A 57,083-nucleotide genomic window follows, 5' to 3' on the forward strand; every position below is an offset into this window, starting at 1 on the left:
GTCCGATCTCTCGGACACGGTATCCGGTTCTCAGGGTGCCCCGCGGCGTCCGTCCTTGTGGGGGGTGCGCCGCGCGAGGAAGTAATATACGCCCCTGCGGGGCCCGTGGGAAGGGCCGAGGGGCGTCTCCACACCTCCTACACAACCGGGCTCAGGCGCCCGCGCGCACCATGCCGCAGGAGGCATCCAGGAGGCGGTCGCGCTCGCCCTCAGTCGGCGCCTCGGAATATACCCTCACCACCGGGTCTGACCTGGACGGGCGCATAAGGACCCAGGACCCGTCATCGAACTGGAGGCGCAGGCCGTCGGCATGGCTGACCTCCACGGGACGACGTCCTGCCACGGACCCAGGGTTCAGTCCAGGCAGGACATTGCGGAAGGCCTGCGTGGCTGCCGGATCAAGGCGCACGTCTCGCCGCGTGTAGCGCATGTGGCCGATCTTATCGCCCATGTCACTAACCAGCTGACGCAAACTCCTGCCGCTCTTAGCCACCAGCTCGACCACCAGCAAGCACACGAGCAGGCCATCTCTCTCACAAAGGTGGGACGGAAACGCAAGGCCACCGTATTCCTCGGCACCCAGCACCACGTCTCCCTCGCGCATTTCTCTATATATACGAGAGAAGCCAACGGGGACTGAGGTGAGTCCGCAGCCCAGTCGCTCTGCCTGGCGCGCGATGCGCGCCGAGCACGTAAGCGTAACAACCACGCGACCGGACTCGCCGCGGTTCTCAATAAGATGGCCAAGAACCAGGGGCGACAGCTCATGCGGCAGCAGAATATTGCCGTTCTCGTCCACCACGCCCGCACGGTCCCCATCACCATCGAGGAGAAACCCTATGTTTGCGCCTGTTGAGGAGACTGTCTCCTCGCACTCATCCGCCCAGGGGTCGCAAGGCTCGGGATGGAGCCCGCAGAAGTCCTCGCATGCGTCGGCGTGAATCTCCGTCACGTTGCAGCCCAGACGCTCGAGCGCAAAGGCAAGCACGCTAGCGCCGGCACCATACATGGGGTCGACCACAACATTGAGACCTGCCGCCGCAATGGACGGGCCATCGACCAGCGTAATTAGATCATCGAGGTACGGCCCAATGAAGTTCGCCGTTTGAAAGCTTCCGCTATCGACGGGCGGCTCCAACGAGATGTGCTGCTCGACCGCATCAAGGAACTCGCGCGACACGGGACCGCCGTCCGCGCCACGCACAATAAGGCCCCCGTACTCGCAAGAACGCTCGCTTGCCGTGAACATGACCACGCCGATGGCGTCGTTCCTCTTCGAGCAGCACCAAGACACACAGGGCGTGGGGCACGGCCTGTCGGAGACAATTGCATGCAGTCCAAAGGACGCGAGCACGCCGGCGGCCGCACGAGCATACTCAACAGAGTTGTGGCGGGCATCGAATCCAACGAGAACCGTGGCGCCGGGATGAGCCTCGGTCCAGAGAAGGCCAAGCGCGTCGGCAACGCGCCTGACGCCTGCCTCGTCGAACCCGTCGTCAAGGCGCGCTTGCCAACCATCGGCACCAAATCTAATTATGTTTGGACGTCTATCCAAGAGTTACGTCACCAAGAGCTTCGCGGAACGCCTCTGCGGTCTGGGGATTCTTGATGGCCATGCGCGCATTTGTTGCAGCCCAGGCAGCGGGAGTACCGGTATCACATCCCTCTGCGGGATCCACCACCAGTGCGTACATCTCCTCCTCGGCGAGAAGTCGCTGCATGGAGTCCGTCAGCTGAATCTCGTTGCCTGCGCCCGGAGCCTGCGTGGCAAGAAGTTCCATGATGCGGGGCGAGAGGAGATAGCGGCCAACGATGAACAGGTGCGAGGGGGCATCCTCGGGCTTGGGCTTCTCGACGAGTCCCGTCACCTTCCAGACGGCGCCCTCGTCCTCCTCGCCAGCCTGTGCACCCTCGAGGTGGCCAACGCACTGGCCAGCAATGATGCCATAGCGGCTCACCTGGTCTGCCGGCACTGGTGCGACAGCGATGACCGAGGCGCCGTTGTGCTCGCGGGAAACCTGGGCCATGCGCACGCACATCTGCTTATCCGGCACAAAGTAGTCACCGAGGAGCACGAAGAAGGGCTCGCCGTCGATCTTGTCGGCAGCACAGTGGACGGCATGGCCGAGTCCGCGCGGATTGTCCTGGTAGACAAAGGAGACCGGCAGAGTGGAGGCCTCGTGCACGAGATCTGCCGCCTCACCCTTGCCCCGCTCGCGCAGCATGGACTCAAACTCCTCGTCGACAGAAAAGTACTGCTCGATCTGCGGCTTCTCGCGCGAGTTTACGATCACGACGCCATCGACGCCTGCAGGCTCAAGCGCCTCCTCAACAACATACTGGAGGATGGGCTTGTCGAGCACGGGCAGAAGCTCCTTGGGCATGCACCTCGTTGCGGGCAGAAAGCGCGTGCCAAGACCTGCTGCCGGGATAATTGCCTTCATAGTGTGTATGTTCCCTTCGGTAGTGGGCAGTTTGGGCATAAATCGCCAGGTACACCATACCCCCGTGTGCGCGCGGATAGCCTTACCTTCTCTTAGCGGCGGCCCTCCGCCGGATGCACGGTGACAAGCCAGGGCACCATCACACGGCGCACACCAAATTGCCATGAGGCTAATCTGGGATGGTCACGCCCTGCCTAGCGAGATAGTCAATGAGGCGCGACATGGTATCGGCAGAAAGAACATGCTCCATGAGGCAGGCTTCCTCGTCTGCCTGCTCTGCCTCGACGCCAAGGTCTGTCTCGAGAAATGCGCGCAGGGCACGGTGAGCGCGCCACACGATGGCCGCGTACTCCTTGCCCTCTGGCGTAAGCGTCACCCTGCCATAGCGGCTCTGGTTGACCATGCCCTCTTCCTTGAGCATCGAAAGCGCCTTGTTCACGCTTGCCTTGGACACGTCAAGCTGCTCGGCAACGTCGACGGAGCGAACGCTCCCGTCGGGCTCGCCAGACTCTGTGGACAGCCTGTATATCGATTCGAGGTAGTCCTCGCCCGCCCTTGTAAGGGCGTGATCGTGATTTCCGTCACCCGTTAGAGCCATGAGAAGTCTCCCCCATCTTGCTGTACGCGCCCCCGGCGCGTGTCCTGGAGACATTATCCCCAAGTAATCAATTCTTTGGCGCCGACGTGGATGAGGAGACCGTAGATTCGGCAGACTGCTGAGACGTTGCTACCGTCGACGACGCCGTGGTGTCGGTTGTGGTTGAGGAGTCGCTCGTCGTGGCATCCGAGCCCGCAGAGGAGTCATCCGCATTGTAGCCGTACTGGTCAACGTCAAAAGACGACGGATCCTCACCCGCATCGATGACCTTCATCATCTCGTCGAGGGCATCCCAATCGGCCACAACATATGCGACGCCATTAACGTCCTTGGGCTCGGAGGGCACATAGGCCGTGTAGATATCGCTCTCGGTATCCATGCCCACCATCTCGGAGGCGAGCGTCACAATGTCGGTGACCGAGAGGTCGGTGCTGATAACGTCTGCGGTGGCGTTGACCAGGTTCACAATCTTGGTTGGGTCGTCAGTGGCCAGCAGCTGGTTGAGCATGGCCTTGATGAAGGTGCGCTGGTGGCGCATGCGCGTGTAATCGCCATCAGGGAAGTGGCGGCACCTGCAGTAGAAGAGCGCCTGCGCACCGTTGAGCGTCTGGACCCCGGGCTGGAGCTCGGTGACGTCATCGAAGTTCTCGGTGTCCTTAATGTGCTGATCGACGTCAACCGTCACGCCGCCCATGGCGTCGGTAAGGGTCGAGAGCCCATCAAACGCAATCTCGGCATAGTGAGAGATCTGGACTCCGCACTTCTCGCTCACAATCTGCACCATGCCGGCTGCGCCATCGTAGGTGTGGACCCCGTTGATCTTCATGGTCGTGCCCTTCCACTCGACCATGGTGTCACGAGGAATCGAGAGGAGCGTCACGCGCTTGTTGGGCGGGTCGATGCGGGCAAGAATGATGGTATCGGCACGGTAGTCCGTCTCGCCAGGCCGGCCGTCAGTTCCAAGGAGCAGCACGTAGTAGGGGTCATTTGGCGTTGCAGGGGTATCGTCCTCGGTCGAGCTCGCCAGGCTCTGCTGAAGCTCGGGGGTAATGACCTGGCTGTTGTTCATCCGCGTTTGAACGTTGCTGATCCACAGAGCGAACGCCGTTCCCCCGCCGACAAGGACCGCCACTAGCGCAATAACGATCCCTCGCACCACATTCCTGCGAGTTGCGTGCTTCTTGCGCTTGCTGCTGTAGCGCTCGACGTTGTCGCGGCTGTACTCGTCAGGCGCATCGACACCGGAGCCGTTCTCCTCGGTCTTCATGTGCTTGCTCATCAGCCGCTCCGCATTCTTTCCGCGAGCAGGGACCTAGTCCCTGATCGCATCCTCGTCATCGGGAACCGTGTCCCGCTCCGCCTTGGCACCCAGCGAGACAAGCTTGCTCACAAACCCCTCGTAGCCACGCTCGATGTGATGGATGGCAGAGACCGTCGTGACGCCATCGGCCACAAGGCCGGCCATGACCAGGGCCGCACCGCCGCGAAGATCGGGCGACTTCACCTGCGTGCCCGAGAAGCCTGGAACTCCATGCACGATGGCGTGGTGTCCCTCGATGGTGATGTCGGCGCCCATGCGCTGCAGCTCACTCGCAAACATGAATCGGTTCTCGAAGACATTCTCGGTAATCACGCACGAGCCCTTGGCGAGTGCAAGAAGGCACATGGTCTGCGCCTGCATGTCGGTGGGAAATCCCGGGAAGGGCAGCGTCTGAATGTCTGTGGGAAGGATGGGGCCCTCGCGCCAGACCGTACAGCCGCGCACGCCGCGCTGAACGGTGATGCCCATCTTCTCGAACTTCTTAAGCACAAGGCCAAGGTGGACGGGGTCAAAACCGTTTACCCTAACCGGCTCTCCGCAGAGACCGCCAATAGCGAGGAAGGTGCCCGCCTCGATGCGGTCCCCCACCACGGTGTGCGTGACAGGGTGGAGCTCCCCCACGCCCTCAATCTCGATGACGGGCGAGCCAGCGCCACGGATATTAGCGCCCATCTCATTGAGCATGTTGGCCAAATCGACGATCTCTGGCTCACGCGCGGCGTTGTCGATGATGGTGGTGCCCTTGGCGTGGACCGAGGCCATCATGAGGTTCTCGGTGGCACCCACGCTCGCGAATGCCAGCGTGACCGTGTTGCCCGTGATACCGTTTGGCGTGGTTGCATGGATGTTGCCATGCCTCACGTCAAACTGGACGCCAAGCTCCTCAAGGCCGAGGATGTGCATGTCGATCTTGCGCGCGCCGATGTTGCAGCCGCCCGGCATGGCAACGACGGCCTTGCCAAAGCGGGAGATGAGCGGCCCGAGAACCGCCGTCGACGCACGCATCTGGGCAACCAGCTCGTAGGGCGTCTCCCATTTATCGACGTTCGTTGTGTCAATGACCAGAGTGTGCTTGTCGAGCACGTCAATGGTTGCACCCAGGCGCTTGAGCACCTTGCCCATGACGTGGACGTCCGCGATGTTGGGGACGTTCTTCAGCGTGGTGACACCCGGCGCCATGATGGTTGCCGCCATGAGCTTGAGCGCCGAGTTCTTTGCGCCCTCGACCGTGACCTCACCAGTTATTGCGTGACCGCCCTCAACCTTGATGACGTCCATATTCCTCCTGCATATAGCAAGCGACCCCGCTTTCACGGGGCCGCCTGGGATTTAGTTCTGCTTCTGCTCCGCCGCTTCTTTGAGCAGTAGATTACACCACTTTACCTTGTTCTCCCAATACGCGCGGCGCCCGTCCGCCTCATCGAGACCGTTGAGCGTATCGAGGGCGGTGTCGCGGGTCTCACGGACAACGTCTGGCTCGATGTCATCGGTGAGACGCGCGTGGTCGGCGAGGATGATGACGCCCTTCTCGTCGATCTGGGCATAGCCGCCCGAGATAACGACCTTGGTTGTGCCACCGCCGTCCTCCTCGCGGAGGTGCAGGCGAACCACGCCGTCGCCCAACGAGCAGATCTCTGGCGCGTGACCAGGCCACACGCCCAGCTCGCCAGAGTGGGCAACAAGGACCAGGCTCGCCACAGGCCCCTCATAGAGCAGCCTGTCTGGGCGGACGAACTGACAATTGAGCTCGGCCATGTGTCTTCCTAGCCCTCTGACTTCTCGGCCGTAGCCTGCTGCATCTTCTTAGCGCGCGCACGCACGTCGTCGATGTTGCCGGCAAAGCGGAACGCCTGCTCGGGAATGTCATCGCACTTGCCGTCGATGATCTGGGCAAAGGAGCGAACGGTCTCCTCGACGGTGCAGTAGACGCCAGGAACGCCGGTGAACTTCTGCGCCACGTGGAAGTTCTGTGAGAGGAACTGCTGTACCTTACGAGCACGAGAGACCGTGAGCTGCTGCTCCTCGGAGAGCTCGTCCATACCCAGGATGGCGATGATGTCCTGAAGGTCGGAGTACTCCTGCAGAATCTCCTGCACCTTCATTGCCACGCGATAGTGCTCCTCACCCACGATGGACGGGTCGAGCGCGGAGCTCGAGCTTGCCAGCGGGTCCACGGCCGGGTAAATGCCCAGCTCGGTGATGGAACGCGAGAGGACCGTGGTTGCATCCAGGTGCGTAAAGGTAGTGGCAGGGGCAGGGTCGGTAAGGTCGTCTGCGGGGACGTAGACGGCCTGGACCGAGGTAATGGAGCCCTCCTTGGTGGAGGTAATGCGCTCCTGCAGCTCGCCCATCTCGGTTGCCAGCGTGGGCTGGTAGCCAACGGCTGACGGCATACGGCCGAGAAGGGCCGACACCTCAGAGCCCGCCTGAGAGAAGCGGAAGATGTTGTCGATGAAGAGCAGGACGTCCTGGCCCTGGTCGCGGAAGTACTCGGCGGTGGTGAGGCCGGCGAGGGCAACGCGCATACGCGCTCCAGGCGGCTCGTTCATCTGACCGTAGACCAGGCAGGTCTTGTTGATAACGCCAGACTCGCTCATCTCGAGGAAGAGGTCGGTGCCCTCACGGGTGCGCTCACCAACGCCAGTGAACACGGAAGTGCCGCCGTGCTGCTGGGCAAGGTTGTTGATGAGCTCCTGGATGAGGACCGTCTTGCCAACACCTGCGCCGCCAAACAGGCCGGTCTTGCCGCCACGGACGTAGGGCTCGAGAAGGTCGATGGCCTTGATGCCGGTCTCGAAGATCTCGGTCTGCGTGGTGAGCTCGTCGAAGGCGGGAGCGGGGTGGTGAATGGGATAATACTGCACGTCGTCGGGGATGGGCTTACCGTCGACGGGCTCGCCCATTACGTTCCAGACGCGCCCAAGGGTCGAGGGACCAACGGGCATCATCATGGGGTGCCCGGTGTCCTTGACGCGAAGCCCGCGCTGCAGGCCGTCGGTCGACGACATGGCGACGGTGCGAACGACGTCGTTTGCCAGCTGGGACTCGACCTCGAGCACCGTCTTCACGCGTCCGATGGGCGTGTCATCGTCAACGAGAAGTGCCGTGTAAATCGAGGGAACCTTGTCGTCGAACTTGACGTCGACAACAGGTCCGACGATACGGACGATGCGTCCCTCGCCGACGCTCTTGTTGAGCTTGTTGTAGGTGGCCTCCTCAAGGGGGGTGCGCACCTTTTCGGTGGTTTCTGCCATTAGTAGCTGTCCTCCAATGCAGCCGCACCGCCAATGATCTCGGTCAGCTCGGTGGTGATGGCGCCCTGGCGCTCGCGGTTATAGGTGCGGCCGAGCGAGCTCAGGACCTCTTTCGCGTTGTCGGTGGCCGACTGCATCGCACGACGACGGGCGGCGTGCTCGGCTGCGGCCGAGTCGAGAAGCGCGTGGAAGATGACTGTCTTAATGTAGGCGGGCATCAGGTACCCCAGGACCTCTTGTGCGGAGGGCTCAAAGGAGTAGTCGGAGTAGAACTTGTGGTCGACCTCCGAGAGGGCCTCCTTGGTGCGGGGTGCGTTGGGCATCATGAGCCTCTCCTGCGTTACGGGCAGGAGCTGCTCAGTGACCTGCGTCTGGTCGACGCGGTTCTTAGCGTGCCAGTAGCACAGCACGGCGCGATCGATGCGGCCGGACGCGTAGGCGTCCATCACGTACGTGGCGATGCGATCTGCCTCGTCCTGGTTGGGCTCGGAAGAAATCCCCACGAAGGACATGACTGGCTTCACCTTACGGAAGGTGAAGTACTCCGTAGGCTTCCTGCCGCAGGTGATGATCTCAGACGAGACGCCCTTCGCCTTGAGCTCGGCCATCTCGTGCTCGACCGCGCGCTGCTGGAGCAGGTTGAAGCCGCCAGCAAGCCCACGGTCGGACGCGATGAGAATGAACAGCACGTTCTTCTCGGATGAGCGGCCGCGGAGCAGGGGCTGGGAGTCATCAAAGCCAGCGCTCGCAACGTTAGCGAGCATGTTGGTGATGGCCTCCTTGTACGGGGTGGCCTCGTCCGCCCTCTTGAGCGCCGAGCGGATGCGCGCCGTGGAGATCATCTCCATGGTGCGCGTAATCTGCATGGTGCTCTTGATGGAGGACATGCGCCGCTGTATTTCGCGAAGGTTGGCCATCGCTCGCTACTCCTGGCCCTTCTCCGCGTCCTGGTCCTGACCGGGCACCGTAACAACCTCGGGGCTCTCGGTCTTCTCGGCGGCGTGCTCGACGTCGCGTGCCTTGGCCTTGTTGGGGTGCTCGAGCATGAACTGAGCCTTGTAATGCGTGATGTGCTCCTTGAGGCGGCGCTCCTGGTCCTCGGTGATCTTGCCGTTGAGGAGCGAGGCGCGCAGCGCGGGGTGCTTGTCGGCCATGTACTTGGCAAGCCCGTCGCGGAACAGGCTCACGTGGTTGAGGTCGATGTCATCGAGGAAGTCCTCCTTGCCGGCAAAGACCGCGATGATCTCGTCGGGTGCGGCAAGGGCTGCAAAGCGTCCCTGCTTGAGGAGCTCCATCATGTGGGCACCGTGGTTGAGCTGGTACTGCGTAGTGGCGTCAAGGTCGGAGCCAAACTGCGCGAAGGCCTGCTTGTCGCGGTATGCGGCAAGGTCGAGACGCAGCGTGCCAGCAACCTGCTTCATGGCCTTGTACTGGGCATCGCCGCCAACCCTGGAGACCGAGATGCCCACGTCCACAGCGGGGCGCTGGCCCTGGAAGAACAGGTTGGTCTGCAGGTAAATCTGACCATCGGTGATGGAAATCACGTTGGTGGGGATGTAGGCGGAGACGTCACCCTCCTGCGTCTCGATGATGGGAAGCGCCGTAAGCGAGCCGCCGCCGTTCTCGTCGGACAGCTTGCATGCGCGCTCGAGGAGACGCGAGTGCAGGTAGAAGATGTCGCCAGGGTAAGCCTCACGTCCAGGCGGACGGTGCAGCGTCAGCGACATCTGACGGTAAGCCACAGCCTGCTTGGAGAGGTCATCGTAGACCACGAGGACGTGCGCACCGGGGTGCGTTGCGTCTGCGGGGTTTCCGTTAGCATCGTTGTACATGAAGTACTCGCCGATGGCCGCACCGGCCATGGGGGCGATGTACTGAAGCGGCGCGGAGTCTGCGGCGGTGGCGGCCACGATGACCGTCTTGCCGAGAACACCGTGCTTTGCCAGGGACTCCCTGATCGTGGCAACCGTGGAGGCCTTCTGGCCAATGGCAACGTAGATACAGAGCATGTCCGTATCGCGCTGGTTCACGATTGTGTCGATGGCAATGGCGGTCTTGCCCGTCTTACGATCGCCAATGATGAGCTCACGCTGGCCACGGCCAATGGGCACCATAGCATCGATGGCAAGAAGTCCGGTGAGCACGGGCTCGCAGACCGGCTGTCGTGCCATGATGCCGGGGGCCTTGAACTCGATAGGACGACGGTGCGTGGAATCGATGGGGCCAAGTCCGTCGATGGGCTGACCCAGCGGGTTCACCACGCGACCGAGCATGGCGTGTCCCACGGGGATGTCCATGACGCGCCCGGTCGTACGGCACTCGTCGCCCTCCTTGATGGAGTCGACGTCGCCAAAGAGGACGGCACCAACCCTGTCCTCCTCGAGGTTCTGCGCCAGGCCATAGACGCTGCGGCCCGTCACAGAGCTCGTGAACTGCAGAAGCTCGCCAGCCATGGCGGTCTTGAGGCCAGAAATGTATGCGATGCCGTCGCCAACCTGCGTGACGACAGATGCCTCCTGACGGTCAACCGTCGCGTTGATGGCGGAAAGCTGCTCGCGCAGGGTGCTCATAATGCGCTCGGAACTAATCGACGAGTCGATGGTAGCCTGCTCGTTCTCTGTCACTGCTCTTCACCTCCGATAAATGCTGAGGAGAGCGTCTTCCTAATGTGCGAGAGCTGGGCACGCACCGAGGCATCCATGCGCTTGCCGCGCGCCTCGAGAAGAACGCCGCCCAGGATGCTGGGATCAACGCGCTCGACAAGATAGACGGGCGCATTGAGCAGCTTCTCGGCCTGTGCACGGACCTTGTCACGCAGCTGATCGCCCATGGGGACGGCCGTGGTGACGGTGACCGACACGGTCTTGTCCTCGCTATCCAGGAGCTCCTTATACCTCTTGGCAACCTGGTCAATGAGGCTTGCGTCATCCTCGGCCTGCATGGCCGAGAGGGTCTCGAGCACCTCGGGCGAGAACTTCTTGGCATGCTGCCACTGCACCAGGTCGGCGTTCGCGCGGCCCTCCTGTCGGGCTGCGTCGAGCAGGGCCCTGGTGTAGGCCTCCGCCTTGTCTTCGACGGGTCGCTTACTGCTCATCGGGGGCACTCACTTCCGCGAGGTACTTCTCAGCAAGCCTGCGCTGCTGATCCTCGGTAAGGTCGTTGCCAATGATCTTGCTCGCGATCTCGACGGAAAGGTCGACGACAGAGCTCGAGAGCTCAATCGTGGCCTTGCGGCGCTCGGAGTCCACGGCACCATGCGCCTTGGCAATGATGTCGGACGCCTCGTGCTGCGCCTTGGCAAGAATCTGTGAGCGCTCCTCCTCGGCTTCCTTCTTGGCCTCGGAGATTATCTCCTCCGCCTTGCGATTGGCGTCGACGAGCTTGTCCTCGTAGCTCTGTGCCTCGGCCGCGGCCTTCGCCTTGGACTTCTCGGCAGAGTCGAGATCGTCCTGGATCTTCTGCTGACGCTTCTCCATCATCCCGAGAATCGAAGGCCAGGCAAGCTTGGCCATGATGAGCCAGATGATGAGGAAGGCAATGAGCGCGGGGATGAACTCCGCGGGCTTTGGCAGAAGGAGGTCGGGGCCGCTGGGGCTTTCGGCGAGGGCGACGGTGGGCAGCGAGAGGACCGTGCCAAGCATGAGACCGGCAACGGCCGCAATGCGCGCGCTCCCCTTCATGTTCCTGTTCATACGTCCCTCCAACTCAGCTTGTACGTCGTGTTGTGCCATGCAGCTAGGCGATCAGCGTCACGACGAAGCCGATGAGGGCCAGTGCCTCGACGAATGCGGAGCCCAGGATGAAGACTGTGAACAGACGACCCTGGACCTCAGGCTGACGCGCCATCGACGTGGTTGCGCCGTAGGCAGCAAGGCCAATACCGATGCCGGCGCCAATAACACCGAGACCATAACCAATGACTCCCACGATTCCTCCTTTGTCACTCGCCTGGACCCAGGCGAACTCTGACGTCGTGCTATGCAGAAGCGGTCGTGTTCCGCTTGTTGCCCTGTTGGCTACTCGTCTTCCTCGACGAGCTGAATGTAGACGGCCGAGAGAAGCGTGAAGACGTATGCCTGAATCACAGCGACCAGAATCTCGACCAGATAGATGACAATGAGGATGAGCACCCAGAAGACCGAGACCGCCGCCCCGCCGAGCGCCGCCGCCGAGAAGCTCTGCAGCAGCGGCTCGAAGAAGAGCGATGCCAGGATGGCGAAGGTACCCATGACCACGTGACCGGCAAACATGTTGCAGAAGAGTCGGACGGCCAGGGTGATGAGGCGAAGGAACGTCGAGAAGAGCTCGATGACCCAGACCATGATGGCCATGGGAAGGGGAAGTCCCTTGGGGGCAAAGCTCTTGAGGTATCCAAGGACGCCCATGCGCTTGATGCCCACGGCGATGAAGTAGACGAACGAGACGAGGGCAAGGGCAGCAGTGACGCCAATCGTGCCGGTGCCGGGGTGACAACCGGGGATGATGCCCACGATGTTATTGAAGAGGATGAAGAAGAACAGCGCGGCAATGAAGGGGAAGTGCTTCTTCCAGGTGTCGCCCAGGATGGACTTGCACATGTCATCGCGGGTGAACTCGACGAGGTATTCCATGCCGTTCACGAAGAAGCCCTGCGGCACGAGGCTCTGCGCCTGCTTCTTCTTGAAGACAAACATCACCACGAAGAGCAGCGCAATGGCGACGAACATCCAGAAGATGTACTGGGTGAGGCCAACCGTGGTGTCTCCGACGATGGCGTGGGTCATGAAGCCGTCAAGCAGCTCATCCATCGCATCGGGCAACTTGGAAAGCGCGTCCACTATTCGTCCTTCCTTCCACACTTCGTCCCCGAACAGCCGAGTGACAACCTTCTGGGATGCCCCTGGCTGCGCGCACGAACCCTATTCTACCCACTCCATGCAGGAAGCCATTCGCATCTCCCGTGTACGGCAATGAGCAGAGACCCGCATTGGTGGCTCTTGAGCGCGCTCCTTCGCAAGGCGATGATTCGGTTGTTCAAAAAGCATGGAGGGATATTAGCACTTTGGGAGTACCCGGGAATCAAGTTCAGGCATATTTTTGAACAAGGTTCAATAAACAACGAGAGTTTCTTTATGTAGCTGGGGAAACGTCAGTTGTCTCATTTAGTCAACGGCTTGTTAAGCCTGGCTGCAGCATCATCAAATTCGCATCGACAACACAATTCGCACCCGTTTTTCTCGCCAGGGCGTACGCAAGGCTCCTACCCCCGGGGCGCCCGTCGCCACGCAACCAGTCCGGCGATGGTCGTAACAACCAGAAAAGAGATCGCAGCGGCAGCGCCAAACGGTAGGGTGACCGTAGCGTCTGCTACGTGAACGGCAAGAATGACAAGCTGAATCCCAAAGAATGACGCCAAGATGCTGCCAAGCCCCGCCGCCATGGAGGGTCTATTTGTGCTTGCCGCCTGATGGAGCACGAAAAGGACGGGCGTGGCAGCGAGAAGTCCCACTGCCACGCCCAGGATAACCAGAAGGGTCATGCTACTTGGTGCCGTAGATGCGGTCGCCGGCATCGCCCAAGCCAGGCAGAATGTAGGCGTTCTCGTTGAGACACCTGTCGACGGAGCACGTGAAGAGGCGAACCTCGGGATCATAATCGAGAACGGCCTTGACGCCCTCGGGGCAAGAAACGATGGTGAGGCAGCGGATGTCCTTCACACCCGCCTCGCGCAGGAACTGGATGGCAGCGGTAAGCGAGCCGCCAGTGGCGAGCATGGGGTCTACCACAAGGCATGTGCGGTTCTCGACATCGGGCGGGAACTTGCAGTAGTACTGGTGCGGGATGTGGGTCTCGGGATCACGATACATGCCCACATGCCCCACGCGCGCGGAGGGCACAAGCGTGAGGATGCCATCGACCATGCCCAGGCCGGCGCGAAGGATTGGGATGATGGCGACCTTCTTGCCAGAGATGCGCTTGCAGGTGGTCTTCTCGAGCGGGGTCTCTACCTCGACGTCCTCAAGCGGGAAGTCGCGCATGGCCTCGTAACCCTCAAAGATGGCAAGCTCGGTGACAAGCTCGCGGAACTGCTTGGTGCCCGTGCTCTTGTCCCTCAGGATGCTCAGCTTGTGCTGAACGAGGGGGTGGTCGACAACCGTGAGCCTGCTCTCGTCGTAATCTGCCATGTGCGTCCCTTCTCGTAATGAGACAAAGGGACAGTCCCTTTGTCTCATGAACTTCCCCGCAAGACCTTAGCACTTGGCGGTGAGACTGAGAATGAGACAAAGGGACTGTCCCTTTGTCTCATTCCTCGCTAGAGCTCCGGGTAGAGGGGGTGCGCCTGCAGGAGCTCCTTGACCTCGCCAGCAACGCGCTCTTGGACGTTCTCATCACCAAGGTTGGTTACGACGTCACCGATGAGCTCGCCGATCCTCTCGCACTCCGCCTCGTCAAAGCCACGCGTGGTGGCCGCCGCGGATCCAACGCGGATGCCGCTCGTGACGAAAGGAGAGCGCTGCTCGCCAGGGATGGTGTTCTTGTTGACCGTGATACCCACGGCGTCGAGCGCGGTCTCGGCGTCGCGGCCGGTAACGTCGCCGGCCGGCGTAAGATCAACGAGCAGCAGGTGGTTGTCGGTACCACCTGTCACGAGCCTCAGGCCGCGAGACTCCATGCCACGGCCGAGCGCCTTGGCGTTGGCGAGAATTGCGTCGGTGTAGGTGGCAAACTCGGGACGCAGCGCCTCGCCAAAGGCCACGGCCTTGCCAGCTATGACGTGCTCGAGCGGGCCGCCCTGCGTGCCCGGGAAGACCGAGGAGTTAATCTTCTTGGAGATGGCCGGATCGTTGCAGAGAATGATGCCGCCACGGGGCCCGCGCAGGGTCTTGTGCGTGGTGGAGGTCACCACGTCAGCGTAAGGCACCGGCGAGGGGTGACGACCGGTTGCCACAAGGCCGGCGATGTGGGCCATGTCCACCATGAGGGCAGCGCCGTTGTCGTGGGCAATTTGGGCGAAGCGCTCGAAGTCGATAATGCGCGGGTAGGCGGAGGCGCCAGCAATGATGAGCTTGGGCTGGTACTTCTCGGCCTTTGCCGCCACGTCATCGAAGTCGATGCGCTCGGTCTGGGGGTCAAGGCCGTAGGAGACAACGTTGTAGAGCTTGCCCGAGAAGTTCGCGGGCGAACCGTGCGTGAGGTGGCCGCCGTTGTCGAGGGCCATGCCCATGATGGTATCGCCAGGCTTGGCGAATACGACCTCTGCGGCGTAGTTGGCCTGGGCGCCAGAGTGGGGCTGGACGTTGGCGTAGGCAGCGCCAAAGAGCTTCTTCACGCGGTCACGCGCGAGGTTCTCGACCTCGTCGACGGCCCAGCAGCCGCCGTAGTAGCGGTGTCCCGGAAGGCCCTCGGCGTACTTGTTGGTGAGCGGGGACCCCACGGCCTCCATCACGGAGAGTGAAACGAAGTTCTCGGATGCGATGAGCTCAATGGAGTTGCGCTCTCGCGTGAGCTCGTCGCCAATGGCGGACGCAAGCTCGGGGTCAGTGGCGCTTAGGTGCTCGAGATACATGGCTTTCTCCTTTTTGGACCGGATGGCTTACGGTGACGGGTGACTGACGGTTTCTACATGCGTGAGCTTATAGGCCAAACTCCTCGGGAACGCCCGCAAACGACGGGTCGTCCTCGCGCATAATCTTCTCGACGCGGGCAGCGTGGCGCCCACCGGCGAACTCGGTGGTGAGGAAGGTGTCGACGATCTGTTCGTTGGTGTCGAGCGGAACGAAGCGACCGGAGAGCCCGATAACGTTGGCGTTGTTGTGCTCGCGTGCGAGCTGGGCAAACTGGACCGTCTGGACGGGAGTCGCGCGGACACCGGGAACCTTGTCGGCGGTCATCGAGATGCCGAGGCCGGTACCGCAAATGACCACGCCGCGGTCCGCCTTGCCCGATGCCACGTAACGGCCAACCTTGTCGCCAAAGTCCGGGTAGTCGCAGCGCTCGCCCGACCTTGGCCCAAGGTCAACGACGTCATAGCCCTCCTCGCGGAGGTGCTTGACGATGGGGCCCTTCTGGTCGAATCCGGCGTGGTCCGAGGCAATGGCAACGCGCATGTGGGCTCCTCTCTCCCCTGTGCAGGTGCCAGTATGCAGTACCTTGTCATGAGGATACCGCGCGATGGGACGGCCCGCGGTCACCTTTCGCTCGCGTGAAACACGTCTGTGCGGAACGGCAACCTTCCGGACCGATATCGAGAGGAACTAGGCCCCGGCTACACGAAGAATGTCCTTCTCGGCAATGGCTCCCTCGCGCAGGACGCGCGGCGCGGCACCCGTGCAGTCAACGATGGTAGAGGCAATTGCCAAGGGTGCAGGGCCTCCGTCGAGCGTAAGGTCAACGGCATCGACTATCTGGGGCTCGACCGAGGCGCCCGAGGTGGCCGAGGGCTCGCCGTGCGTGTTTGCGCTGGTCTGGGCCAGAGGACCCACGCGACGCGCCAGCTCGCGCACAAGCGCCGAGCTGGGGCAGCGAAGCGCCACGGTGCCCGTGGGGGCAAGGTACTCGGCCGGGAAGGCGCCTGTTGCGGTGACCACCAGGGTGAGCGCGCCCGGCCAGTACGTATTCACCAGCGGGAGCGTCCAGGCGGGGACCGACGCTGCATAGCGGGGAAGGTCCTCGGGGTCCGCCACAAACAACGGGAGCGTTTGGGTTGCCGGACGGTTCTTGATCTCAAATATACGCTGGTGAGCTGGGTTGTTTGGCGTCGCCGCACACACGAGACCATAGACGGAATCGGTGGGCGACACAATGACTCCCCCCGCCTCGAGAACCTTGGTCGCGGCGTCAAGCGCCTCTGGGGTAGGACTGTCCTGGCTTACCTGCATCACGCGACCCATGGTTTCTCCTGTTGACGACAATTTGGACCGAAGCCCCTGACGAGGCCCACTAGCACCGAGCCGGCACCTATCAGAAGCTACTCGCATCCACTGAAACTACTAGTACCCGCAAGAAGCAACCGGGCTAAAAGTCGACGTTTTCTGGCTTCCGGGCACCTTAAAATATCCGATTTCAGCCCGACAGCCACGTTACTCCTCGCGGACGGCGACAAGGACGCGCGGACGGTGCGTAAGGTCCTCTCGCACATCGGCACTGGCCCAGCCGCTCTGGGCGCGCACCAGCTCGGCGGCAGTTCCCACGTTGTCCTCGAAAAGCTCGCAGCAGAGCATGCCGCCCGGCAACAACGCGCGCGGCGCCAACTCGAGGATGCGCCGGAAGACGTCCAGGCCGTCCTCTCCCCCATCGAGCGCGAGGCCGGGCTCGTAGCCAATGACCTCCTGCGGGAGCGTGGGCACAACGGCCGAGGGGATGTAGGGCGGATTCGAGACGAGCACCGCGAAGGTCCCCATGAGCTCCGGGTCGACGGCGGAGGCCAGGTCACCTTCCACCACGGTGACTGCGTGCTCGAGCCCCAGCGCGTCACGATTGCGCGTGGCGAGCGCCACCGCCTGGGGCGAGAGATCCGTGGCCACCACGCGGGTGCCGGGGCGCTCGCTCGCAATAGAGAGCGCAATGCAGCCGGTACCGGTGCCAATCTCCAGCACGCGGCAGCCAGGTTCCACCAGCACCGGGGGCTCGGCGGGTGCGGCGGGTTTGGCGCCCTCCTCGACGAGAGCCTCGCCCTTCTCGGCAGAGACGTCGCCAAAAGGCGAGGCGCCCTCGGCATTCTCGTCCGCTGCCTTGTCCTGGGCGGGCTCGGGAACTTCGCCCAGGATTGCAGGAAAGGTAAGCGTGGCCGCATCGACGCCCTCAAGGGCTGCGTCGACCAGAACCTCCGTCTCGGGGCGCGGAATGAGCACCCCGCGCTCGCAGTGCAGCACGATGTGGCGGAAGGGCATCTCGCCGGTCACGTACTGCAGCGGCTCGCCGCGACCACGACGCACCACGGCGTCGTGCATGGCATCAAGCTTGGACGGCGTGAGCGGCTTGTCGAAGTTCATGTAAATCTGGACGCGGGAGAGCCCGGTGACGTCGCTTATCAGCCACTCTGCAGAGAGCCGCGGATGCTCGTCGCCCTTGCGCTCGAGGTACCCGCGCGTCCACTCGAGGATGCGCTTTACGGTCCACGCCTCGTTGGCCATTCCTTGCCTTACACCGCCTGCGCGAGCTTCTCGGCGCGGTCGGCAGCGGCAAGGGCATCGATCACAGTGCCCAGCTGATCGCCGAGAAGCACGCCGTTGTACGTGGAGTTGAAGCCGATGCGGTGGTCCGTGACGCGGTCCTGCGGCTGGTTGTACGTGCGGATCTTCTCGGAGCGGTTGCCATGGCCAATCTGCGAGAGGCGCTCGGCGCCCTGCTCGGCCTGCTGCTTCTCGAGCTCGGCCTCGTAGAGGCGGGCACGCAGCATCTGCATGCAGACCTCGCGGTTCTGGATCTGGGAGCGCTGCTCCTGCGACTGCACCACCGTGTTGGTGGGGATGTGCGTGATGCGCACGGCCGAGTAGGTCGTGTTGACGCCCTGGCCGCCAGGGCCGGACGAGCAGTACGTATCGATGCGCAGGTCCTCGGGCTTAATCTCGATGTCGATCTCGTCGGCCTCGGGCAGCACCGCGACGGTGGCGGTTGAGGTCTGGATGCGGCCCTGGCTCTCGGTCTTGGGCACGCGCTGGACGCGATGGACGCCACTCTCGTACTTCATGACGGAGTAGACCTTCTCGCCCGTGACCTTGAACTCGATGGTCTTGAAGCCGCCCGCCTCGCCGGGGCTCGCGTCGAGGACCTCGGTCTTCCAGCCACGAGACTGGGCAAAGCGCTGGTACATGCTAAAGAGGTCACCGGCAAAGATGGCCGCCTCGTCGCCGCCCACGCCCGCGCGAATCTCGACGATGGTGTCCTTCTCGTCGTTGGGGTCGCCGGGGATGAGCATGTACTTGACGTCTTCTTCAAGGGCGGGAAGCTTGGCCTCGTTATCGGAGATGTCCGCCTGGAGCATCTCCTTTTCCTCGGCGTCAGACGCCTCGTGGAGCATCTCCTTTGCGGCCTCGATGTCATCGAGGGCCTGGAGGTACTCGCGCGCCTTGGCCACGAGGGCGGCCTGGTCGGCGTGTTCCTTTGCGATGCGCGCGTACTCCTTGGGGTCGGAGACGACGGCCGGGTCGACCATCTTCTGCTCCAGCTCCTCGTACGCGGCAATGATCTTCTCGAGCTTGTCGCGCATGGCAGTTCTCCTTGCAGGTGGGCCGCGGCGCACGGCGGGCGCACGGTGACGCGGCATGATTAGTCAGCATTGCAAAGTCTACCACCGCAGGGGTGTTTCGATTCAGGCGGGCACGCCCCACACGCGCGGCGCACATGAGACAAAGGGACTGTCCCTTTGTCTCATCGCGCGACGAACTCGTAGCCGTAGCGGGAGCGCAGCCAGGCAACGGTATGAGGCGTAGCGCCCTCGCTGAGGTAGATGGTCGTGCCAACGGAGTCCTCGTCGGGCGTCGCTGAGGAGAGGCTCACACTCGCAAGGTACGGGGTATCCACCGTTGCCCCCAAAGAGTTGCTCGTGGTTGTCGAATACTGATACGTGCCAGCGGAGTCATACAAGCTGGTCGTCAGCTGATACAACAGCATCGCGCACGCCGCACCATGCTCGTCAATGTCCTGGTTGAGCGCATTGCGGAGGGCAGCGTAGTCCGCAGGCAAGATCTCCTCGCTGCGCCAGGGAGCGTCCTCCTGGGAATCTGGCGCGTATTCCTCATAGGCAATCGTCACAGACGACAGGCCTGCGTCGAGAAGGACCGCGTCAACCTGGGAGCGGAGCGCCTCCTCGGTTGCAGGGTCGCGGGCGAAATCCATGAGTGCCTGAGCAGCCTTACTGCCAGCACTTGGCTCGCCGTCACTGTTGAGGGGAATGGCGTACTGGCGAGAAATACTGGTACCGTCCTTCATCTGGTACGAAATCATCTCTGAGTAGATGTTTGATGGCACTGGCTCGTCGCCGGAGCAGGGGGAGCCCATCAGTGTGCTGTGCAGCTGGGTCACGCGCTCCACGCCCTTCTCGTCTTCGAAGGGTACGGAGACGCAGGAGACGGCTGCGCGTTGGACGTCTACGGGGTTGGGCACGTAGGCTGCAGCATCTGCGGCAGAGCCCACGCAGGCAATGCTCGCCACAAGGGCGACGCCTGTTGTTGCCGCGAGAGCCGGAACGCGTTTGCGCAGGGCTTTGACGCCGTGGCCCATGATGGCCTCGAGAATCGCAAAGGCCAGCGCCGAGAAGACCACGGGCAAGACGCATGCCAGCTGGGGAGAGACGCCATAGAGCACCGCGGCCATCCGTGCGGGGATGCCATAGCGGTTCGAAAGCAACCACGAAAGCACAAGCTCCGCGGCAGCAAGCCCAATGAGTATGCTGACCAGCGCGTTCACCACGGTTCGCACGGTGGCGCTCACGTATGCGTCGCCCGCTCGCTCAAGGTTGCGACGTGAGAAGGCCAGCATCGCCAGCACCGCGCAAGCAAGGCCCACGATTGCATAGATGACAAGGGCTTGCGTCAGGGCAGCTTCAAGATTGGAAACGGGGAAGGGAAAGGCAGTTGCCCAGGAGGAGACGAGCTGCACAAGGCGTATGAGCGGGCTTGCCCAAAGTTCTGCGACGGACGCCAACGACACCGATGGTGCAACGAGACTGTAGAGGGCCTCCGCGAACTGCCGCGCAGCAAACGCGTAGAAGTTGACGAGGAGGTAGCACAGCAGCGCAAAGACCGGCCTGCCCGCAAGCTGCACGCACAGGGCATCGATGCCGCCAAAGGTCACGATGACCAGGGCGTGTCCTGCCATCCAGGGAAGAATCGCTGCCGCGTCCCGTCCAAAGCCGAGCGCCGCGGCAAAGACAAGGCCGGCGATGCCCACGGCAACAAGGAGCGGAATCACGCCGGCAAGGACGGTCGCAAGGAAGATGGACCTTCTCCGCAGCGGAATCATGCCGTAGAGCTGCACCGCCCTGCGGTCGTACATCCAGGAGAACACGCAGCCAACCGCCGCAAACGAGACGACCGCCGAGAGCACCACGACAGCCATGCCAGACTGCGCAAGCTCATACGCGGGATCTGCGGGCGGTGTTGGCCCGGCAATTCTCAGCGCCAACGGAACAAGCCAGAACAGCCAGACGATGAGGTAGCCCACCCCAAGGTACAGGCACCGCTGGCAGGTGTCGAGAAAGAGCCCGAGCGCCGGCGAGGGAGCGCGGCGCCCCTCCTGCATCTCACATGATGCCATCGTCATCGCCTCCAAGCTCGCAGATGAACCGCTCCTCCAAGGAGAGCGGCAGGACCTCGAGGTAGGACGGGTGCAGGGCGGCAAGCGTCTCTCGCACCTCGCCCGCGCTTCCGCGCACAAGCAACGTGAGTACGCGACCTTCGTTGGATTGTTGGATTACGCTGAGGCCAGCGGGCAGGACTGCGCCCTCGGGCAGGACAACCTGCACCTTTGCGACGCCCTCCGAGGGCTGGGAGAGGTCGACCTCCTCGCGCATGGTGCCCTTGTCCATGATGCCCAGATGGTCGCAGACGCCCTCGAGCTCGCGCAGGTTGTGGCTGGTCACGAGCACCGTGAGGCCGCGTTCCGCAACGTCGTCGAGCACCAGGCGCCACATGCGCCTTCTGGCGAGAGGATCGATGCCGTCCATGGGCTCGTCGAGCAGCAGGACGTCCGCGCGGATGGAGAGCGCTAGCCAGATGGCCGCCTGTGCCCGCATGCCTCGGCTGAGTTTGCGAAGCGGCTTTGTGTGGTCGATCTCGAAGTGCTTCTCCAGTTCGAAGTAGCGCGCGAGGTCAAAGCCGGGAAACACCGCGCGGTAGAAGTCCGCCATGCCGTCCGCGCTCTCGGAGCCAATGAAGTAGGGCTCGCTGGGAACGCAGGCGATACGTGCCTTGACGCTGGGGTTCTCGAAGACCTTCTCGCCCAAGACAAAGACGTCGCCGGAAGTGGGACGCATGACGCCGCATAGGTGAGAGACGAGCGTGGACTTCCCACAGCCGTTTGGCCCCACAAGCCCAAAGACCGCGCCCGCGGGAACGGTGAGACTCACCCCGTCGAGTGCAGGCGTGCCGTCGAAGACCTTCCGCAGGTTTCTGACCTCAATGGCCGATGCCATCACCCCTCGCCTCCCCCAACTCTTCGCCCAAGCTCCTCGGGCGTCATGCCCAGGGACTCGAGCTCTTGGACAAGCTGGTCAAACTGCTCCAGAAGCTCGCGCCGGCGCGCCTCCGCGGCGCCCGACACGTCTGCGACAAAGCTCCCCTTGCCCCGCACGGAGGAGATGCAGCCCTCCTGCTCAAGCTCGCGATAGGCGCGCTGGATGGTGTTGGGGTTCACGGCAAGGCGGGACGAGAGCTCACGCACAGAGGGAAGCTGCTCTCCAGGGACGAGCACGCCCGCAAGGATCTGCTGTCGGTAGGCGTCGCGCACCTGCTCGTAGATGGGACGCGGGTCTTGGTAGCTTATCTGGATCACGGCACCTCCCATCCCTTGGGTGAGCGGCCGGGCCTGCCGCCGGGCACTCGTGCTGCTAGCGGCGATTATCCGTGCTAACTGTACTAGTTAGTTTAATACAGTTAAGGCAGAGAAAAACACCGCCACGCTGCCCGCCGGCAGACGGTAGCAACGTGGCGGCGAATGAGACAAAGGGACAGTCCCTTTGTCTCATCGGTCGGCGAGCTTCTCGCCCATGAGCAGGCCCATCACCGAGGCCATCATGAGGCCGCGGGTCCAGCCGGAGGAGTCGCCCAGGCAGTGGAGGTGCTGGACGTTGGTATCGAAGTTCTCGTCCATCTGGACGCGGTTGCTGTAGAACTTGACCTCGGGCGCGTAGAGCAACGTCTCGTAGGAGGCAAAGCCCGGAACCACGCGGTCGACGGCCTTGATGAACTCGATGATCTCGACCATGGGGCGCATGGGCATGGCGGCGGTGATGTCGCCGGCCTCAGCGTCGGGGAGCGTGGGCACCACGTTGGACTGCGCAAGCTCCTTGGGCCAAGTGCGCTTGCCGTCGAGAATGTCACCAAAGCGCTGCACAAGGATGTGGCCGGCGCCCAGCATGTTGATGAGCTCGCTTACGCGCTGCGCGTAAGCAATGGGCTGGTTGAAGGGGTGCTTGAAGTTAAGCGTGCAGAGCACCGCCACGTTGGTGTTGGGGCTCTTGCGGTCCTTGTACGAGTGGCCGTTCACCACTGCCAGGCCACCGTCGTAGTTCTCCTGGCTCACAAAGCCGCCGGGGTTCTGGCAGAAGGTGCGCACCTTGTTCTTATACGGATTGGGATAACCGATGAGCTTTGACTCGTAGAGCACGTCGTTCACGCGCTCCATGACCTCGTTGCGCACCTCCACGCGAACGCCCACGTCAACGGGGCCTGCCACGTGTCCAATACCGTGCTCCTCGCACATGGAGTCGAACCAGCTTGCACCACGACGACCCGTGGCGACGATCGTCTCTCCGGCAACGACGCGCGTCTCGCCGTCACGGTTGCGCACCACGAGGCCGCTGCACACGCCATCCTCGATCACGACCTCCTCGCACTCGGTCTCGAAGAGGATGTTCACGCCGGCGTCAAGCAAGTGCTTCTCGATGCGCGCGTAGAGCTCCTGGGCCTTCTCGGTGCCAAGGTGGCGGATGGGGCAGTCCACGAGCTTGAGGCCCGCGCTAATGGCGCGGCGGCGAATCTCCGCAACCTCATCGGCGTGGCCGAGGCCCTCGACGTGCGGGTCGGCGCCAAAGTCGAGATACATCTGGTCGACGCGGTCGATGGTGTCCTGCGCAAACTGATGGCCGATGAGCTCGGGCAGGTCGCCGCCCACCTCGCGCGAGAGCGAGAGCTTGCCGTCCGAGAAGGCGCCGGCGCCCGAGAAGCCCGTGGTGATGCGGCACGGCTGGCAGTGGATGCAGTGGCCCACCTTGGCCTTGGGGCAACTGCGCTTCTCGACAGGCAGTCCCTTCTCGACGATGGTGATGGAGCGCGTGTCTCCCTTGCCGATAAGGCCCAGCGCAGTGAAGATGCCGGCCGGACCAGCACCGACGATTGCGACGTCCGTGCGGATGGTGGTAGTTGTGTCTGCCATGTTCCCCTTGTTCCTCTCCGCAAGGGGCCCGTACCGCGGGCGCATCCCTTGCGTGCTCATTTTGCCTCATTTGGGGGCTGGAGTCTTTGATGCAGCACGATCCGGCAGGCCTCGGTTTCACCCAGCAGCTCCGCCCTTACAAAAGTCAAGCTTCGCACCAATCGGCCTTCCACCGAGAAGCCCTAGTGCCTAGTAAATGGTTGGCACGCTATTACCCAAACGAGCCGGAGGCCATACTCAACCAGACGCGGCCCCGGCTTGTCATATTTCCTTAGGCAGATTCTTGTATACACCCTGCCTATGTCCCACCCGAACAACCTCAATAAGCAGCTTTCCTTCGTTGATTGTCGCAAGAATCCTGTAGCTACCAACCCTGTATCTCCAGCCATTCTTCGTTCCCTTGAGCGCCTTGGAACCAGGAATTGCTTTGGGATTCTCACAACTTGTGAGATTGTCATCGACCCATTTGAGAATCATTAACCGTTGTTTTTTCTCGATGGAAAGCAGCTCTTTTGTCGCGGCGCGAGACCACTCGACCTCGTAGCTCATTCGGCTTCCATGGCCATGCGCTTGACTTCATCCATCGAGTAGCGCATGCCATCGTCCGCGGCCAGAGCGTCCTCGTATGCCTGGCGGTCAGCAGCGTCCTCGACCATCTCAAGCGCCGCCTCGCGCACCACATCGGAGAACGTCCTGCCAACAAAGTCGGCGTATGCCTGAATCCAAGACTTCTCCTCCGGCTCGAAACGGATGGTTGTTGCCTCCATTGCCATTTTCGTTCTCCTCCAATCGTATTTCCTTGTAATACGATTATACCCAGTCGTACTCCGCTAAAACGTGAGCTTTAGCTGAGACGAATGAGCCGATTGTGCCAACTGGGGAATTGGTACCGGAGGACGCTCTCCGCTCTCGCGCAGAGACGCTAGAAAGTTGGGCATACTGGCCAGAAGTCAGCCGCGCGCATGAGCCAGTCGCGCAGTCAGGAGGATTCATGGCCATCCAGAAGCCCGAGCCGCTTGTAATCGGGAACAAGGCGTTCTACACCCTTACCTCGTACGGGCCGGTAGACGTGGAGGTGCACGTTGTGCGCACCACAGACGAGGAGGTCGAGCTTGCTATCCAGACGCTGGTACGCGAGGCGGGCGGCACCGAGAAGGACCTCGCAGACCCGGCGTGGGTCGCAAGCCACTTTGACGGCATCGAGAACGAGCAGCGCCTGCGCGAGCAGACCCGCGCATATCTCAGCTCGCTGAGCGAGGACTCCGCCGAGGAGCAGAAGGCCAACGCGTGTCTCGACGCGCTCGCCGAGCGCCTGTGCCAGTCGGTGCCGGCCGCACAGGTGTCGCAGGTGAAAGATGCGCTGTTCCAGGACATTGCGCAGCAAATCGCCACGACCGGCCAGCCGGTAGAGGCGGTTCTCGCGCAGATGGGCATGCGACCCGACCAGCTGGATTCGATGCTCCAGTGCGAGGCCGTGAAGGAGGCCGAGCACGAGGCGGCGCTCGACGCCTATGCAAGCGAGAAGAAGATCAAGGTCGACGAGACCGAGCTTCCGCACCTGCTGCAGCTCTCCCCCACCGACGCGCAGGCGCTCATCGCGCGCGCGAAGGCGGCGGGCCAGATGGACCAGCTTCTCGACGCCGCCCGACGCACCAAGGCCCTCGAAGCCGTGGTGTCCGAGTGCAACTGCACCTACGTGCAGGAGTCCGAGGCCGAGGCCAAGAAGCGACTGGGTGAAATGGCAGCGGTCATGCAGCACCGAGAGGAGCTGGCGCGCAAGGCGGCCAGCGCGGCCGAGAAGGACAGCTCTACTGGCAGCGGCGCAAACGGCGGCTCCGGGCTCAAGCTCGTGTAGCGCGCCCGCACTGGCAACGGCAACGCAACGGGGAGGCCGACCGAAGTCGACCTCCCCGTTCTCGTGCTGCTCTGTAAGCGAGTGCTACTCGGCTGCGGGAGCCTCGGAAGCGGCCTCGGGCTCTGCGGGAGCCTCGGCGGCCTTCGCGGCAGCCTTGGCAGCCTCTGCCTCGGCCTTCTTGGCGTACTCAGCGGCACGCTTGGCCTTCTCGGCAGCCTTGGCCTCCTTGGCGGCCTTGCGAGCAGCCTCGAGCTCCGCGGCCTTGGCGGCCTTGGCGGCCTTGGCGGCCTTCTCGGCATCGAGCCTGGCCTGCGCGGCGCCGCCGAACTTGTTGGCGAAGCGCTGGACGCGGCCGCCGGTGTCGACGAGCTTCTGCTGGCCGGTGTAGAACGGGTGGCACTTGTCGCAGAGGTCGATGACAAGCTCGGGCTTAGTGGAACGCGTCTTGAACGTGTTCCCGCAGGTGCAGCGGACGGTGCACTCCACGTAGTTAGGATGAATTCCTTGCTTCATTGCAGGACTCCTTTTGTCGGTCCTGGTTTCCGACCAGGACAGGGGTGGTGATGTCTTGGCGCGGATTGCTCCGTCCAAGACGGTCAAGCTCTCGGAGTATAGCAAATCGAGTGTCGATGGTGTGTGGAGAATCGCTGGCCACGATAGGACACGGAGGGGGACGGAGTAGCAACGGACCGGGCTTCTCGTCCTTCTCGCCCCTCGTCGTTGCACCTCGCGCCACTCTAGCGCGAACATTATCGCTATTTCTTATTTTGGGCTGACGTTTTCCCAGTTCACCGGCATTAGTTTTAAGAAATGGCGATATTCTTCGCGAGATAGAAGGATGCGCGGCGCGGTGGATGTACCCGGAGAGAGACAACCGTCCAGTCCCACAGCCCATCAAACCCCATCCCTCCATCGCTGCCCCAAAAGTGAACACGATTTCAATTCACACTGCTGTCGCGACGGCATTTGCCCAAATGCCGTCCGTCACCCATTGAAATCGTGTTCACTTTTCAAGGGGGCTGCCGCTTGGGTTATCGAGAGGCCAGCCGGATAGCTTTTCGGGAGCCGACGGTGCGGGCCGCAAGCAGACTGAGGCTCGACGTGCAGACCGGGGCTCCGTGTGTTCTAATGGCTTTCGAGCGCAAGCGCATCGCACGCCGAGAAGTGCACACCGCCGCGCCAGTCACTCTCACCAGGGAAGGACGCCCATGTTTCTCGCGATTGACGTTGGCAACACCCAGACCACGCTCGGCCTCTTTGACGAGGACGGCAACGTGGCCCACGGCTGGCGCATGGCGACGAGCCACACGGACACTTCCGACATGATCGACGCCCGCCTGCACGGCTACTTCAACAAGGACGGCCTTGACCAGGCGCGCGTCACGGCCGCGGGCATCGCGTGCGTGGTGCCCGTGCTCACGCGCGCCTGGTACAAGTGCCTGCTCGACCGCACGGGCGCAGAGCCGCTGGTCGTGACCCCGCAGACGGACTCCGGCATGCGCATCGACATGCCCGACCCCACCCAGGTGGGCGCCGACCGCATCGCCAACGCCGTGGCCGCGCGCCTCACCTACGGTGCGCCCGTCATCGTGGTGGACTTTGGTACGGCAACCAACATCGACGTCGTTGACGCCACGGGCGCCTATCGCGGCGGCGCCATTTCCCCCGGCCTCATGCTCTCGGCGGCGGCGCTCTTCTCGCGCGCGGCGAAGCTCTCAAGCGTGCCAATCCAAGCCCCGGCCCATGCGCTGGGTGGGACGACCGAGACCGCCGTGCAGTCCGGCATCGTCATTGGCGCGGCAGCGCAGGCAGAGGGCCTTGTCGCCCGCATCAAGCGTGAGCTGGGCATACCTAACGCACCCGTGGTGGGAACCGGTGGCCTCGCGCGTACCGTGAGCGCAGCAACGGATCTTTTCTCCGCCGTGGACCCCGACCTCACGTTGCGAGGCATCCGCGAGATCTGGCTGCACCAGCAGGGGCAGCGATAACGAGAAGCCCACGCCAAGGCGGGCCCTAGCGCCTGCGAGAGGCCCGCCCCTACTTCACCGCGCGGATGGACGCCTGCTCGGGCGAGACCTCGACCTCGCCACCAAGCTCGTTTCTCACCGTGGCGCGCCCCCACACGTCGACGCCCGCAAGGGTGCCCCGCATGGCCACGCGACCGTTGGGATACACCAGCTCGACGGGCTTGCCCATGAGCGCCACACGATCGAAGTAGTCCGAGAGGACCGGCGCAAGCGGACCCGCCACGGCACGGCCGGCACCCACGGCACCCGACCACGCGTCCACGCGGGCGAGAATGGCACCGCATACGGCGACTGCGACCTGCTCGTCTGCAGGTAGCGAGTCCGCGTGCGCGCCGCCCACGACGTCGAACGAGAGCGAGCACACCACGAACATGCCCTCGGCGTACCCAGCGCTGGTTCGCACGCGCGCAACCAGGCCCGCACCGTCCTCGCGCACCACGTCCGCCGGCCAGCCAACGCCCACGCCGGCAACGCCCAGCTGCTCAAGCCCCTCGCAGGCGCCAAGCGCCGCAACGTAGGGCACGCCAGAGAGGCTCCCCATGCCCACCTGAGGCCGCAGCACGCAGGCAAGCTCAAGCTCCCCCTCCTCGCGATGCGAGAAGAGCTCGCCGTGCGGCGCACCCTCGCGCGCACGCTCCATGGCCCGCTCGGCAGCTACTCCCATACGATCTCCCCAAGGTCATCCATCACGTGGCCAACGCGGTCGTCCGGATCAACCACATTGACGCCGGAGTGGCGCAGGAAGCGCACGGGGTCGTGCATGAGGTCCTCCATGGGCACCAGCACAAAGTCGCGCTCGCCAAGGCCCGGGTGCGGCAGCGTGAGGCGCTTGCCCGCGTGGGTCTCGCCCTCGACCCACACTAGGTCACAGTCGATGGTGCGCGGGCCGTGGCCAGCCTCCTCCGGGTTGCGCTCGCGGCCCAGGGCGTCCTCCACGGCAAGCAGCTGTCCCATGAGCACCAGGGGGTGCAGCTCGGTGCGAATCTCGGCCACGGCGTCCGCAACCGGCGTCTTTATGCCGTAGGCAGGCTCCGTCTCGTACGCATGGCTCACCGAGACCACGCAGGTAAGCGGGATGTCGTCGATCATCTGCACTGCACGGGTGATGTTGGCGAGACGGTCGCCCACGTTTGACCCAAGCGCCACAAAGCCCTGACGGGAGTCCTTGTGCGAGACGGCCCAGAACGCGTTCACTGCCTGCGCCGTGCCGGCAACGTCATGAACGCGTAGGATGCGCGCACCGTTCTGGATGGAGGAGATGCAGATGCCGTACGTGGCGGGGTCCATCTGGCCCGGCTGCGCGGCGCCGGCAATGGCGCCCACGAAGCTCCTGCGCGAGACGGCCGCAAGCAGCGGGTAGCCCATCGATGCCATAGAGCGCGTAGCACGCTGGATCACCACGTCCTCATCGGCAAACTTGTCAAAGCCCGCGCCCGGGTCAAGGCAGATGCGGTCGTGTGTGACGCCCGCGCGCATGAGGGTGCGCGCCTGGTCGCCGAGAAAGCCCATCACCTGGCGCATGATGGGGGCCTCGTCCGGCAGCGTGAAGCGGTGCTGCGAGGTCATGGGGCGAGGCGCGGCCGAACGCGTGGGGCGCGAGTCGTCGAGAAGAACCTCGCGGCGCGGCGTATGCGAGCCAAGCCCCGCATGCTCCCAGTGCATGACCACGCAGCCGCAGTCGGTCTCGGCGGCAACCTGCACCATGTCCGGATTGGTGAAGCCGGTTGCGTCATTCACGATCGAGGCCCCAAGGCGCACGCACATCTTGGCAACGTCCGGATGGCTTGTGTTCACCGAGACAATCGCGCCCTCGGCGACCAGCGCGCGAATCACGGGCACCACGCGCTCGGCCTCCTCGTTGGAGGCAAGCGGCTCCTGGCCAGGGGCAACGGGCGCGGCGCCCACATCGATGATGTCTGCGCCCTCGTCGAGCATCTCGAGTCCGCGCTCGGCGGCTGCCCTGGTGTCGATGCCGCCCTTGCCGTCCGGAAAGGCCTCTGGGGTCACGTCGAGAATGCCCATGATGCGCGGGCGCGCGAGCGAGAGCTCGTGCGAGCCGACGAGCCAAGTTGCGTAGTTCTCTCGGAGCACAGGCATCGACCTCCCGTTGACGGCGCCGCGCGAGAGCGCGACGGGGGCGGCACGCGCCGCCCCGCATTCAGGATATTGTAGCGTGTGGCTTTGGCCCCTTGCGGACGGCCGGGCCGAGAGGGAAATAACCCCACCAGCGGCAGCGCGGCCGTGTGACGGAGCGCAACTGGCACCAGAGCGCACCGGGCGCCCTAGAAGTCGAACGCCTTGGCAATGTCGCAGGCGCACACCAGACTAGCAGCGCCATCCTGCGGGGTTGGCTGCTTGTTCACAATTACGAGGTCGTCGCCCTGGAAGTACTGCACGAGGCCTGCCGCGGGATACACCACGAGCGAGGTGCCGCCCACGATGAGCATGTCGCAGGACTGGATTGCCTCGGCGGCGCCCACGAGGGTCTTCTCGTCCAGGGACTCTCCATAAAGAACGACGTCCGGCTTGATGCGGCCGCCGCACTCCTCGCAATGCGGCACACCTGTGGTGCCCATGATCCACTCGGCCGAGTACACGTGCCCGCAGCGCTGGCACACGTTGCGGTGCACCGAGCCGTGCAGCTCGTAGACGCGCTTGGAGCCCGCCGCCTGGTGCAGGCCGTCGATGTTCTGCGTGACCACGGCGGTGAGCTTGCCCTCGCGCTCCAGCTCGGCCAGCTTGTAGTGCGCCTGGTTGGGCTTTGCCCCCAGGGCGATCATCCGCGTGCGGTAGAAGTCGAAGAACTCCTCGGTGTGGGTGAGGTAGAACTCGTGGCTCAGCATCTCCTCAGGCGGGTACTTGAACTTCTGATGATAGAGGCCGTCCTCGCTCCGGAAATCTGGGATGCCGCTAGCCGTCGAGACCCCCGCGCCGCCAAAGAACACGACGCTCTTGGCACGTCCGATTCTCTCGGCAAGCTCCTGCGCCGCCTCTGACGCGTCCGAGACCACCCTCGCACCAGCCATGCGTACCCCCTCGACGAATGGGTAGAAGAATAGTTCCGATGCTAGCACCGAGAGGAGTGGTTTCCATGACCGACCAGCCACAACGCAAGGATGACACTGCCGAGCGCGCGGCCGAGAAGCCCCAGGCCACCCAGCCCGAGAGCGCCACCGTAGAGGTAAAGGAGACGACGCCGGAGCCCGCTGCCCCGCTTGCGCCACTCGAGAACAACGTCCACGACGTCGCCCTGGTTATCGAGGGCGGTGCCATGCGCGCAAGCTACGTCTCGGGCCTGGTGAACGTCCTTCTCGAGCAGGGCATCTTCATTGACTACGTCTGCGGCATCTCCGCAGGTGCGACCGTCGCCACCAACTACGTCTCGCGCGACATGGCGCGCACCAAGCGCTCGTTCGTGGACTTTGCGGCCAACCCCCAGATGGGCGGTGTTAAGTCGTTCCTCCACAAGCATGGCTTCTTCAACGCCGACTACGACTACCTGAGATGCATCGAGGATGGCTCGATGCCCTTCGACTGGGAGACCTTCCAGGCCAACCCGGCACGCGTGCGCATCCAGGCGTTCCAGCGCGACACCGGGCGCACCGTTGTGTGGGGACGCGACCACATGCATACGCTCGAGGACCTCATGGCGTGCGTGCGGGCAAGCTCCACCATGCCGGGCATCATGAAGCCCATCGAGATAGACGGCCAGGTCATGCTCGACGGGTCGCTGGGCGCAGGTGCCGGCCTTCCCAACCACATCGCCGAGGACGATGGCTTCGAGAAGCTCTTTGTCATCACGTCTCGCCCCGCGGGGTACCGTAAGGGCGAGCTCTCGGCCGTCAAGCGGCGCGGCATCATCCGCGTGATGAAGAATCATCCCTACGCGAGAAACGCCATGCTCACGCGGCCCGAGCGCTACAACGAGGAGCTTGCGCACCTGGAGGAGCTGGAGAAGTCCGGCCGCGCGCTGGTGGTGAGGCCGCGCGAGATGCCTGTCTCGCGCACCACGCGCGACGTCAAGGAGCTTGAGCACGCCTACCTGCTTGGGCACGAGCAGGGCATTGCCGAACTGCCGCGCTGGCGCGAGTTCCTGTTTGGCGAGTAGGGCGCGGGGCCGTGCTTTCCGGCCTGGGCGAGGGTCTTCTCGCCCGTGACTACGGGCTTCTCGCCCGACTGCCTTTGGCCTCCCCTATAATCCAGACGATAAAACGTCTTACGGGAGGCCCTGGTGGAGCTTGAGAGCAACGTCTTTGATTGCGCGCTGTGTTTTGAGGGAGGCGGCTACCGCGCCAGCTACACCGCGGGATTTGCCAACGTCCTGCTCGAGAATGGCGTGTACTTTGATTTTGTGTGCGGGATCTCGGCGGGCGCCAGCCACACGGTGGACTACCTGAGCCGCGATCAGGCACGTGTGCGCGACGCGTTTATCGCCCTGGCCGACCAGCGACCCAAGGCGGGCGGCGTGCGCTCGATGCTCATGGGGCACGGTTACTTCAACGCGGACTATGACTACGTGGGCGCGGCGCTCGAGGGCTACATGCCCTTTGACTTTGGGACCTTTGCGGCCAACCCCGCGCGACTGGCCATCCAGAGCTTCGAGGCAGGCACAGGCAAGTCCGTGGTTTGGGACAGGTCTGTCATGGGCGCGGCCATCCCCATGATGGAGCACGTGCGCGCCAGCTCGACCCTCCCCGGCGTCATGAAGCCCATCGAGGTCGACGGCCACGTGATGTACGACGGCGGCCTGGGCGAGGGCGCGGGGCTCCCCACGCACATGGCAGAGGACGCGGGCTTCGAGCGCCTGGTCATGGTGTGCACACGGCCGGCAGGCTACCGCAAGGTGGCGCCCACAAACCGCGAACTGAGGGTCTACCACGTAATCTCGCACGGCAACGAGGCCGTTGAGGCTGCGCTTGCCACGCGCTGGCAGCGATACAACGACGCGATGGATCACCTGGAGCGCCTCGAGCGCGAGGGGCGTGCATGGGTCTTCAGGCCGGACGTGATGCCCGTGCGCTCCACCACCATCGACAAGCCCAAGCTCGAGGAGTCCTACGCCATGGGACACGAGCAGGCCGAGAGGGACTTCCCGCGCATGATGGAGTGGCTCCGCGGGTAGCAGGGCGGGATCGACGCTAGGCGTCCTCCGCGCCGACGAGCGCGAGCAGCTCCTTCTCGAGCAGCTCCGCATCCGAACTGCAAGTGGCGTCATCCGCTTTGGCAGCGCTGGTATCCAGTCCCAGACGAGCACAGGCAGCCGAGAAGAGACTCTTTCCTTGGTCGAGGAGGTTCTCGCTTGCGTCCGCATCTCTCAATGGTCCACCCATGTAGGTGTCAGCCTGCGTGAATGCTGCGATATTTGGCATGCGCCACCTCCCTGCCTTGCACTTATCAGGCAGTGTATCACGTTGCGCTGCACCAGCCGCACTGCCCATATGTGCTACGCTCTGAGAAGCATTTACGCTAACAGACAGCCCCGCGCGGTCACGCGCCACGCGCATTGAAAAAGAGGACACATCATGGCAGACACCACTCGCAGCCTGCGCTTTGTATCATGGAACGTCAACGGCCTGCGCGCCGTGCTCAAGAAGGAGCCCAGCTTCACCCAGATCTTTGACACGCTTGGTGCAGACGTCTTTGCCGTCCAGGAGACCAAGCTTCATGAAGGCCAGGTCGAGCTTGACCTCCCCGGCTACCACCAGTACTGGAGCTACGCCGAGCGCAAGGGCTACTCGGGAACGGCCGTCTTCACGCGAGAGGAGCCGCTGCAGGTGGTGCGCAAGATCGGCTCGCCCGTGGCGGACGACGAGGGTCGCGTGTGCGCGCTCGAGTTCCCCAATCTGTGGTTTGTCGACGTGTACACCCCCAACTCCAAGAACGGCCTTGCGCGCCTGGACGAGCGCATGGAGTGGGACGCGCGCTACCGCGACTTCCTGGCCGAGCTTGCCCGCGACAAGCCGGTTGTGACCTGCGGCGACTTTAACGTGGCGCACGAGGAGATCGACCTTGCCCGCCCGGACGACAACCACGAGAACGCGGGCTTCTCGGACGCCGAGCGCGAGAGCTTCACCAAGCTACTGGAGAGCGGGCTCGTCGACACGTTCCGCGAGCGCCACCCCGACCTCGCCGGCGCATACAGCTGGTGGAGCTATCGCATGCGCGCCCGCGAGCGGGGCATTGGCTGGCGCATCGACTACTTCCTGGTTTCTCCGCAGCTTATGCCCAAGGTGACCGGCACGGCCATCCTCGACAACGTGTACGGCTCGGACCACTGCCCCATCGAGCTCGAGCTGGAGCTGTAGGGCAGGATCTGGCGATGTCGCGCCAGGCCCAGCCCCCTACGCCAGACCCAGCAGCAGCCCAATCGCGTGCACGATGAACGCGACCACCCACGCTACGCCGCACTGGAGCAGCACCACGTACAGCGCGTAGCGGCCGTTGAGCTCGTTGCGCACCGCGGTGATAGCCGCCACGCACGGCGTGTAGAGCAGCACGAACACCAGGAACACGAAGGCCGTGAACGGGGTGAAGAGCGTTGCCAGCGCCTCGGGCGTATCGCCCACAAGCACGGTGAGCGTGGCCACAACGGACTCCTTGGCGGCAAACCCGGTCACCAGGGCCGTGGAGGCGCGCCAGTCGCCAAACCCCAGCGGCGCGAAGATGGGCGAGATGGCCGATCCCATGATGGCCAGCAGGCTTTGCGACTGGTCGGCAACCATGTTGAGGCGCACATCAAAGGTCTGTAGGAACCAGATGGCCACGCTTGCCAAAAAGATGATCGTGAACGCCCTGGTAAGGAAGTCCTTGGCCTTGTCCCAAGCCAGACGCAGCGTGGTGCCGGCACTGGGCATGCGGTAGTTCGGGAGCTCCATCACAAACGGCACTGGCTCGCCCTTGAACGCCGTATGCTTCAGGACCAGCGCCACCAGCACGCCCACGACCATGCCAATCACGTAGAGCGAGACCATCACGAGCGGTGCGCCCTTGGAGAATAACGCAGCGCACAAGAGCGTGTAGACGGGCAGCTTGGCCGAGCAGCTCATGAACGGCGTGAGCATGATGGTCATCTTGCGGTCGTGCTCGGAGGGCAGGGTGCGCGTGGCCATGATGGCAGGCACCGAGCAGCCAAAGCCCACAAGCATGGGGACAAAGCTCCTGCCCGAAAGGCCGATCTTTCTCAGCAGCTTGTCCATCACAAAGGCAACGCGGGCCATGTAGCCGGAGTCCTCGAGGATCGACAGCAGGATGAACAGCGTCACGATGATGGGCAAGAAGGAGATGACCGTCCCCACGCCGGTTATCACGCCGTCGATGACCAGCGAGTGAATCACGGGGTTCACGTCGGCGGCGGTGAGCGCAGAGTCGATGGCATCGGAGGCGGCACTCACCCCCGTGGCCATAAGATCCGAAAGGTTGCCGCCAACGAGGTCGAACGTAAGCCAGAACACCACGATCATGATGCCAATGAAGCACGGGATGGCCGTGAAGCGCCCCGTAAGCACGCGGTCGATGCGGGCAGAGCGCTCGTGCTCGCGGCTCTCCTGCGGCTTCTTGACGCAGCGGGCGCAGATGGCCTCGATGAACGAGAAGCGCATGTCGGCGAGAGCCGCAAGGCGGTCGGAGCCGGACTCCTCCTCCATCTGGGAGATGATGTGCTCCACGGCATCGAGCTCGTTCTTCTCGAGGCCAAGCGCCTTGATCACCAGCTCGTCGCCCTCGATGAGCTTGGTCGCGGCGTAGCGGTCGGGCAGGCCAGCGCGCTCGGCGTGATCGGAGACAAGCTCTCCAATGGCGTGGATGCAGCGGTGCACGGCGCCGCCGTCGGGGCCGTCCGGCCGGCAGAAGTCGATGCGCCCCGGGCGCTCGCGGTAGCGGGCCACGTGGATGGCGTGCTCCACCAGCTCGTCTACGCCCTCGTCCTTGGCGGCCGAGATGGGCACCACCGGCACGCCCAGGAAGGACTCCAGGGCGTTCACGTCCACGGAGCCGCCGTTCTCAGTGACCTCGTCCATCATGTTGAGTGCGATGACCATGGGAACGTCCAGCTCCATGAGCTGCGTGGTGAGGTAGAGGTTGCGCTCGATGTTGGTAGCGTCAACAATGTCGATGATCGCATCGGGCTTGGAGTCGATGATGAACTGGCGGCTCACGACCTCCTCGCCCGTGTAGGGCGAGAGCGAGTAGATGCCCGGCAGGTCTGTGACCGTGGCCTCTGGATGGCTGCGCATCTGGCCGTCCTTGCGATCCACGGTGACGCCAGGGAAGTTGCCCACGTGCTGGTTTGAGCCCGTGAGCTGGTTGAAGAGGGTGGTCTTGCCGCAGTTCTGGTTGCCGGCGAGGGCAAACGCGAGGGGTTCGCCCGCTGGCACCACCCCACCCGCCGCACGGGGGTGCAGCTTGCTCTCGCCAATGGCCGGGTGCTTCGTCACGCCCGAGGCCACCTGCAGGCGGACCTTCTCGTGCGCGTCATGGACGTTCTCAAGCGAGATCTGTGCTGCGTCCGCCGCGCGAATGGTGAGCTCGTAGCCGCGCAGGCGAATCTCAAGCGGGTCCCCCATGGGCGCGTACTTGACCATGGTGACCTCGGTACCCGGCGTGAGGCCCATATCAAAGATGTGCTGGCGCAGGGACTTTTCCTCGCAGTCCACCGAGCTGACGATGGCGTCCTTGCCAATCTCGAGCGTGTCGAGTGTCATGTCTCTCCTTGCGATGGCCACCGGACGCAGGCGCCGCGCGGCCGATTGGGGCATTCAGTCTGTTTAGGCTAACTCTACCCCGTTTAGAGAGTGCATGCACTGTCGAGAAGGCCTTATCTACTCTGCCATGGGGCCGATCACGGACTCGACAACGCCGGCGAAGGTGTCGGCGTCGCGGCAGGCCACGAGCTCCTGGGGGAAATGCACCTCGTCGAGCAGGGCGTCTGCGGCCTCGTGGTGGCCAACGAGCGAGGAGACATGCGCATCCGAGCCAAACGAGATGCTCACGCCGAGCTCCGCGCAGCGCTCGACAATCTGGCGGCAGCGCTTGTAGGAGCCCGCGCGCTTCTGCGCAATAAGGCTCGACTCGTTGACCTCGATGAGCTTGCTGTGCTCCTTCACGGCGCCAAGCACCGTGTCTATATCAAAGTCTAGGCCGGTGCGGCCAATGTGGCCCAGGATAAGCACCTTGGGGTCTTCAAGAACGCGCAGGTACATGCGCGTGACCTGCTCGCGCGAGGCACCCTCGGTGAAGTCCTTGTTGTGGACGCTCGCAATCACATAGTCGCACTGCTCAAAGGCCATCTTCTTGAGGTTGTGCGGACGGCGGTACGCGCTGCCGTTGATACCCTTCTCGAAGAAGATGTCATGCCCAAAGATGTCGCCGTCGAGGTCGATGATGTCCGCCTCGCATCCGCGAAGCAGGCGCACCCCATGCCACCTGCGCGGCCACGCCCACAGGTTGAGAAAGTACTGCCAGTCCTGAACGGTCTGCTGGGCAAACAGCATCCTTGAGTAATGGTCCGTGACGCCGAGAAGCTCCATCCCCTGGGCGGCCGCGGCGCGCACGTCCTCCTCGAGCGTCGAGTACGCGTGGCGCGAGAAGAGCGTGTGACAGTGCGTGTCGCAGAGGATCTGCCTGCCGGAGACGGGCCGGGGCGCCACGGGGGCAGCGGCCTGCGCGGTTGCCGGCGCCGGCGCGGCAGCGTTCGGGCGGACAAGGCCAAACGACGTTCGGGGCGAGGCTTGGTAGGCGTCACAAGCGGCGCTGTCCTTCTCGACCGCACGCATCTTCTCGCCAGGGCGCTCGCACACGTTGCGCGTGCGCACGATGCCCGTGCGCTCCCCAAAGAAGATGCAGCCTCCGCAGGTGTTTCCAGACGTGCGAGACGCCATGCCTTTCCCCTCCCGGCAGATTTGACCGAGCGGGCGCACACCCAACGTGGGAGCGCGCCCGCCGCGGCGTTTACTTGTAGCTCTCGGCCAGCTTCTTCCACGCGGGCATCGAGTTCACGATGGTCTCGTAGCTCACGCAGTAGCCAATGCGCACCCAGCCCGTGCAGCCAAAGCTGTCGGACGGAACGGGCAGCAGCTCGAGGGCCTTCGCGCGCTCGAAGAAGGCGTTGGCGTCGGGCTCCAGGGCCTTGACCCACAGGTAGAAGGCACCCTGCGGCTCGATGTAGTGGTAGCCAAGCTCGGAGAGGCCACGGGTGAGCGCCTCGCGGTTGCGCGTGTAGGCCTCGACGTCCGACGGCACGTCGCAGCAGTCCGCAACCACGCGCTGGAAGAGCGCGGGCGCGCAGACAAAGCCCAGCGAGCGGCCGGCACCGGCGATTGCGTAGACCAGGCGGTCGTGGTCGGGGTTGGTGGGCGGCACCAGCACCCAGCCAATGCGCTCGCCGGGAAGCGAGAGGCTCTTGGAGTACGAGTAGCACACCAGCGTGCGGTCGTAGATTGCCGGGACCCAGGGCACCTCCACGCCGTAGGAAATCTCACGGTAGGGCTCGTCGGCCACGAGGTAGATGGCCGTGCCAAGGGCGTCCTCGCGCTCGTGCAGGACGTCCGCAAGCGCGGCGAGGTTCTGCGCCGAGTAGACCGAGCCAACGGGGTTGTTGGGCGAGTTGATCACCACGGCCTTGGTGCGTGGCGTGACGGCGACACGCACGGCTTCGGTGTCGATCTGGAAGGTCTCCGAATCCGCCATGACCTCGATGCAGGTGGCGCCGGCGGTCTCGATCCACACGCGGTACTCGGGGAAGTACGGGGCAATCACGATGACCTCGTCGCCGGGGTTGACCACCGCGTGGAAGCTGATGGAGAGCGACGCCGCCGCACCGCAGGTGAGGTAGAGGTCGTCGGCGGCAGCGGTGTTCTCGCCATAGCGGCGGCAGAGCGACGCGGCGAGCTTCTCGCGAACAAAGGTCAGGCCAGCGGCCGGGGTGTAGCTGTGGAGCTGCGTGGGCGGCAGCTGGAGCGAGCGCTCGATGGACTCGCGGACCGCGTCCGGCGAGGGGATCGACGGGTTGCCCAGGCTGAAGTCAAAGACGTTCTCAGCGCCAATCTGCGCCTTGCGCGCGGCGCCGTAGGCGGCAATCTCGCGGATGGACGACTTGGACGCCCCGTAGGCGTAGTTCTTCTCGTTAATCGTCATTGGTGTTCCTCTCTGTGGGGTCTTGCTCGGGGGCGTCGGGCGCGGGGGCGTCGGACTCGGTGGCCGCACCATCCGCGGGCTTCTCGGCCTTCTCGGGATGCTTTGCCAGGTACTCGTCCCACGTGCCGTCAAGCAGCGCGTTCACGGCCTCGCCCTCGACGGTCTCGCGCTGGAGCAGGACCTCGGCCATGGTCTCCATCTGGGCGCGACGCGCCTCCAGGACCTCGCGGGCGCGGGCGTGGGCCTCGCGCATGATGTGCTCGACCTCGTCGTCGATGCGCTTTGCGGTCTCGGCCGCGTAGTCGTTGTGCTGGGCGTAGTCGCGGCCAAGGAAGACCTCGTGCTGCGCCTCGCCAAAGACCTGCGTGCCCAGTTCCTCGCTCATACCGTAGCGCGTGACCATCTCGCGGGCCAGCTTGGTGGCGCGCTCGAGGTCGTTGCTCGCGCCGGTGGTGATATCGTCGCAGAAGAGCTCCTCGGCCGTGCGGCCGGCGAGCAGCACGGCAATCTGGTCGAGCATGCCGTCGCGCGTCTCGAGGAAGTGGTCCTCCTCGGGCATCTGCATGGTGTAGCCCAGTGCCTGGCCACGGCTCACAATCGAGATCTTGTGCACCGGGTCGGAGTTCTCGAGCACGTGGCCGACAAGCGCGTGGCCGCTCTCGTGGAACGCTATGACGCGGCGCTCCTTCTCGGTGATCACGCGGCTCTTGCGCTCGGGGCCGGCAATCACGCGCTCCATGGCCTCCTCGACCTCGTCCTGGCCGATCTTCTCCTTGTGCCTGCGCGCGGCGAGAAGTGCGGACTCGTTCATGAGGTTTGCGAGGTCTGCGCCGGTGAAGCCCGGCGTGATCTTGGCGATTGCGGCAAAGTCCACCGTGCTGTCAAAGGGCTTGTTGCGCGCGTGAACGCGCAGGATCTTCTCGCGCCCCTTGACGTCCGGGCGGTCCACGGTCACGCGGCGGTCAAAGCGGCCGGGACGCAGCAGCGCCGGGTCGAGGATGTCCGGGCGGTTGGTTGCGGCAATGAGGATGACGGCCGAGTTGTCCTCGAAGCCGTCCATCTCTACCAGCAGCTGGTTCAGGGTCTGCTCGCGCTCGTCGTGGCCACCGCCCAGGCCGGCTCCGCGCTGGCGTCCCACGGCGTCGATCTCGTCGATGAAGATGATGCAGGGCGCGGCTGCCTTGGCCTGCTTGAAGAGGTCGCGCACGCGGCTTGCGCCCACGCCCACGAACATCTCCACGAAGTCAGAGCCGGATATCGAGAAGAACGGCACGCCCGCCTCGCCTGCCACGGCCTTGGCAAGCAGCGTCTTGCCCGTGCCCGGAGGGCCCACGAGAAGCACGCCGTGCGGGATCTTGGCGCCCATCTTCTGGTAGCGCTCGGGCTCGCGCAGGAAGTCGCGGACCTCCTTGAGCTCCTCTACCGCCTCGTCGATGCCCGCCACATCGGAGAACTTGACCTTGGGGCGCTCCTCCTCGGTGGTCTGCGCCTTGGTCTTGGCGAAGTCCATCGTGCGGCCGTTCTGCTCGCTCATGCGGCGCATGTAGTACACAAAGACGCCCACGAGAAGCAGCGTGGGCACAACCGAGAGCAGGATGGTCTCCCAGGCGCTGCCGTCCGAGGTGTCGATGGTGAACGACGTCTCGGAGTGCTTGGCCATGAGCTCTTCCAGCGAGTCCGCTCCCACGTAGTAGCTCTTGAACTTCTGGAGCTTGGACTTGTCGCCCAAGTCGTCCTCGCTCGTCCAGTAGTCACCCGAGATGCTGCCGTCCGAGGTCTTGAACGTCACCGAGCTCACGCGGTCATCCTTGACCGCGGTCACGAACTCGTTGGTTGCCAGCGTGTCCACGGTGTCCGAGGAGGAAAGCGGGCTCTGGCCGGTGGAGAAGGCCAAATACGCCACGATCGCCACAATGATGAGCAGCGTTACCAGGAAGCTGCGCTGGTTCTGCGGACCGCGGTTGTCACCTCCCGGTGTGGGGAGCTTGTCGAGCGGGTTGTTGTCTGACACGAAAACGTCTCCTTGCGATTGCTTTCCGAGGCCGGGGCGCTACTAGGAGTAGGCCTCAGGCTTGAGGATGCCCACGTAGGGCAGGTTGCGGTAGCGCTCGGCGTAGTCGAGGCCGTAGCCCACCACAAAGGCGTCGGGCACGTGCGCGCCCACGTAGCGCGGGGTGACGGCCGGCGTGTGGTTGGGGATGTCCTTGATTGAGAAGGCCGCGATTTCGATGGACGCGGGTTTTCTCGACTGCAGGAGCTTTACCAGGTAGGACAGGGTGAGGCCAGAGTCGAGAATGTCCTCGGCCACAATGATGTGGCGCCCCTCGACCTTGGTGTCGAGGTCCTTCACGATGCGCACCACGCCCGAGCTCTTTACGCCGTCGCCGTAGCTGCTCACGGCCATGAAGTCCACCGAGCACGGCACGGTGATGGCGCGCATGAGGTCCGCGGTAAAGACGAAGGCCCCACGCAGGACGGCCACGATGAGCGGGTTCTTGTCGGCGTAGTCCTCGGAGATCTGGCGCCCCATGCGGGACACGATCCGGTGGATGTCCTCCTCGCTCAGGACGACGCTCTCCACGTCCGGATGCATCTCTGCCATTGCGATCCTCCACTCCCGACGGGCGCTCGCCGCACTTCTCGGCATGCGCGCCGTCTATGCTGTTCGGAGACTCAATTCTAGCAAGTGTGAGGTGCGCGACGTGCAGCGAGCGCGCTCGTCGGCCCTGATTCCTGCAACCCACACCACGGGGCCGGTGGGCGAGGTGCGCACCACGGGCACCAGCGGGCGCTCGGCCGCCGGGATGCGGGCCTCGTTGAGAAGGTCCGACACTTTCTTTGACTGGCCGTGCATGCCCAAGGGGCACAGGACGTCGCCCGGGTGCGGGGAGTCGACCCAGAGTCTGCCGCCCATACTGGCGTCGATCCCGCAGGCGGAGGCATCGAGAAGGACCGAGGTGCCGGCCCACTCGCGGCCGTGCGAGAGGGCAAGCGCCGGGATGTCTGCGCCGTCCGGCGCCGGAAGGAGGCGCGCCGAGAGGTGCGCGGAGGTGCGTCCCGGGCGGGGATCGCCGAGCGGGAGCTCGCCGGGGACCTCGAGCCAGCCGGCAAAGTCGTGGGCCTTTGGCGCGCGGGCGCGCAGGAAGAGCAGGCCGTACTCCACGCGAGCCTCTGCCCCCATGGGGATGGACGCAGACCCCGCGCCCGCCGCGACAAGCGTGAGCACCTGGGCGATGTGGCGCGCCTCGAGACGGGCATCCGGGCAGACCTCGAGGATGGCCGCCCGGACCACGCGGCGGGCGATTGCGACCTCGCAGGCCGAGAGGCGCGCGGCGTCCAGGGCAAGGGCACCTTCGCCGGTGCGTCGCGTGAGGTCGCGCAGGGTGCGCGCGGCGACGGCCGTGAGGTAGGCGTCCTCGTCCGAGAGGATGTCGCAGGTAGTCGAAAGGCTCGCCACTACGCGGGGGTTTCTCCGCTCGAGCACCGGCATGACCTCGTGGCGCACGTAGGCGCGCAGGTAGCGGGTGTCGGCGTTTGTGTCGTCCTCGCGCCACACGATACCGCGCATGCGCAGGAACTCGCAGAGCTCGTCGTGCGTGCGGTCGAGCAGCGGGCGGACCACGCGGTTGCGGCGGCGTGGGATGGACGAGAGGCCCGATGCGCCGGTGCCGCGGATGGCGTTCATCACAAAGGTCTCGGCGCGGTCGTTGGCCGTGTGGGCCGTGAGGATGCGTGCGGCCGAGCGGGGCGTGCCAAGCTGGGCCGAGAGCTCGTTGGCCAGGCGGGTGGCCTCGCTGTAGCGCACCTCTCGGCCGGCGTTCTCCACGTTGCCGTCAGGCGAGGCCGCGGCCAGCGCCGCCACGTCCACGCGACGGATGGTGCAGGGGATGCCGTAGCGGGCGGCAAGGTCGCGGACGAACTCCTCGTCCTCGTCGGCGTCGATGCCGCGCAGGCGATGGTTTACGTGGAGCACGTGAAGGCGCTCGCGGGCGATGTGGGCGCGGCCGCGGCCGTCCTCGATGTCGAGCGCGGAGGTTGCCGCCAGCACCAGGAGGGCCGTGGAGTCCGCGCCGCCGGAGACCATGAGCACCACGGGGGCACGCAGGGCGTCGTCGGTGCTGCGGGACGGGCGCTCGAAGGGGCCGGCGGCGTCTCCCGAGCCGTATCTGCGAGCAACGCTTGGCATGTGCGGTTTCCTCCCCCCGGGTGCGTGCGGCGCCGGCGCGCGGCGTGGCGTGCGGCGCGCGGTTACGCGCACGATTCTACCCCGCTGCGAGCCGCGCTCGAAATCCCGTGCACCGTTCCGTAGCCCCCCGGGCAAGCAGAGCCACACGATTCGCCGCCCGGCCGGCCTCGAACGCCAACGGCCACCGGGCCTCACAGGCCGCGCCCCCTCGAAAGTGAACACGTTTTCAATCGCAACTCCGACGGACTTACCGCCAACTGGGGTTATGGCCGTCTCGTCTCGACCGGATTGAATTCGTGTTCACTTTTGACCGGGTGGAGCGGGTCGGCAGGGCAATGGAGCAGCGTCGGCAAGGGTTTGCGGACGGGCATGCCATTGTGGTGGAACGATGTAATTTCTCGCACGATCTCGCGACGTCATTCTCCCGCCCCAGAGAAGCCCCCAGACGAGAAAATCTGGCCGCGCGAACCCGAAATCTGACCAGCTTCTTGCACGAGAAAGCCCTAGAGCCCTTCTCGAGAGCGTTTTCTCTCATCCCAACCGTCAATTTTGGCCTGCCAGGCCCAAGGTCGCTTGCACCAACCTGACACCAGAAAAGCGAGCACGTTTTCAATTGCCATAGTGTACGCACACTGGCCAACTGGGCTTTTACGAAAGCTCGGAGCCGCCAATTGGAATCGTGTTCACTTTCGAAGGCGGGCCCGGGGCGGGAGATGGCGTAACCTCTCGGCACGCGCCTGCGCCCAAGCAGCATCGGCAATCCGTCGTTGAGGGAGGCCAAGATGAGAATCACGTTCGACAAGCTCACGGCCCTGCACATCCTTCGCATCTGGCGGAGCTCGGGACGCTCGCTCACCGCAGATCGGCACGGCCTCGAAACGTCCGTGGTAGCTCCGCGCAGGTACTGGACGCGGCGCCGGATTAACGCGTGCCTGGAATCCGTGGGTACCAGCCTTTCCAACGTGCACGGGCGCGTGCAGGTGATGGTTCCGCGGCCAGGGGCGCGCATTCGCTCGCGATCGGCGAGAAACACTGTTTACGCGCGCGGTCTGCCGGCAAACCCCATCATCGAGCTTGGCGGCCCGGTCCGAATCCCCTGCCCCGAGCTGCTCTTCATTGAGCTCGGAGCCATCATGTCTCCAGCCGCGCAGCTTCTCGTGGGACTCGAGCTTTGTGGGCGATTCTCGCGCGACGCCCGCGACCCGCGCGACGGCACCACCATGTTTGGCATCAAACCAGTAACCACAGCGGATAAGATTCGGTCGTATGTCTCGGCGGCTCGTGACCTAGCGGGACTTGAGCAGAGCCGCAGGGTAGCAGAGTGGCTCATGGACGAGGCGTGGTCTCCGCAGGAAGCGCTTCTCAATGGGCTTGCGCGTATGCCACTGCACGAGCTTGGATACGAACTGGGAGAACTGCAGCTTAATCCCAGGTATATTGCACACGGGCCACTCCTCTCGCTTGTGGACAAGAGAAGTCGCGTTCCTGACTCGCTCGTGAGAGGCACTCACGTTGGTTTCAACTATGATGGCGGGCCCCACTTTGGAGAGGGCGCTCCTGGCACGGCGGGGACCGGGTTTCTCGACAGCAATGCAGCCGACAACATGCGCAAGGCTGTCGTTGCCGACAAGCGCCGCGACCGAGACCTGCTGGTGCAGGGCCTCTCGGTTCTCCCCGTCACCAAGGAAGACTTCTACGAGCGCGGGGGCATCGACCGGGTGATGTTGCAGGCGATGTCGCTTCTCGAGCGCATTGGCCAGCACGACTACTCGAAGCACAGATGCGCGCTGAGAAGGCCGAAGCTTGCAGAGGAGCGCCAGCGGCTCATTTGGTCGCTGCTCCCGGGGCGGCGCGGAAGGGAGCTGAGTCAGGAGCTGGCACGATTCGAGCCGCCCGAGGTCACTATTGAGGATTACGACATCACGTTTGACAACGGCAAGATGGCGATAACGCGCCTTTAGGGAGAGGGGCGCGAGCGCGAGAAGGTCGCTGCATCTCGTTTGCACGAGTGTCCGGTAGCCAGACCGCCAGCTGGGCGGCGGCCCAGGTCCCGGCCCGAGGTCCAGGCTCCGACCCAAGTCCCGGTCCCGGCCCGAGGTCCAGGCTCCTACCCAAGCCCCAGCCTCCTTGCCGCCGCGAAAAAGTGAACACGTTTTCAATCGAGGCGCCTCGGGACTTCTCGGCAACAGGGCTTTTGCTACGGGACATCACGCGGGATTGAATTCGTGTTCACTTTTGGACGAGGGCGGCGAGTAGGTCCGGCAGCGTTTGGCGCCCGCGTGAAGGGCGCCGCCCGCGCATCATTTCCGTCGCGCCTTGCTGCTACGCTTTCCGCTGCGCCATGCGCTCCCCGCCCCCACGGCGGCCGGCGCGAGCAAGTCCAACCGCCGAGAGGAACCGTAGCATGACCCCACAGATTCACCTGCACGTCCTGGCATCGGGCTCGAAGGGCAACGCCGCCGTGGTCGAGGGCCCCGCGGGCAGCGTGCTCATCGACGACGGCATCGCGCGCCGCACGCTCCTGGCGCGCGCCAGCGAGCTGGGCGTCAACATGGACGACGTCCGCGCGGTCCTTCTCACCCACGAGCACACCGACCACGTCTCTGGCCTGCCGGTCTTTGCCAACCACTTTGACGGCCCGCTCTTTGCGACGGCCGGTACCATCTCCGCGCGCGAGCGCCTCTCGCAGCTCCCGTTTGAGGTCATCAATCACACGGACGCGCTCGAGCTGTGCGGCATGCACGTGACCGTCTTCCCCACCAGCCACGACGTGGCGGACCCGGTGGGCTTTCGCTTCGCGACCACGGACGAGAACGGCGAGCTTGCGGACGCCCTGGGCTACTGCACCGACACGGGCGTGCTTACCGACGAGGCAGGCCAAGCGCTCACCGGCTGCCGCGTGCTCGCGCTCGAGTCCAACCACGACGAGCGCATGCTTGCCACGGGCCCCTACCCCGGCTACCTCAAGCAGCGCATCCACGGTCGCCAAGGGCACCTCTCTAACGCCCAGGCAGCCGACGCGCTGCAGGACCTTGTGACCAACGAGACCGAGGTCATCGTGGGTATGCACCTCTCGCACGAGAACAACCGGCCCAGTGTTGCGGTGCGCACGCTGGCCGCCGCCGTGGGCGCCGAGGCCACCAACGAAACGTTCACGGAGGCGCGCACGCCCGACGGCCACCTGACCGTCTGCGTCTCTGCCCAGGACGCGCCGCTCTCGGTGTGGTAAGTGTGATGTGGTAACGTGCCGCGCAGGAGTCGCGACCGCCGGGGCCGCACCGCGCGACCGCCGCGACCGCGCAACCGCCGCGACACCACCAACCACCGCACGACCGGGGAGGCGCCATGCGCATACTGCTCGTCGAGGACAACGCAGACATAGTCCGCACGCTCACGGAGCTTCTGCGCTCCGAGGGCTACGACGTCGAGGCAACCCCCAGCCAAAACGGGGCCATCGCCCTGGGAACGCGCGTCGAAAAGCCCTTTGACCTCGTGCTTCTCGACGTCACGCTGGAGCAGGGCAACGGCTTTGCCGTGTGCGGCGCGCTCAAGGAGGCCCGCCCGCACCTGCCCGTGGTCTTTCTCACCGCCTCGGACGACGAGTTCAACACCGTCGCCGGCCTCTCGATGGGCGCCGACGACTACATTGCCAAGCCCTTCCGCCCGCGCGAGCTGCTTGCACGCATCCGCACCGTGCTGCGACGCTCGCAGCCCACGCAGCACCTGCTGCACCTGGGAAGCGTCACCGTGGACCCCGCCCGCGCCCGCGCGACAAAAGACGGACGCGAGCTTGACCTCTCGGCAGTCGAGTACCGCCTGCTGCTGCTCTTTGCGAGCAAGGCGGGCGGCATCGTGACGCGCGACATGATGCGCGAGGCGCTCTGGGAGGACTCCGGCGCCTACGTGGAGGAGAACACCCTCTCGGTCTACATTCGGCGCCTGCGCGACAAGATCGAGGACGACCCCGCAAATCCGCAGCTCATCCGCACCGTCCGCGGCATGGGCTACCGCGCGGCGGAGTAACGCCATGCCCCGCGACCCCCGGTTCATCGCGCTTCTCGGCATTGGCGCAGCTGCGACCGCAGCCTGCTGTGCGGGCGCCTGGCTGCAAGCGGGCCCAGCCGCGGCGTCGTGGGTCCTCGCGTGCGGCGCCGCCCTGCTGGTCCTCTTCGCGGTTACAACCGCCCTGCGCTACCGCCGCATCGCCCAGCTCTCAGAGCGCCTGGACCGCGCGCTCTCTGGCGAGCGCGACGTGAGCTTCAAGGGCATGGGCGAGGGCGAGCTTGCCATTCTCGCCAGTCAGCTCGACAAGACCGTGACGCGGCTCGTGGTGGCAAACGAGGAGCTCGAGGCCGAGAAGCACGCGCTTGCCGACGCCCTGGCCAACATCTCGCACCAGCTGCGTACCCCGCTCACGTCGCTTGGCATCGAGCTGGAGCTCATGCGCAAGGCGGCGGCCACGCCCGAGGATGCCCAGCGCATGCGCGACTGCGGCCGAATGCTGGAGCAGCTGCAGTGGCTCGTCTCGTCCCTGCTCAAGCTCGCGCGCCTTGACGCCGGCGTGGTGCGGCTGGAGCGCCACCGCGTGGACGTATCTTCGCTGGTCAAGGCTGCGCAAGAGCCGCTGGCCGTGACCGCAGACCTTGCCGGCGTGACGTTCCAGGCCAAAGTGGAGCCGGACTGCTCCTTCATGGGCGACGCTGCCTGGACCCGCGAGGCCCTGACCAACGTGCTCAAGAACTGTGTGGAGCACACGCCCGCCGGCGGCACCGTAAGCATCACGGCCCACGAGGACGCCGTTGCCTGCCGCATCCGCATGGAGGACACCGGACCAGGCATTGCCGAGAAGGACCTGCCCCACGTCTTCGAGCGCTTCTACCACGGCACGAGCAACCCCGCCCGCCGCGACGAGGACGCGTGCAACCCCAGCGGCGTGGGCATTGGCCTCTCGCTCTCGCGCGCGCTGCTTGTGGCCCAGGGCGCCCAGATCACGGCATCCAACGCAAGCCCCACCGGCGGAGCCCGCTTTGACCTGGTCTTTCCCAAGGTGACGGTTTAGTCACGCGCCCGTCACGGCCGCGTGGTGGCCCAGGCTCACCATTGAGGCACAACCACAGGCAATCGAGGGGAGTGCCATGGACATCTTGAGCATCGAGCACCTCACAAAGGTCTACGGGACGGGGCCCGCCGCCGTGCGGGCACTCGACGACGTGAGCCTGACCATCGAGGCGGGCGAGTTCGTGGCCATCGTGGGCTCGTCCGGCTCGGGCAAGTCCACGCTCATGCACCTCATGGGCGGCGTGGACCGGCCCACCTCCGGCACGGTGCGCATGAACGGCGAGGACGTCTACAAGCGAACGGACGAGCAGCTCGCTGTCTTTCGCCGCCGCGAGGTGGGGCTGGTGTACCAGTTCTACAACCTCATCCCCGTGCTGGATGTTGAGGAGAACATCACGCTTCCGGTGCGCATGGACGGCCGCAAGGTGAACGAGCAGCGCCTGCACGCACTCGTCTCGTCCCTTGGCCTCAAGGGCTTTGAGCACCATCTGCCCAACCAGCTCTCGGGCGGCCAGCAGCAGCGTGTGGCCATTGGCCGGGCGCTCATGAACTCGCCGGCAATTGTGCTTGCGGACGAGCCAACCGGCAACCTGGACTCCAAGAACTCGGTCGAGATCATGCGGCTTCTGCGCTCGTCCAACCGCGAGCTGCGGCAGACCCTCGTAGTGATCACGCACGACGAGGACGTGGCCCTCATGGCACCGCGCGTGATCGCCATCGAGGACGGGCGCGTGGTCTCCGACGAGCGCAGGGGGTGAGCCACGTGGGCGTCTTCACGAGCTACACCCTGCGGTCGCTCCGCAAGAACCGCACGCGCACCGTGGTCACCGTAGTTGGCGTGATCCTCTCGACGGCCCTGCTCACAGGTGTGGTTGCCACCGCCACGAGCATTGCCGCGGCACTTCTCGGCCGCACCATAGAGACCGAGGGGTCCTGGCAGGTCTACGACGATCTCCAGCCGGCCGAGGCAGACTCGGCCCTTGGCCGGCTGACGACGGACGCAAACGTGACCGCCGCCATGGATTCCCAGGTCGCAGGCTTTGCCTCGTACGCGAGCGACGCCAACCTGAGCACCACGCTGCTCGCCATCCAGACCGCGCCACGGGTACTCCGCGGCAGCGAGAGCCAAGCGCGCGGCCTCACCGTGATGCCCACCGTGCGCTCCGGCCGCGAGCCAGAGGCCGCAAGCGAGGTCATGCTGCCCGTCACGTTCTCTGGCGTCACACTCACGGACGACGGCTCGGGCGCAAGCGCCACCAGCGACGGTCCCATCGATCTGGGGTCCACCATCACACTGCCCCTGGGAGCCGCGCTCGACGAGAACGGCCAGCTCAGCGCGCCCGCTGCCACTCGAAGCTACACCGTGGTGGGCTTCTACGTGCCGCAGCACTTTGAGAGAAACGACTTCACCGCCTTCGAGGAGGCGGGCACCACCGCGATTATCTCGGCAAACGACGTCTCGACCCCCATCTACACGCGCGCGTGGACGGATACGAACGGCCTCTCCACGCGTGACGCTATCAAGGGCTGGGCTGCACCCATCTTTGGCGAGGAGGACTACTACCTCCATGGGCGCCTGCTCGCGTTCCAGGGCATGGCCAGCTACGAGAGCACCACCATGGTGTCGCTGCGCGGGATGGTCGCCGTGGTTGGCGGGGTCATTGTGGTGGCCGCCATTGGAATGATCGGCAACTCCTTCTCGATTTCGGTTGCCGAGCGCACGCGCCAGTTTGGCCTGCTCTCCTCGCTGGGAGCGTCAAAGCGCCAGCTGAGAAGAACGGTGCTCATGGAGGCCGTGGCAATTGGCCTCGTGGGCATACCGGTGGGGCTTGCGGCAGGACTGGCCGGAGTTGCAGCAATGCTCAGCAGCTCAGCGCGGGCGTTTGACGCACTGCTGAGAAGCTCGCTCTCGGGGACCGCGCAGGGGATACCCCTGGTGATAAGCCCCGCCGTGGTGGCGGGCATGGCGGTGACGTCCTTCCTCGTGCTTCTCGCCAGCGCCTGGGCACCCGCGTGGCGCGCGAGCAGGGTCTCGGCCATCGACGCCATCCGACAGCAGCAAGACGTCAAGCTCTCCAAGCACGCCGAACGCGCAATCGAGAAAGCCCAGGCCACCGGCATTGCGCCCAGAAAGCGGCTGCTTGAGCGCATCGCGGGACTACCCGGCCTCCTGGCGAGCAGGAATCTCTCGCGCTCCAGCTCGCGGGGCCGCACCGTCGTGGTGTCGCTTGCGCTCTCGGTGGTGCTCATCGTGCTCTCGGGCGCCATCTCACTCTACATGGGACGGACCATGGACATTGGCAACGACCTTGGCGCCACAAACCGCTCCGTCATCTCACTTACCGTCTACAACAGCCAAGAGGCCGACCAGGGCACCGTATCCAAGGCAACCCTGGGCCTTGTGCGAGACGTGCAGGGCATATCCGGCCAGGTAGATGGCCTCACGTCCAGCGCGCCCATCGTGAGCGGCGCCCTCGAGGCAACCCTTCCCGCGGGCAGCATCTCGGCCGAAGGCCGCACGTATCTCGCAGACTACAACGGCGACAACGAGAGCGCCGGTGCAGACGGTTCGTACGCAGGTCCCATGCTCGTCTCGTTTGTGGATGATGACACCTGGACCGCACTCTGCAAGAAAGCCGGCGCAAGCACCACGGCAGCGGACGGCACGAGCATGCCGGCACTCGCTCTCAACGTACTGGCGTGGATGGAATCGAGCAGCGTGAGAACGGTGGCCCCGTTCGGCTCGCCCACCAGCGCCACGGTCTACGAGTTGCGCGACCTGCAGTCGACCCTGCTCCTTGACTCGGGCGGCGGCGCTCTGGTCCAGACATGGGAGAACACGGGCAACGGAACAGGCGGAACGCAGAGCCGGACCAGCATCGAGGATGCAGTCGTGGACTCCGGCAGCATCACCTTTGTGGGCACGCTTGACTCGCTGCCAGAGCAGCTTGGCGACACGAGCCTTACGTCCTCCTCGATGCTCGCGATGGTGATGCCGCGCTCGGCGCTCGAGGCGCACCCCAATCTCTTCTCCGCGACAAGCGTCGTGGTGCCCTTCTCGCTTGACGAGGGCGCCGACCCCTTTGACACCGGCAACGCCCTTGAGGAGGCCGCCAACGCGACGATAAGCGGCAGCGCCACGGCATATGTGAACAACAACGTGGCCGAGAGGGAGTCGACCGACGCCGTTGTTGGCCTCTTCAAGCTCCTTGTGATGATCTTCTCGGTGGTGTGCCTGCTCATCGCCGTGGCCAACGTGTTCAACACGCTTTCCACGAGCATCATCCTTCGCACGCGCGAGTTTGCCGTGCTTCAGAGCGTGGGGCTGGGGCCCAAGGGGTTCCGCCGCATGCTGGTTGCCGAATGCGCGAGTTACGCTCTGCGCGGGCTGGGGTTTGGCCTGGTCTTCTCGGTGGGCGTGGTCTGGCTCTTCTGGACTGCGCTGAGTTCCAGCGTGGACCTCTCGTTTGAGCTGCCCTGGGGCTACGTGGCCGGGGCAGTTGCGGGCGTGGTAGCGGTGCTGGGGCTCTCCGTTGCCTACGCGCTGCGCCGCAGCCACGCGCTGAACATCGTGGAGGCGCTGCGCGCGGACGCAATCTGACCGGTTGCCCCAGGGCCACGGGTGCCGAGAGGACCCCGCGGCAGAAAAAAGCGCCCCGGCCTAAACCGGGGCGCGTGCTTGGGGCCTCGGCGAGGGACGGGTGCCGGCCCGACTGTTGGTTACAGCTAGTCGATGAAGACCTTGGTGACGTTGGCCTTCTCGGACTGCTTGGGGACGTTCACGGTAAGGACGCCGCCCTCAAGCTTGCCCGTGATGCCCGTGGTGGCGGCATCCTTCAGGAAGACGCCACGCGTAGCGCTCCACTCGCTAGTCTCCTTGTGGAGGTAGTTCTTGCCCTTCTCCTCGTCAGACTCCTTCTTGTCCACCGAGATGGAGAGCCTGCCCTCGTTGAGCTCGACGTCGACCTCGTCCTTCTTGACGCCCGGGAGTTCGGCGGTGACCACGTAGCTATCACCCGCGTCCTCGACGTTCATCTTGAAGGCAAGGTCACCGTCGGTGGTTGCCAGCGGAGCGAAGAAGTCATCAAACGCGCCGAACGGCCAGCTGGAAAGGGCCCTTGCGTACCTGTCATACGGAATCATGCTTGCCATGATGCTCAACTCCTTGAGACGAGCGGACGCCTCTTTGCGGCGCCCTTGGTGTTCGCTGGTATATGTTCCCGACATCCGATTTATTAAACGCACGAGAAAAGATTTTCTCAGTGTCTACGACTTAGATTTTGTTTCCACGCACGTCACCAACACAATGGACACGCTGCAGGTGGTTTGGGAACCATGCGTGCTCTATGATGTTGGCATTGCCGTGCAGACCGCAATCGGAGGCACGAACACATGAACAACTACAACGACCTGGACAACCCAGGCAACGTTTCTCCCCGCCCGCAGGCGGCGCCCGAGGGGTCGCACTTCTCCGCACAGGGCAATCCGCAGAGCCGGCGCGTGCCATCGCCTGACGAGACAGTCATGGCGGATTATTCTGGCAAGAATTCCCCCGCTGCCGGCTTTGACGAGACACCCGCACCCGAGCCGCGCGAGGCGACACCCAGGCCGCAGCGCTACACACGCGCGCGTACGCCGCACAAGACCGTTGCCCCTATCAGCGACTTCGACAACCAGGCAAATGCCGACGGCTTCGAGGGGTTCACGCACGACTCGGACTACGCCAACAGGGGCACGGTGCTCTCCGGACGCTCCTATCGCAAGTCTCGCTCAGAGATGCCACAGCTGCGCCGTGACCTCCACTATGGCCAGTACCTCGAGATCCCCAAGGGCCGTCGCGACATCTTTGCCTCACGCGAGCGCAAGATGCGCATCCGCTCGGTGGTCGCGCTTATCGCCGTCATTGTGGTGCTGTGCGTGATCGTGTTCTTCGTATGGCAGTACATGCAGGTCAACTGGGGCGCCACGAGCTAACCGGCGCGTAGCCGCCGGCCGCGCCGGTGCCGGCGTCGCACAACATGGCCGCGCTAGTCCCACGGGTCGCGCTCAAAGAGCGGCTCGGGGTGTGGCTGGCGGTCCGAATACGGGTCGTAGCCGTCGTCATCCTCGTTCTCCGCGCGAATAAAGGGTTGGTCAACGGGGTCAATCTTCTCGGCAGATGGCTTTGTTGCGGGCGCGGGCTTCGCCGCAGGCGCCAGTGACGGAGTCGCCTTCTTGTCCGCGCACGCGTCCTTGGGCGCGACGTTCCTCTCGTCCATGCACGTCACTTCCCGTAGTAGTTAGTAATGGCGATGTAGCTCGCCAGGTCGTTTCCGTAGTCGCTCAGGTCGATGCCGTCATAGTGGCTCTTGGATGCAATGGTCACGACCACGTGCGTCGAGGACCCGTTGAGGCTCCCAATGAGGATGCTCCACACGTAGTTGCCCTGCTGGCCGTAGCCGCTGATGAACGAGAGTCCGGTCTTGTCGATGGTGCGCGTTGTCTGCGCCGTATCGGCGGTGCACGAGGAGACCAGGTTGCTCAGGCCGCAGGCGTCCATCACGGCCGAGATGCCGCTTGAGCTGATGGCCGCACTCGACGAGACCGCCGAGGCAGAGGCCTGGAGCCGCACCCCACCCACGGCCTTCCCGGCCGTAAGCGAGCTGGTACCCGTACCGGCACCAAGGGCATCTGCGGACTCGGGGTAGTCCGTGATGGTGATGGTCGCCGTGCCGTCGGAGTAGACCGCGTAGGCATTGCCGCTGGGGAACACGCCCGTGGACGAGACGGAATAGCCCTGCTTCGTGAGGTACGCGTCCAAGTCTGCGGGATCGATGTTAAAGTACTCGGCTAGGTGGTATGCGTCCATCAGCTTGGGCGACGGCACGTACAGGGTGACCGTGGAGCCCTCGGAGACCTGGGTGCCCGCCTCGGGCGAGGTCGAGACCACGGCATTCTCCTCGCCCTTCTCGTCCGTGTACGAGACGGTGTGAGCGAGACCCGCCGCCTCGATGGCCTTCTCGGCATCAGAGAGCGTGAGACCAACCACGTCTGGCACCTTAAAGGGCTGCGCCACCGTGAGCGTGATCTGGTCTGACGAGACAAACGCCTCACCCTCGCCGGGATCCACCGCGAGCACTGTGCCCTCCGCCTCGCTGGAGTTCTGGTATGCAATGGAGATGTTCTCGGCACCCACGTTGTACAGGGCCGTCTTTGCGTCCGCCTGGCTCATGCCCACAACCGAGGGTACCGTGCGCGCAACCCCCACGGTTATGGTCACCGAGAGGTCGTCGCCCGTGCGCGTGCCTGCCGCGGGATCCATCGAGATGACCTTGCCCACGTTGTCATCGGAGAGGACCTCGTTGACGTTGACGGTGAAGCCAAGCGGCGAGAGGGTCGAGCGGGCTTCGGTCTCGGTCTTGCCCACCACGTCGGGCAGGGTCTTGCCGCCCCAGTACTCGTTCACGTAGGTGTACTTCACCACGAAGGCCGCTGCGGCGAGAAGCGCGACAACCACGAGGACCACGGCGAGCGGGTGCACGCGGCTGCGGTGCTTGTCGTTCGCCGTTACTGGTGAGTCGATGGCCATGGGCGCATAGGGGGTCACGCGCGTGAAGTCCGCGTCATTGATGGGAGCGTAGGGGTCGTCCATCGCGTCGATGCCATCCGGACCCTCGCCGGACGAGACGGCGTGGGGCACCACGATGGTGGGCATATCGTCGCTCGCGGTGTCACCAGTACCCTCGGGCGATGGCGGCGCGGCAAGCTGGGTCGCGTTAGGGTCCGTAAGCACCGTGGCGTCGGGATCCGCAAGCCGCGTGGCATCCGGGTCGTCGCGCTTTGCCCGTGTGGCTTCTCCCCCAAGCTCTGGATCATCCATGTCGCAACCTCCCCGGACCAACGGTGTCTGCTGAGCTGCTCTCCATTGTGCCCCAACAGGGAAAATCGCGCCGCGCAAACGCCGTTCGCGGAGCCGGCAGCCGCGCACACAAAAAAGCGGCCCCGGAGCGCTGGCTCCGGGGCCGCGTTAACGCCGTGACTTGCACCGCCGTTTGGCAGCGTCCTTCTCGCCCTACTCCACGGAGTCAGGCTCGACGGGCTCGTCGCCCGTGGCGGGCTCGGCCGCACCGGCGCTGGCTTCGGCGGCAACCGCCTCGGCCGCGCGACGGCGGCTCTCCTCGCTCGCCGCGTCATCGCGGGCAGCGAAGAGCCTGTCGTCGTCGCCAACGTCCACCTTCACGGTATCGCCCTCGCCGACCTTGCCGTCGATGATGAGGTTGGCGACGTTGTCGACAACCTGGCGCTGGATCAGGCGCTTGAGCGGACGCGCGCCGTAGACGGGGTCAAGGCCGTCATGAGCAAGCGACTGCTTGGCCTCGGGCGTAAGCTCGAGCGTGATGCGCTCGCGCGCCAGGCGAGCACGAACGTCCTTGAGCTGGATGTCCACGATCTTCTCGATATCGGAGAGGCCCAGCGGGTGGAAGACAACCACGTCGTCGATCCTGTTGAGGAACTCCGGCTTGAAGGTCTGACGCAGGGCGTCGTTGACCTTGCGCTGCACCTCCTCGGGATCGCTCTGCGCGTTGGTGCCGGCAATAAACTGGCTGCCCACGTTGGACGTCATGATGATGATCGTGTTCTTGAAGCTCACGACGCGGCCCTGGCCGTCGGTGAGGCGCCCGTCATCGAGCACCTGCAGCAGGATGTTGAAGACGTCGGGGTGCGCCTTCTCCATCTCGTCGAGCAGGATCACGCTATACGGATGCCTGCGCACGGCCTCGGTAAGCTGGCCACCCTCGTCGTAGCCCACGTATCCCGGGGGTGCGCCAATGAGGCGCTGGACGCTGAACTTCTCCATGTACTCGGACATGTCGATGCGCACGAGCGCGCGCTCGTCGTCGAAGAGGCACTCAGCCAACGCCTTGGCCAGCTCGGTCTTGCCCACGCCCGTGGGGCCCAGGAAGAAGAAGCTGCCGATGGGCCTGTTGGGGTCCGAGAGACCCGCACGGCTGCGGCGCACGGCCGCGGCAACGGCCGAGACGGCCTCGTCCTGCCCCACGACGCGCTTGTGGAGCTCGGCCTCGAGGTTCTTGAGCTTGTCCATCTCGCCCTGCATCATCTTGGACACGGGCACGCCCGTCCACTCGGAGACCACGTCGGCGATCTCCTCGGACGTGACCTCCTCCTTGAGGATGCCGCCGGACTCCTGCTTCTGCGAGAGCGCCTCGGACGCGGCGTCATACTCGCGCTGGAGCGAGGGGATGGTCGAGTAGCGCAGCTCGGAGGCCTTGGCAAGGTCGCCGTCACGCGTGGCACGCTCCATCTCGCCCTTGGCGTCCTCGATCTGGGACTTGAGGTCCTGGACGTGGTCGATGGCCTGCTTCTCGTTCTGCCAGTTGGCCTTCATGCCGTCGAGCTTCTCGCGGGTGGTGGCTATCTCGCCGCGCAGCTTCTTGAGCCGCTCGCGCGATGCCTCGTCCTCCTCCTTCATGAGGGCCTGCTCCTCGATCTGCATCTGGGTGAGCTGGCGGTCGACGGCATCGATGTCTGCCGGCATGGAGTCAAGCTCCATGCGCAGGCGGCTTGCCGCCTCGTCCACGAGGTCGATGGCCTTGTCGGGCAGGAAGCGGTCAGAGATGTAGCGGTTGGAAAGATCTGCTGCCGAGACGAGCGCGGCGTCCGTGATGCGCACGCGGTGGTGCTGCTCGTACTTGTCCTTGATGCCGCGGAGAATCGAGATGGTCTCCTCGACGCTGGGCTCCGACACCATGACCGGCTGGAACCTGCGCGCAAGAGCCTGGTCCTTCTCGATGTACTTGCGGTACTCGTCAAGCGTCGTGGCGCCAATGGCGTGCAGCGCGCCGCGGGCAAGCGCAGGCTTCAGGATGTTGCCTGCGTCCATGGAGCCCTCGGTTGCGCCGGCACCCACGATGGTGTGCAGCTCATCGATGAACAGGATGATGCGCCCGTCGGACTTCTCGACCTCCTTGAGCACGGACTTCAGGCGGTCCTCGAACTCGCCGCGGTACTTGGCGCCGGCTACAAGGGCGCTCATGTCAAGCTCGATGACGTCCTTGTCGCGGATGGTGGAGGGCACGTCGCCCGAGACAATGCGCTCCGCCAGGCCCTCGACGATGGCGGTCTTGCCCACGCCGGG

The 57,083-nt window shown here is 64.4% G+C and carries 53 protein-coding genes (1 of these 53 running past the window's edge); 12 read left to right on the plus strand and 41 right to left on the minus strand.

The features are described from left to right. Positions 1–151 precede the first annotated feature (151 nt). From NVS32_RS09490 to relB, 26 genes are all read right to left on the minus strand, one after another. Positions 152–1,555: a phosphohexomutase domain-containing protein gene (locus NVS32_RS09490; RefSeq protein ID WP_258499612.1), complete on the minus strand. Its 1,404-nt coding sequence runs from the start codon at positions 1,553–1,555 to the stop codon at positions 152–154. After that, the gene (locus NVS32_RS09495) at positions 1,548–2,444 is read right to left on the minus strand and encodes a UTP--glucose-1-phosphate uridylyltransferase (protein ID WP_032109985.1); all 897 of its coding nucleotides are present in this window, start codon (positions 2,442–2,444) and stop codon (positions 1,548–1,550) included. Before NVS32_RS09495 ends, NVS32_RS09490 begins: the two co-directional genes overlap by 8 nt. A 169-nt stretch (positions 2,445–2,613) precedes the next feature. Further along, complete coding sequence (locus NVS32_RS09500) at positions 2,614–3,042, minus strand: metal-dependent transcriptional regulator (protein WP_032109986.1); 429 nt, start codon at positions 3,040–3,042, stop codon at positions 2,614–2,616. 67 nt (positions 3,043–3,109) lie between these two features. After that, positions 3,110–4,321 (minus strand): LCP family protein, encoded by a 1,212-nt coding sequence (locus NVS32_RS09505; protein WP_258499613.1) that lies wholly within the window; start codon positions 4,319–4,321, stop codon positions 3,110–3,112. Between the two features lie 33 nt (positions 4,322–4,354). Further along, the gene (gene murA / locus NVS32_RS09510) at positions 4,355–5,641 is read right to left on the minus strand and encodes a UDP-N-acetylglucosamine 1-carboxyvinyltransferase (protein ID WP_032109987.1); all 1,287 of its coding nucleotides are present in this window, start codon (positions 5,639–5,641) and stop codon (positions 4,355–4,357) included. Positions 5,642–5,692: 51 nt separating this feature from the next. Next, positions 5,693–6,118, minus strand: coding sequence for an ATP synthase F1 subunit epsilon (atpC, locus tag NVS32_RS09515; protein WP_118078275.1), 426 nt, complete (start codon positions 6,116–6,118; stop codon positions 5,693–5,695). An 8-nt stretch (positions 6,119–6,126) separates the two neighbouring features. Next, positions 6,127–7,617, minus strand: a complete 1,491-nt coding sequence (gene atpD, locus NVS32_RS09520) for a F0F1 ATP synthase subunit beta (RefSeq protein WP_258499614.1) — start codon at positions 7,615–7,617, stop codon at positions 6,127–6,129. Continuing rightward, complete coding sequence (gene atpG, locus NVS32_RS09525) at positions 7,617–8,534, minus strand: ATP synthase F1 subunit gamma (protein ID WP_118110865.1); 918 nt, start codon at positions 8,532–8,534, stop codon at positions 7,617–7,619. Before atpG ends, atpD begins: the two co-directional genes overlap by 1 nt. 6 nt (positions 8,535–8,540) lie before the next feature. Beyond that, on the minus strand, positions 8,541–10,217 hold the full coding sequence (atpA, locus tag NVS32_RS09530) for a F0F1 ATP synthase subunit alpha (RefSeq protein ID WP_118110901.1): 1,677 nt from the start codon (positions 10,215–10,217) through the stop codon (positions 8,541–8,543). A gap of 20 nt (positions 10,218–10,237) precedes the next feature. Further along, positions 10,238–10,711 carry a F0F1 ATP synthase subunit delta gene (locus NVS32_RS09535; protein ID WP_118100496.1) on the minus strand — a complete coding sequence of 158 codons (474 nt, stop codon included), beginning with the start codon at positions 10,709–10,711 and terminating at the stop codon, positions 10,238–10,240. After that, complete coding sequence (gene atpF / locus NVS32_RS09540) at positions 10,701–11,309, minus strand: F0F1 ATP synthase subunit B (protein ID WP_118100497.1); 609 nt, start codon at positions 11,307–11,309, stop codon at positions 10,701–10,703. Before atpF ends, NVS32_RS09535 begins: the two co-directional genes overlap by 11 nt. 43 nt (positions 11,310–11,352) lie before the next feature. Next, positions 11,353–11,544 (minus strand): ATP synthase F0 subunit C, encoded by a 192-nt coding sequence (atpE, locus tag NVS32_RS09545; RefSeq protein ID WP_032109993.1) that lies wholly within the window; start codon positions 11,542–11,544, stop codon positions 11,353–11,355. A gap of 89 nt (positions 11,545–11,633) precedes the next feature. Further along, positions 11,634–12,434 (minus strand): F0F1 ATP synthase subunit A, encoded by an 801-nt coding sequence (atpB, locus tag NVS32_RS09550; protein ID WP_258499615.1) that lies wholly within the window; start codon positions 12,432–12,434, stop codon positions 11,634–11,636. A 422-nt stretch (positions 12,435–12,856) separates the two neighbouring features. Beyond that, a complete protein-coding gene (locus NVS32_RS09555) occupies positions 12,857–13,135 on the minus strand; it encodes a hypothetical protein (RefSeq protein ID WP_032109995.1) in 279 nt (92 codons plus the stop codon). 1 nt (position 13,136) lies between these two features. Beyond that, positions 13,137–13,781 carry a uracil phosphoribosyltransferase gene (upp, locus tag NVS32_RS09560; RefSeq protein WP_032109996.1) on the minus strand — a complete coding sequence of 215 codons (645 nt, stop codon included), beginning with the start codon at positions 13,779–13,781 and terminating at the stop codon, positions 13,137–13,139. A gap of 128 nt (positions 13,782–13,909) precedes the next feature. Further along, positions 13,910–15,163 carry a serine hydroxymethyltransferase gene (glyA, locus tag NVS32_RS09565; RefSeq protein WP_258499616.1) on the minus strand — a complete coding sequence of 418 codons (1,254 nt, stop codon included), beginning with the start codon at positions 15,161–15,163 and terminating at the stop codon, positions 13,910–13,912. Positions 15,164–15,230: 67 nt separating this feature from the next. Continuing rightward, positions 15,231–15,704, minus strand: coding sequence for a ribose 5-phosphate isomerase B (gene rpiB, locus NVS32_RS09570; protein WP_258499617.1), 474 nt, complete (start codon positions 15,702–15,704; stop codon positions 15,231–15,233). Positions 15,705–15,851: 147 nt separating this feature from the next. Next, the gene (locus NVS32_RS09575; protein ID WP_118110859.1) at positions 15,852–16,487 is read right to left on the minus strand and encodes an L-threonylcarbamoyladenylate synthase; all 636 of its coding nucleotides are present in this window, start codon (positions 16,485–16,487) and stop codon (positions 15,852–15,854) included. 189 nt (positions 16,488–16,676) lie between these two features. Continuing rightward, positions 16,677–17,729: a N5-glutamine methyltransferase family protein gene (locus tag NVS32_RS09580; RefSeq protein ID WP_258499618.1), complete on the minus strand. Its 1,053-nt coding sequence runs from the start codon at positions 17,727–17,729 to the stop codon at positions 16,677–16,679. An 8-nt stretch (positions 17,730–17,737) separates the two neighbouring features. After that, positions 17,738–18,805, minus strand: a complete 1,068-nt coding sequence (gene prfA, locus NVS32_RS09585) for a peptide chain release factor 1 (RefSeq protein WP_117652038.1) — start codon at positions 18,803–18,805, stop codon at positions 17,738–17,740. A gap of 161 nt (positions 18,806–18,966) precedes the next feature. Next, complete coding sequence (locus NVS32_RS09590; protein ID WP_258499619.1) at positions 18,967–20,853, minus strand: hypothetical protein; 1,887 nt, start codon at positions 20,851–20,853, stop codon at positions 18,967–18,969. Continuing rightward, complete coding sequence (locus NVS32_RS09595) at positions 20,840–21,730, minus strand: ABC transporter ATP-binding protein (RefSeq protein WP_032110002.1); 891 nt, start codon at positions 21,728–21,730, stop codon at positions 20,840–20,842. Before NVS32_RS09595 ends, NVS32_RS09590 begins: the two co-directional genes overlap by 14 nt. Continuing rightward, complete coding sequence (locus NVS32_RS09600; protein ID WP_032110003.1) at positions 21,730–22,089, minus strand: GntR family transcriptional regulator; 360 nt, start codon at positions 22,087–22,089, stop codon at positions 21,730–21,732. The genes NVS32_RS09595 and NVS32_RS09600 overlap by 1 nt, the downstream gene beginning before the upstream one ends. Positions 22,090–22,278: 189 nt before the next feature. Next, on the minus strand, positions 22,279–23,691 hold the full coding sequence (locus tag NVS32_RS09605; RefSeq protein WP_258499620.1) for an NAD(P)/FAD-dependent oxidoreductase: 1,413 nt from the start codon (positions 23,689–23,691) through the stop codon (positions 22,279–22,281). 261 nt (positions 23,692–23,952) lie between these two features. After that, positions 23,953–24,240, minus strand: a complete 288-nt coding sequence (locus NVS32_RS09610; RefSeq protein ID WP_117652033.1) for a type II toxin-antitoxin system RelE family toxin — start codon at positions 24,238–24,240, stop codon at positions 23,953–23,955. Then, positions 24,237–24,464 (minus strand): type II toxin-antitoxin system RelB family antitoxin, encoded by a 228-nt coding sequence (gene relB, locus NVS32_RS09615; protein WP_059052429.1) that lies wholly within the window; start codon positions 24,462–24,464, stop codon positions 24,237–24,239. Before relB ends, NVS32_RS09610 begins: the two co-directional genes overlap by 4 nt. A gap of 218 nt (positions 24,465–24,682) precedes the next feature. On the opposite strand from relB, the gene NVS32_RS09620 reads away from it, so the two are divergent. Further along, complete coding sequence (locus NVS32_RS09620) at positions 24,683–25,546, plus strand: trigger factor (RefSeq protein WP_258499621.1); 864 nt, start codon at positions 24,683–24,685, stop codon at positions 25,544–25,546. Positions 25,547–25,630: 84 nt separating this feature from the next. On the opposite strand, the gene rpmE is transcribed toward NVS32_RS09620, so the two are convergent. Next, positions 25,631–26,059 carry a 50S ribosomal protein L31 gene (gene rpmE, locus NVS32_RS09625; protein WP_258499622.1) on the minus strand — a complete coding sequence of 143 codons (429 nt, stop codon included), beginning with the start codon at positions 26,057–26,059 and terminating at the stop codon, positions 25,631–25,633. 695 nt (positions 26,060–26,754) lie between these two features. Between rpmE and NVS32_RS09630 the strand changes: the two genes are divergently transcribed. Next, positions 26,755–27,534 carry a type III pantothenate kinase gene (locus NVS32_RS09630; RefSeq protein WP_258499623.1) on the plus strand — a complete coding sequence of 260 codons (780 nt, stop codon included), beginning with the start codon at positions 26,755–26,757 and terminating at the stop codon, positions 27,532–27,534. 49 nt (positions 27,535–27,583) lie between these two features. On the opposite strand, the gene NVS32_RS09635 is transcribed toward NVS32_RS09630, so the two are convergent. The 3 genes from NVS32_RS09635 to NVS32_RS09645 all read right to left on the minus strand — a co-directional run bounded on the left by NVS32_RS09635 (position 27,584) and on the right by NVS32_RS09645 (position 30,599). Next, entirely contained in the window at positions 27,584–28,237 is a 654-nt protein-coding gene (locus tag NVS32_RS09635; RefSeq protein ID WP_258499624.1) for a hypothetical protein, read from the minus strand. Next, positions 28,228–29,664: a 2-amino-4-hydroxy-6-hydroxymethyldihydropteridine diphosphokinase gene (folK, locus tag NVS32_RS09640; protein ID WP_258499677.1), complete on the minus strand. Its 1,437-nt coding sequence runs from the start codon at positions 29,662–29,664 to the stop codon at positions 28,228–28,230. Before folK ends, NVS32_RS09635 begins: the two co-directional genes overlap by 10 nt. Before the next feature lie 191 nt (positions 29,665–29,855). After that, a complete protein-coding gene (locus tag NVS32_RS09645) occupies positions 29,856–30,599 on the minus strand; it encodes an NAD-dependent protein deacylase (RefSeq protein ID WP_258499625.1) in 744 nt (247 codons plus the stop codon). A 65-nt stretch (positions 30,600–30,664) separates the two neighbouring features. Between NVS32_RS09645 and NVS32_RS09650 the strand changes: the two genes are divergently transcribed. Together NVS32_RS09650 and NVS32_RS09655 are read left to right on the plus strand one after the other, a co-directional pair. Then, on the plus strand, positions 30,665–31,681 hold the full coding sequence (locus NVS32_RS09650; protein WP_258499626.1) for a patatin-like phospholipase family protein: 1,017 nt from the start codon (positions 30,665–30,667) through the stop codon (positions 31,679–31,681). A 123-nt stretch (positions 31,682–31,804) separates the two neighbouring features. Then, entirely contained in the window at positions 31,805–32,695 is an 891-nt protein-coding gene (locus NVS32_RS09655; RefSeq protein WP_258499627.1) for a patatin-like phospholipase family protein, read from the plus strand. Between the two features lie 16 nt (positions 32,696–32,711). Here the strand turns inward: NVS32_RS09655 and NVS32_RS09660 are convergent, their stop codons facing one another. Continuing rightward, entirely contained in the window at positions 32,712–32,942 is a 231-nt protein-coding gene (locus tag NVS32_RS09660; RefSeq protein ID WP_258499628.1) for a hypothetical protein, read from the minus strand. Positions 32,943–33,095: 153 nt separating this feature from the next. Between NVS32_RS09660 and NVS32_RS09665 the strand changes: the two genes are divergently transcribed. Continuing rightward, positions 33,096–33,878 carry an exodeoxyribonuclease III gene (locus NVS32_RS09665; protein WP_258499629.1) on the plus strand — a complete coding sequence of 261 codons (783 nt, stop codon included), beginning with the start codon at positions 33,096–33,098 and terminating at the stop codon, positions 33,876–33,878. 36 nt (positions 33,879–33,914) lie between these two features. On the opposite strand, the gene feoB is transcribed toward NVS32_RS09665, so the two are convergent. The 6 genes from feoB to tilS all read right to left on the minus strand — a co-directional run bounded on the left by feoB (position 33,915) and on the right by tilS (position 42,889). Then, positions 33,915–36,272: a ferrous iron transport protein B gene (gene feoB, locus NVS32_RS09670; protein WP_258499630.1), complete on the minus strand. Its 2,358-nt coding sequence runs from the start codon at positions 36,270–36,272 to the stop codon at positions 33,915–33,917. A 117-nt stretch (positions 36,273–36,389) separates the two neighbouring features. Beyond that, positions 36,390–37,448, minus strand: a complete 1,059-nt coding sequence (locus NVS32_RS09675; RefSeq protein WP_258499631.1) for a phosphatase — start codon at positions 37,446–37,448, stop codon at positions 36,390–36,392. A gap of 70 nt (positions 37,449–37,518) precedes the next feature. Beyond that, entirely contained in the window at positions 37,519–38,703 is a 1,185-nt protein-coding gene (locus NVS32_RS09680; protein WP_032110019.1) for a pyridoxal phosphate-dependent aminotransferase, read from the minus strand. Next, entirely contained in the window at positions 38,693–40,714 is a 2,022-nt protein-coding gene (gene ftsH / locus NVS32_RS09685) for an ATP-dependent zinc metalloprotease FtsH (protein WP_042088744.1), read from the minus strand. The genes NVS32_RS09680 and ftsH overlap by 11 nt, the downstream gene beginning before the upstream one ends. Positions 40,715–40,756: 42 nt before the next feature. Further along, on the minus strand, positions 40,757–41,305 hold the full coding sequence (gene hpt / locus NVS32_RS09690; protein ID WP_258499632.1) for a hypoxanthine phosphoribosyltransferase: 549 nt from the start codon (positions 41,303–41,305) through the stop codon (positions 40,757–40,759). Between the two features lie 54 nt (positions 41,306–41,359). Then, the gene (gene tilS, locus NVS32_RS09695) at positions 41,360–42,889 is read right to left on the minus strand and encodes a tRNA lysidine(34) synthetase TilS (protein ID WP_258499633.1); all 1,530 of its coding nucleotides are present in this window, start codon (positions 42,887–42,889) and stop codon (positions 41,360–41,362) included. Positions 42,890–43,671: 782 nt separating this feature from the next. Between tilS and NVS32_RS09700 the strand changes: the two genes are divergently transcribed. The 6 genes from NVS32_RS09700 (at position 43,672) to NVS32_RS09725 (ending at position 51,548) form a co-directional block, all read left to right on the plus strand. After that, positions 43,672–44,850: a hypothetical protein gene (locus tag NVS32_RS09700; protein ID WP_258499634.1), complete on the plus strand. Its 1,179-nt coding sequence runs from the start codon at positions 43,672–43,674 to the stop codon at positions 44,848–44,850. Between the two features lie 443 nt (positions 44,851–45,293). Beyond that, complete coding sequence (locus NVS32_RS09705) at positions 45,294–46,118, plus strand: MBL fold metallo-hydrolase (RefSeq protein ID WP_258499635.1); 825 nt, start codon at positions 45,294–45,296, stop codon at positions 46,116–46,118. Between the two features lie 116 nt (positions 46,119–46,234). Then, a complete protein-coding gene (locus NVS32_RS09710; protein WP_032110023.1) occupies positions 46,235–46,912 on the plus strand; it encodes a response regulator transcription factor in 678 nt (225 codons plus the stop codon). Between the two features lie 4 nt (positions 46,913–46,916). After that, positions 46,917–47,948: a sensor histidine kinase gene (locus NVS32_RS09715; protein ID WP_118078285.1), complete on the plus strand. Its 1,032-nt coding sequence runs from the start codon at positions 46,917–46,919 to the stop codon at positions 47,946–47,948. A 76-nt stretch (positions 47,949–48,024) separates the two neighbouring features. Continuing rightward, positions 48,025–48,705, plus strand: a complete 681-nt coding sequence (locus NVS32_RS09720) for an ABC transporter ATP-binding protein (RefSeq protein ID WP_117651642.1) — start codon at positions 48,025–48,027, stop codon at positions 48,703–48,705. 5 nt (positions 48,706–48,710) lie between these two features. Continuing rightward, positions 48,711–51,548, plus strand: a complete 2,838-nt coding sequence (locus tag NVS32_RS09725; protein ID WP_147378699.1) for an ABC transporter permease — start codon at positions 48,711–48,713, stop codon at positions 51,546–51,548. A gap of 125 nt (positions 51,549–51,673) precedes the next feature. Here NVS32_RS09725 and NVS32_RS09730 read toward each other — a convergent pair whose 3' ends face one another. Then, entirely contained in the window at positions 51,674–52,099 is a 426-nt protein-coding gene (locus NVS32_RS09730; protein ID WP_258499636.1) for an Hsp20/alpha crystallin family protein, read from the minus strand. 240 nt (positions 52,100–52,339) lie between these two features. Between NVS32_RS09730 and NVS32_RS09735 the strand changes: the two genes are divergently transcribed. Further along, positions 52,340–52,921 (plus strand): hypothetical protein, encoded by a 582-nt coding sequence (locus tag NVS32_RS09735; RefSeq protein ID WP_258499637.1) that lies wholly within the window; start codon positions 52,340–52,342, stop codon positions 52,919–52,921. Positions 52,922–52,974: 53 nt separating this feature from the next. Here NVS32_RS09735 and NVS32_RS09740 read toward each other — a convergent pair whose 3' ends face one another. The 3 genes from NVS32_RS09740 to clpB all read right to left on the minus strand — a co-directional run. Beyond that, positions 52,975–53,205, minus strand: a complete 231-nt coding sequence (locus tag NVS32_RS09740; protein WP_117651638.1) for a hypothetical protein — start codon at positions 53,203–53,205, stop codon at positions 52,975–52,977. Positions 53,206–53,210: 5 nt separating this feature from the next. Next, positions 53,211–54,806, minus strand: a complete 1,596-nt coding sequence (locus NVS32_RS09745; protein WP_258499638.1) for a PASTA domain-containing protein — start codon at positions 54,804–54,806, stop codon at positions 53,211–53,213. A 192-nt stretch (positions 54,807–54,998) separates the two neighbouring features. Next, positions 54,999–57,083: the 3' portion of an ATP-dependent chaperone ClpB gene (clpB, locus tag NVS32_RS09750; protein ID WP_258499639.1), read on the minus strand. Its footprint extends 621 nt past the window's final position; only the last 2,085 of its 2,706 coding nucleotides appear in the window; the start codon falls outside the window, past its right edge; it ends in the stop codon at positions 54,999–55,001.

Origin of the sequence: Tractidigestivibacter montrealensis, assembly GCF_024741235.1 — a bacterium.
In the GTDB taxonomy this organism is placed as follows: Bacteria; Actinomycetota; Coriobacteriia; order Coriobacteriales; family Atopobiaceae; genus Tractidigestivibacter; species Tractidigestivibacter montrealensis.

What these genes read in the sequence shown, in the direction of transcription:
- NVS32_RS09495 (WP_032109985.1), bottom strand. Translation starts at nt 2,444, where the DNA reads ATGAAGGCAATTATCCCGGCAGCAGGTCTTGGCACGCGCTTTCTGCCC.
- NVS32_RS09500 (WP_032109986.1), bottom strand. Translation starts at nt 3,042, where the DNA reads ATGGCTCTAACGGGTGACGGAAATCACGATCACGCCCTTACAAGGGCG.
- NVS32_RS09505 (WP_258499613.1), bottom strand. Translation starts at nt 4,321, where the DNA reads ATGAGCAAGCACATGAAGACCGAGGAGAACGGCTCCGGTGTCGATGCG.
- murA (WP_032109987.1), bottom strand. Translation starts at nt 5,641, where the DNA reads ATGGACGTCATCAAGGTTGAGGGCGGTCACGCAATAACTGGTGAGGTC.
- atpC (WP_118078275.1), bottom strand. Translation starts at nt 6,118, where the DNA reads ATGGCCGAGCTCAATTGTCAGTTCGTCCGCCCAGACAGGCTGCTCTAT.
- atpD (WP_258499614.1), bottom strand. Translation starts at nt 7,617, where the DNA reads ATGGCAGAAACCACCGAAAAGGTGCGCACCCCCCTTGAGGAGGCCACC.
- atpG (WP_118110865.1), bottom strand. Translation starts at nt 8,534, where the DNA reads ATGGCCAACCTTCGCGAAATACAGCGGCGCATGTCCTCCATCAAGAGC.
- NVS32_RS09535 (WP_118100496.1), bottom strand. Translation starts at nt 10,711, where the DNA reads ATGAGCAGTAAGCGACCCGTCGAAGACAAGGCGGAGGCCTACACCAGG.
- atpF (WP_118100497.1), bottom strand. Translation starts at nt 11,309, where the DNA reads ATGAACAGGAACATGAAGGGGAGCGCGCGCATTGCGGCCGTTGCCGGT.
- NVS32_RS09555 (WP_032109995.1), bottom strand. Translation starts at nt 13,135, where the DNA reads ATGACCCTTCTGGTTATCCTGGGCGTGGCAGTGGGACTTCTCGCTGCC.
- upp (WP_032109996.1), bottom strand. Translation starts at nt 13,781, where the DNA reads ATGGCAGATTACGACGAGAGCAGGCTCACGGTTGTCGACCACCCCCTC.
- glyA (WP_258499616.1), bottom strand. Translation starts at nt 15,163, where the DNA reads ATGTATCTCGAGCACCTAAGCGCCACTGACCCCGAGCTTGCGTCCGCC.
- rpiB (WP_258499617.1), bottom strand. Translation starts at nt 15,704, where the DNA reads ATGCGCGTTGCCATTGCCTCGGACCACGCCGGATTCGACCAGAAGGGC.
- NVS32_RS09575 (WP_118110859.1), bottom strand. Translation starts at nt 16,487, where the DNA reads ATGGGTCGCGTGATGCAGGTAAGCCAGGACAGTCCTACCCCAGAGGCG.
- NVS32_RS09580 (WP_258499618.1), bottom strand. Translation starts at nt 17,729, where the DNA reads ATGGCCAACGAGGCGTGGACCGTAAAGCGCATCCTCGAGTGGACGCGC.
- prfA (WP_117652038.1), bottom strand. Translation starts at nt 18,805, where the DNA reads ATGCGCGACAAGCTCGAGAAGATCATTGCCGCGTACGAGGAGCTGGAG.
- NVS32_RS09590 (WP_258499619.1), bottom strand. Translation starts at nt 20,853, where the DNA reads ATGGCATCATGTGAGATGCAGGAGGGGCGCCGCGCTCCCTCGCCGGCG.
- NVS32_RS09595 (WP_032110002.1), bottom strand. Translation starts at nt 21,730, where the DNA reads ATGGCATCGGCCATTGAGGTCAGAAACCTGCGGAAGGTCTTCGACGGC.
- NVS32_RS09605 (WP_258499620.1), bottom strand. Translation starts at nt 23,691, where the DNA reads ATGGCAGACACAACTACCACCATCCGCACGGACGTCGCAATCGTCGGT.
- NVS32_RS09610 (WP_117652033.1), bottom strand. Translation starts at nt 24,240, where the DNA reads ATGAGCTACGAGGTCGAGTGGTCTCGCGCCGCGACAAAAGAGCTGCTT.
- relB (WP_059052429.1), bottom strand. Translation starts at nt 24,464, where the DNA reads ATGGCAATGGAGGCAACAACCATCCGTTTCGAGCCGGAGGAGAAGTCT.
- NVS32_RS09620 (WP_258499621.1), top strand. Translation starts at nt 24,683, where the DNA reads ATGGCCATCCAGAAGCCCGAGCCGCTTGTAATCGGGAACAAGGCGTTC.
- rpmE (WP_258499622.1), bottom strand. Translation starts at nt 26,059, where the DNA reads ATGAAGCAAGGAATTCATCCTAACTACGTGGAGTGCACCGTCCGCTGC.
- NVS32_RS09630 (WP_258499623.1), top strand. Translation starts at nt 26,755, where the DNA reads ATGTTTCTCGCGATTGACGTTGGCAACACCCAGACCACGCTCGGCCTC.
- NVS32_RS09635 (WP_258499624.1), bottom strand. Translation starts at nt 28,237, where the DNA reads ATGGGAGTAGCTGCCGAGCGGGCCATGGAGCGTGCGCGCGAGGGTGCG.
- NVS32_RS09645 (WP_258499625.1), bottom strand. Translation starts at nt 30,599, where the DNA reads ATGGCTGGTGCGAGGGTGGTCTCGGACGCGTCAGAGGCGGCGCAGGAG.
- NVS32_RS09650 (WP_258499626.1), top strand. Translation starts at nt 30,665, where the DNA reads ATGACCGACCAGCCACAACGCAAGGATGACACTGCCGAGCGCGCGGCC.
- NVS32_RS09660 (WP_258499628.1), bottom strand. Translation starts at nt 32,942, where the DNA reads ATGCCAAATATCGCAGCATTCACGCAGGCTGACACCTACATGGGTGGA.
- NVS32_RS09665 (WP_258499629.1), top strand. Translation starts at nt 33,096, where the DNA reads ATGGCAGACACCACTCGCAGCCTGCGCTTTGTATCATGGAACGTCAAC.
- feoB (WP_258499630.1), bottom strand. Translation starts at nt 36,272, where the DNA reads ATGACACTCGACACGCTCGAGATTGGCAAGGACGCCATCGTCAGCTCG.
- NVS32_RS09675 (WP_258499631.1), bottom strand. Translation starts at nt 37,448, where the DNA reads ATGGCGTCTCGCACGTCTGGAAACACCTGCGGAGGCTGCATCTTCTTT.
- NVS32_RS09680 (WP_032110019.1), bottom strand. Translation starts at nt 38,703, where the DNA reads ATGACGATTAACGAGAAGAACTACGCCTACGGGGCGTCCAAGTCGTCC.
- hpt (WP_258499632.1), bottom strand. Translation starts at nt 41,305, where the DNA reads ATGGCAGAGATGCATCCGGACGTGGAGAGCGTCGTCCTGAGCGAGGAG.
- tilS (WP_258499633.1), bottom strand. Translation starts at nt 42,889, where the DNA reads ATGCCAAGCGTTGCTCGCAGATACGGCTCGGGAGACGCCGCCGGCCCC.
- NVS32_RS09700 (WP_258499634.1), top strand. Translation starts at nt 43,672, where the DNA reads ATGAGAATCACGTTCGACAAGCTCACGGCCCTGCACATCCTTCGCATC.
- NVS32_RS09705 (WP_258499635.1), top strand. Translation starts at nt 45,294, where the DNA reads ATGACCCCACAGATTCACCTGCACGTCCTGGCATCGGGCTCGAAGGGC.
- NVS32_RS09710 (WP_032110023.1), top strand. Translation starts at nt 46,235, where the DNA reads ATGCGCATACTGCTCGTCGAGGACAACGCAGACATAGTCCGCACGCTC.
- NVS32_RS09715 (WP_118078285.1), top strand. Translation starts at nt 46,917, where the DNA reads ATGCCCCGCGACCCCCGGTTCATCGCGCTTCTCGGCATTGGCGCAGCT.
- NVS32_RS09720 (WP_117651642.1), top strand. Translation starts at nt 48,025, where the DNA reads ATGGACATCTTGAGCATCGAGCACCTCACAAAGGTCTACGGGACGGGG.
- NVS32_RS09730 (WP_258499636.1), bottom strand. Translation starts at nt 52,099, where the DNA reads ATGGCAAGCATGATTCCGTATGACAGGTACGCAAGGGCCCTTTCCAGC.
- NVS32_RS09735 (WP_258499637.1), top strand. Translation starts at nt 52,340, where the DNA reads ATGAACAACTACAACGACCTGGACAACCCAGGCAACGTTTCTCCCCGC.
- NVS32_RS09740 (WP_117651638.1), bottom strand. Translation starts at nt 53,205, where the DNA reads ATGGACGAGAGGAACGTCGCGCCCAAGGACGCGTGCGCGGACAAGAAG.
- NVS32_RS09745 (WP_258499638.1), bottom strand. Translation starts at nt 54,806, where the DNA reads ATGGATGATCCAGAGCTTGGGGGAGAAGCCACACGGGCAAAGCGCGAC.